Annotated in this window: 59 protein-coding genes (1 of these 59 cut by a window edge); 20 read left to right on the plus strand and 39 right to left on the minus strand. The window is 57.5% G+C overall.

Annotated features, from left to right (window positions below; genetic code table 11):
* From uvrA to B0H98_RS10500, 3 genes are all read left to right on the plus strand, one after another.
* On the plus strand, nucleotides 1-902 hold the 3' portion of the coding sequence (gene uvrA, locus B0H98_RS10490) for an excinuclease ABC subunit UvrA (RefSeq protein ID WP_106375002.1). The gene continues 1942 nt to the left of window position 1, outside the view; only the last 902 of its 2844 coding nucleotides appear in the window; the start codon falls outside the window, past its left edge; the stop codon is at nucleotides 900-902.
* A gap of 174 nt (nucleotides 903-1076) precedes the next feature.
* The gene (locus tag B0H98_RS10495; RefSeq protein WP_106375003.1) at nucleotides 1077-1820 is read left to right on the plus strand and encodes a Crp/Fnr family transcriptional regulator; all 744 of its coding nucleotides are present in this window, start codon (nucleotides 1077-1079) and stop codon (nucleotides 1818-1820) included.
* A gap of 142 nt (nucleotides 1821-1962) precedes the next feature.
* Complete coding sequence (locus B0H98_RS10500; RefSeq protein ID WP_106375004.1) at nucleotides 1963-2502, plus strand: hypothetical protein; 540 nt, start codon at nucleotides 1963-1965, stop codon at nucleotides 2500-2502.
* A 2-nt stretch (nucleotides 2503-2504) separates the two neighbouring features.
* Here the strand turns inward: B0H98_RS10500 and B0H98_RS10505 are convergent, their stop codons facing one another.
* From B0H98_RS10505 to B0H98_RS10635, 27 genes are all read right to left on the minus strand, one after another.
* On the minus strand, nucleotides 2505-4520 hold the full coding sequence (locus B0H98_RS10505; RefSeq protein ID WP_106375005.1) for a sensor domain-containing diguanylate cyclase: 2016 nt from the start codon (nucleotides 4518-4520) through the stop codon (nucleotides 2505-2507).
* 11 nt (nucleotides 4521-4531) lie between these two features.
* Complete coding sequence (locus B0H98_RS10510; protein WP_106375006.1) at nucleotides 4532-5209, minus strand: OmpA/MotB family protein; 678 nt, start codon at nucleotides 5207-5209, stop codon at nucleotides 4532-4534.
* 3 nt (nucleotides 5210-5212) lie between these two features.
* Nucleotides 5213-6031 (minus strand): motility protein A, encoded by an 819-nt coding sequence (locus B0H98_RS10515; RefSeq protein ID WP_106375007.1) that lies wholly within the window; start codon nucleotides 6029-6031, stop codon nucleotides 5213-5215.
* Nucleotides 6032-6071: 40 nt separating this feature from the next.
* On the minus strand, nucleotides 6072-6773 hold the full coding sequence (locus B0H98_RS10520; RefSeq protein ID WP_106375008.1) for an RNA polymerase sigma factor FliA: 702 nt from the start codon (nucleotides 6771-6773) through the stop codon (nucleotides 6072-6074).
* A gap of 26 nt (nucleotides 6774-6799) precedes the next feature.
* Nucleotides 6800-7177, minus strand: coding sequence for a flagellar protein FlhE (locus tag B0H98_RS10525; RefSeq protein ID WP_244183082.1), 378 nt, complete (start codon nucleotides 7175-7177; stop codon nucleotides 6800-6802).
* A gap of 93 nt (nucleotides 7178-7270) precedes the next feature.
* Complete coding sequence (locus B0H98_RS10530) at nucleotides 7271-7867, minus strand: hypothetical protein (protein WP_106375010.1); 597 nt, start codon at nucleotides 7865-7867, stop codon at nucleotides 7271-7273.
* Entirely contained in the window at nucleotides 7864-9987 is a 2124-nt protein-coding gene (flhF, locus tag B0H98_RS10535) for a flagellar biosynthesis GTPase FlhF (protein WP_244183083.1), read from the minus strand. Before flhF ends, B0H98_RS10530 begins: the two co-directional genes overlap by 4 nt.
* Nucleotides 9988-10077: 90 nt before the next feature.
* Nucleotides 10078-12165, minus strand: coding sequence for a flagellar biosynthesis protein FlhA (flhA, locus tag B0H98_RS10540; protein WP_106375012.1), 2088 nt, complete (start codon nucleotides 12163-12165; stop codon nucleotides 10078-10080).
* Nucleotides 12162-13331: a flagellar biosynthesis protein FlhB gene (gene flhB, locus B0H98_RS10545; protein WP_106375013.1), complete on the minus strand. Its 1170-nt coding sequence runs from the start codon at nucleotides 13329-13331 to the stop codon at nucleotides 12162-12164. Before flhB ends, flhA begins: the two co-directional genes overlap by 4 nt.
* A gap of 115 nt (nucleotides 13332-13446) precedes the next feature.
* The gene (cheZ, locus tag B0H98_RS10550) at nucleotides 13447-14142 is read right to left on the minus strand and encodes a protein phosphatase CheZ (RefSeq protein WP_106375014.1); all 696 of its coding nucleotides are present in this window, start codon (nucleotides 14140-14142) and stop codon (nucleotides 13447-13449) included.
* Nucleotides 14143-14184: 42 nt separating this feature from the next.
* Nucleotides 14185-14574, minus strand: coding sequence for a chemotaxis response regulator CheY (cheY, locus tag B0H98_RS10555; protein WP_106375015.1), 390 nt, complete (start codon nucleotides 14572-14574; stop codon nucleotides 14185-14187).
* A gap of 53 nt (nucleotides 14575-14627) precedes the next feature.
* On the minus strand, nucleotides 14628-16325 hold the full coding sequence (locus B0H98_RS10560; protein ID WP_106375016.1) for a methyl-accepting chemotaxis protein: 1698 nt from the start codon (nucleotides 16323-16325) through the stop codon (nucleotides 14628-14630).
* Nucleotides 16326-16363: 38 nt separating this feature from the next.
* Entirely contained in the window at nucleotides 16364-17425 is a 1062-nt protein-coding gene (locus B0H98_RS10565; protein WP_106375017.1) for a protein-glutamate methylesterase/protein-glutamine glutaminase, read from the minus strand.
* Between the two features lie 95 nt (nucleotides 17426-17520).
* Nucleotides 17521-18387 (minus strand): CheR family methyltransferase, encoded by an 867-nt coding sequence (locus tag B0H98_RS10570; RefSeq protein ID WP_106375018.1) that lies wholly within the window; start codon nucleotides 18385-18387, stop codon nucleotides 17521-17523.
* Nucleotides 18384-20552: a methyl-accepting chemotaxis protein gene (locus B0H98_RS10575; RefSeq protein ID WP_106375019.1), complete on the minus strand. Its 2169-nt coding sequence runs from the start codon at nucleotides 20550-20552 to the stop codon at nucleotides 18384-18386. The genes B0H98_RS10570 and B0H98_RS10575 overlap by 4 nt, the downstream gene beginning before the upstream one ends.
* A gap of 58 nt (nucleotides 20553-20610) precedes the next feature.
* Entirely contained in the window at nucleotides 20611-21894 is a 1284-nt protein-coding gene (locus B0H98_RS10580) for a methyl-accepting chemotaxis protein (protein WP_106375020.1), read from the minus strand.
* A 142-nt stretch (nucleotides 21895-22036) separates the two neighbouring features.
* The gene (cheW, locus tag B0H98_RS10585; protein ID WP_106375021.1) at nucleotides 22037-22534 is read right to left on the minus strand and encodes a chemotaxis protein CheW; all 498 of its coding nucleotides are present in this window, start codon (nucleotides 22532-22534) and stop codon (nucleotides 22037-22039) included.
* Nucleotides 22531-24600: a chemotaxis protein CheA gene (gene cheA, locus B0H98_RS10590; protein WP_106375022.1), complete on the minus strand. Its 2070-nt coding sequence runs from the start codon at nucleotides 24598-24600 to the stop codon at nucleotides 22531-22533. Before cheA ends, cheW begins: the two co-directional genes overlap by 4 nt.
* 43 nt (nucleotides 24601-24643) lie before the next feature.
* Entirely contained in the window at nucleotides 24644-25567 is a 924-nt protein-coding gene (motB, locus tag B0H98_RS10595; RefSeq protein WP_106375023.1) for a flagellar motor protein MotB, read from the minus strand.
* Complete coding sequence (motA, locus tag B0H98_RS10600) at nucleotides 25564-26433, minus strand: flagellar motor stator protein MotA (RefSeq protein ID WP_106375024.1); 870 nt, start codon at nucleotides 26431-26433, stop codon at nucleotides 25564-25566. Before motA ends, motB begins: the two co-directional genes overlap by 4 nt.
* Nucleotides 26434-26626: 193 nt before the next feature.
* On the minus strand, nucleotides 26627-27187 hold the full coding sequence (gene flhC, locus B0H98_RS10605) for a flagellar transcriptional regulator FlhC (RefSeq protein ID WP_106375025.1): 561 nt from the start codon (nucleotides 27185-27187) through the stop codon (nucleotides 26627-26629).
* Nucleotides 27184-27516 (minus strand): flagellar transcriptional regulator FlhD, encoded by a 333-nt coding sequence (flhD, locus tag B0H98_RS10610; RefSeq protein WP_106375026.1) that lies wholly within the window; start codon nucleotides 27514-27516, stop codon nucleotides 27184-27186. The genes flhC and flhD overlap by 4 nt, the downstream gene beginning before the upstream one ends.
* A 114-nt stretch (nucleotides 27517-27630) precedes the next feature.
* Nucleotides 27631-27915, minus strand: a complete 285-nt coding sequence (locus B0H98_RS10615) for an EscU/YscU/HrcU family type III secretion system export apparatus switch protein (RefSeq protein WP_106375027.1) — start codon at nucleotides 27913-27915, stop codon at nucleotides 27631-27633.
* Nucleotides 27899-29128: a flagellar hook-length control protein FliK gene (locus B0H98_RS10620; protein WP_106375028.1), complete on the minus strand. Its 1230-nt coding sequence runs from the start codon at nucleotides 29126-29128 to the stop codon at nucleotides 27899-27901. The genes B0H98_RS10615 and B0H98_RS10620 overlap by 17 nt, the downstream gene beginning before the upstream one ends.
* Nucleotides 29125-29517: a flagellar protein FliT gene (locus B0H98_RS10625; RefSeq protein ID WP_106375029.1), complete on the minus strand. Its 393-nt coding sequence runs from the start codon at nucleotides 29515-29517 to the stop codon at nucleotides 29125-29127. Before B0H98_RS10625 ends, B0H98_RS10620 begins: the two co-directional genes overlap by 4 nt.
* A gap of 7 nt (nucleotides 29518-29524) precedes the next feature.
* Nucleotides 29525-29941, minus strand: a complete 417-nt coding sequence (gene fliS, locus B0H98_RS10630) for a flagellar export chaperone FliS (protein ID WP_106375030.1) — start codon at nucleotides 29939-29941, stop codon at nucleotides 29525-29527.
* Between the two features lie 180 nt (nucleotides 29942-30121).
* The gene (locus B0H98_RS10635) at nucleotides 30122-31810 is read right to left on the minus strand and encodes an HD domain-containing phosphohydrolase (protein WP_106375031.1); all 1689 of its coding nucleotides are present in this window, start codon (nucleotides 31808-31810) and stop codon (nucleotides 30122-30124) included.
* 320 nt (nucleotides 31811-32130) lie between these two features.
* Between B0H98_RS10635 and B0H98_RS10640 the strand changes: the two genes are divergently transcribed.
* Entirely contained in the window at nucleotides 32131-32499 is a 369-nt protein-coding gene (locus B0H98_RS10640) for a flagellar protein FlaG (protein WP_106375032.1), read from the plus strand.
* A gap of 82 nt (nucleotides 32500-32581) precedes the next feature.
* Here the strand turns inward: B0H98_RS10640 and fliE are convergent, their stop codons facing one another.
* The gene (gene fliE / locus B0H98_RS10645; RefSeq protein WP_106375033.1) at nucleotides 32582-32911 is read right to left on the minus strand and encodes a flagellar hook-basal body complex protein FliE; all 330 of its coding nucleotides are present in this window, start codon (nucleotides 32909-32911) and stop codon (nucleotides 32582-32584) included.
* Nucleotides 32912-33165: 254 nt separating this feature from the next.
* On the opposite strand from fliE, the gene fliF reads away from it, so the two are divergent.
* The 13 genes from fliF to fliR all read left to right on the plus strand — a co-directional run bounded on the left by fliF (nucleotide 33166) and on the right by fliR (nucleotide 44489).
* Entirely contained in the window at nucleotides 33166-34932 is a 1767-nt protein-coding gene (gene fliF / locus B0H98_RS10650) for a flagellar basal-body MS-ring/collar protein FliF (protein WP_106375034.1), read from the plus strand.
* Nucleotides 34925-35932 (plus strand): flagellar motor switch protein FliG, encoded by a 1008-nt coding sequence (gene fliG, locus B0H98_RS10655; RefSeq protein WP_106375035.1) that lies wholly within the window; start codon nucleotides 34925-34927, stop codon nucleotides 35930-35932. Before fliF ends, fliG begins: the two co-directional genes overlap by 8 nt.
* Nucleotides 35925-36686 carry a flagellar assembly protein FliH gene (locus tag B0H98_RS10660; RefSeq protein WP_106375036.1) on the plus strand — a complete coding sequence of 254 codons (762 nt, stop codon included), beginning with the start codon at nucleotides 35925-35927 and terminating at the stop codon, nucleotides 36684-36686. The genes fliG and B0H98_RS10660 overlap by 8 nt, the downstream gene beginning before the upstream one ends.
* A gap of 11 nt (nucleotides 36687-36697) precedes the next feature.
* On the plus strand, nucleotides 36698-38092 hold the full coding sequence (gene fliI, locus B0H98_RS10665; protein WP_106375037.1) for a flagellar protein export ATPase FliI: 1395 nt from the start codon (nucleotides 36698-36700) through the stop codon (nucleotides 38090-38092).
* A complete protein-coding gene (gene fliJ / locus B0H98_RS10670; RefSeq protein ID WP_106375038.1) occupies nucleotides 38089-38541 on the plus strand; it encodes a flagellar export protein FliJ in 453 nt (150 codons plus the stop codon). The genes fliI and fliJ overlap by 4 nt, the downstream gene beginning before the upstream one ends.
* A 20-nt stretch (nucleotides 38542-38561) precedes the next feature.
* Nucleotides 38562-39935 (plus strand): flagellar hook-length control protein FliK, encoded by a 1374-nt coding sequence (locus B0H98_RS10675; RefSeq protein ID WP_106375039.1) that lies wholly within the window; start codon nucleotides 38562-38564, stop codon nucleotides 39933-39935.
* Between the two features lie 161 nt (nucleotides 39936-40096).
* On the plus strand, nucleotides 40097-40576 hold the full coding sequence (gene fliL / locus B0H98_RS10680; RefSeq protein WP_106375040.1) for a flagellar basal body-associated protein FliL: 480 nt from the start codon (nucleotides 40097-40099) through the stop codon (nucleotides 40574-40576).
* A 20-nt stretch (nucleotides 40577-40596) separates the two neighbouring features.
* Nucleotides 40597-41652: a flagellar motor switch protein FliM gene (fliM, locus tag B0H98_RS10685; RefSeq protein ID WP_106375041.1), complete on the plus strand. Its 1056-nt coding sequence runs from the start codon at nucleotides 40597-40599 to the stop codon at nucleotides 41650-41652.
* Nucleotides 41649-42200 carry a flagellar motor switch protein FliN gene (fliN, locus tag B0H98_RS10690; protein ID WP_106375042.1) on the plus strand — a complete coding sequence of 184 codons (552 nt, stop codon included), beginning with the start codon at nucleotides 41649-41651 and terminating at the stop codon, nucleotides 42198-42200. The genes fliM and fliN overlap by 4 nt, the downstream gene beginning before the upstream one ends.
* On the plus strand, nucleotides 42197-42643 hold the full coding sequence (gene fliO, locus B0H98_RS10695) for a flagellar biosynthetic protein FliO (protein WP_106375043.1): 447 nt from the start codon (nucleotides 42197-42199) through the stop codon (nucleotides 42641-42643). Before fliN ends, fliO begins: the two co-directional genes overlap by 4 nt.
* An 8-nt stretch (nucleotides 42644-42651) precedes the next feature.
* On the plus strand, nucleotides 42652-43413 hold the full coding sequence (gene fliP / locus B0H98_RS10700; protein ID WP_106375044.1) for a flagellar type III secretion system pore protein FliP: 762 nt from the start codon (nucleotides 42652-42654) through the stop codon (nucleotides 43411-43413).
* Between the two features lie 10 nt (nucleotides 43414-43423).
* On the plus strand, nucleotides 43424-43693 hold the full coding sequence (fliQ, locus tag B0H98_RS10705; protein ID WP_106375045.1) for a flagellar biosynthesis protein FliQ: 270 nt from the start codon (nucleotides 43424-43426) through the stop codon (nucleotides 43691-43693).
* Nucleotides 43694-43697: 4 nt separating this feature from the next.
* Nucleotides 43698-44489, plus strand: coding sequence for a flagellar biosynthetic protein FliR (gene fliR / locus B0H98_RS10710; protein ID WP_106375046.1), 792 nt, complete (start codon nucleotides 43698-43700; stop codon nucleotides 44487-44489).
* A 61-nt stretch (nucleotides 44490-44550) separates the two neighbouring features.
* Here the strand turns inward: fliR and flgL are convergent, their stop codons facing one another.
* From flgL to flgB, 11 genes are all read right to left on the minus strand, one after another.
* Nucleotides 44551-45816, minus strand: a complete 1266-nt coding sequence (gene flgL, locus B0H98_RS10715; protein ID WP_106375047.1) for a flagellar hook-associated protein FlgL — start codon at nucleotides 45814-45816, stop codon at nucleotides 44551-44553.
* 17 nt (nucleotides 45817-45833) lie between these two features.
* Nucleotides 45834-47441: a flagellar hook-associated protein FlgK gene (flgK, locus tag B0H98_RS10720; protein ID WP_106375048.1), complete on the minus strand. Its 1608-nt coding sequence runs from the start codon at nucleotides 47439-47441 to the stop codon at nucleotides 45834-45836.
* Nucleotides 47442-47502: 61 nt separating this feature from the next.
* Nucleotides 47503-48525 (minus strand): flagellar assembly peptidoglycan hydrolase FlgJ, encoded by a 1023-nt coding sequence (flgJ, locus tag B0H98_RS10725; RefSeq protein ID WP_106375049.1) that lies wholly within the window; start codon nucleotides 48523-48525, stop codon nucleotides 47503-47505.
* On the minus strand, nucleotides 48525-49655 hold the full coding sequence (locus B0H98_RS10730; protein ID WP_106375050.1) for a flagellar basal body P-ring protein FlgI: 1131 nt from the start codon (nucleotides 49653-49655) through the stop codon (nucleotides 48525-48527). The genes flgJ and B0H98_RS10730 overlap by 1 nt, the downstream gene beginning before the upstream one ends.
* 45 nt (nucleotides 49656-49700) lie before the next feature.
* Complete coding sequence (locus B0H98_RS10735) at nucleotides 49701-50390, minus strand: flagellar basal body L-ring protein FlgH (RefSeq protein ID WP_106375051.1); 690 nt, start codon at nucleotides 50388-50390, stop codon at nucleotides 49701-49703.
* A 24-nt stretch (nucleotides 50391-50414) separates the two neighbouring features.
* Nucleotides 50415-51197: a flagellar basal-body rod protein FlgG gene (flgG, locus tag B0H98_RS10740; protein WP_106375052.1), complete on the minus strand. Its 783-nt coding sequence runs from the start codon at nucleotides 51195-51197 to the stop codon at nucleotides 50415-50417.
* Between the two features lie 34 nt (nucleotides 51198-51231).
* The gene (locus B0H98_RS10745) at nucleotides 51232-51990 is read right to left on the minus strand and encodes a flagellar basal body rod protein FlgF (protein ID WP_106375053.1); all 759 of its coding nucleotides are present in this window, start codon (nucleotides 51988-51990) and stop codon (nucleotides 51232-51234) included.
* 32 nt (nucleotides 51991-52022) lie between these two features.
* Complete coding sequence (flgE, locus tag B0H98_RS10750; RefSeq protein WP_106375054.1) at nucleotides 52023-53246, minus strand: flagellar hook protein FlgE; 1224 nt, start codon at nucleotides 53244-53246, stop codon at nucleotides 52023-52025.
* Nucleotides 53247-53282: 36 nt separating this feature from the next.
* Nucleotides 53283-53981, minus strand: a complete 699-nt coding sequence (locus tag B0H98_RS10755) for a flagellar hook assembly protein FlgD (RefSeq protein WP_106375055.1) — start codon at nucleotides 53979-53981, stop codon at nucleotides 53283-53285.
* Nucleotides 53982-53983: 2 nt separating this feature from the next.
* Nucleotides 53984-54394: a flagellar basal body rod protein FlgC gene (gene flgC, locus B0H98_RS10760; protein WP_106375056.1), complete on the minus strand. Its 411-nt coding sequence runs from the start codon at nucleotides 54392-54394 to the stop codon at nucleotides 53984-53986.
* 26 nt (nucleotides 54395-54420) lie between these two features.
* The gene (gene flgB, locus B0H98_RS10765) at nucleotides 54421-54852 is read right to left on the minus strand and encodes a flagellar basal body rod protein FlgB (RefSeq protein WP_106375057.1); all 432 of its coding nucleotides are present in this window, start codon (nucleotides 54850-54852) and stop codon (nucleotides 54421-54423) included.
* A gap of 192 nt (nucleotides 54853-55044) precedes the next feature.
* On the opposite strand from flgB, the gene flgA reads away from it, so the two are divergent.
* From flgA to B0H98_RS10780, 3 genes are all read left to right on the plus strand, one after another.
* Complete coding sequence (flgA, locus tag B0H98_RS10770; protein WP_106375058.1) at nucleotides 55045-55758, plus strand: flagellar basal body P-ring formation chaperone FlgA; 714 nt, start codon at nucleotides 55045-55047, stop codon at nucleotides 55756-55758.
* Nucleotides 55759-55844: 86 nt separating this feature from the next.
* Nucleotides 55845-56111, plus strand: coding sequence for a flagellar biosynthesis anti-sigma factor FlgM (flgM, locus tag B0H98_RS10775; protein WP_106375059.1), 267 nt, complete (start codon nucleotides 55845-55847; stop codon nucleotides 56109-56111).
* An 11-nt stretch (nucleotides 56112-56122) separates the two neighbouring features.
* Nucleotides 56123-56572 (plus strand): flagella synthesis protein FlgN, encoded by a 450-nt coding sequence (locus tag B0H98_RS10780; RefSeq protein ID WP_106375060.1) that lies wholly within the window; start codon nucleotides 56123-56125, stop codon nucleotides 56570-56572.
* Nucleotides 56573-56619: the final 47 nt, after the last annotated feature.

Genomic DNA, 56619 nt, shown 5'->3' on the forward strand with positions numbered 1-56619 from the left:
TGATCAACGGCACGCTGATGCCGATTGCTGCTCGCGAGCTCAACCGCGCCACCACGCTGACCGCCGCGCCCTACGAAAAGATCGAAGGGCTCGATCAGCTCGACAAGGTAATCGATATCGATCAGAGCCCGATCGGGCGCACGCCGCGCTCCAACCCGGCCACCTACACCGGCATCTTCACGCCCATTCGCGAGCTGTTTGCCGGCACTCAGGAGGCCCGTTCGCGTGGCTACAAACCGGGCCGCTTCAGTTTCAACGTCAAGGGCGGACGCTGCGAGGCGTGTCAGGGCGAAGGCATGATCAAGGTCGAAATGCACTTTCTGCCCGACATCTATGTGCCCTGCGATGTCTGCAAGGGCAAGCGCTACAACCGCGAGACGCTGGATATCCATTACAAGGGCAAGACCATCCACGAAGTGCTGGAGATGACGGTCGAGGATGCGCTGGAATTCTTCAGCCCGGTACCGGCGATTGCCCGGCGCCTGCAGACCCTGATGGACGTAGGGCTTTCCTATATTCGCCTGGGCCAGAGCGCCACGACGCTTTCAGGCGGCGAAGCGCAGCGGGTCAAGCTTGCCCGCGAGCTTGCCAAGCGCGATACCGGCAAGACGCTGTATATCCTGGACGAGCCCACCACCGGGCTACACTTCGAGGATATCCGCCAGCTTCTGACCGTACTGCACCGCCTGCGCGACCATGGCAATACCATCGTGGTCATCGAACACAATCTGGACGTGATCAAGACCGCCGACTGGATCGTGGACCTTGGCCCGGAAGGCGGCTCCGGCGGTGGGCAGATCATTGCCGAAGGCACGCCCGAGCACGTCGCTAAACAGCGCATTTCCCACACCGGACGCTTCCTTTCTCCCCTGCTCGAACGCGGCAATCGCGCATCTTCATAACCTATGATATCAGGGTGGGCCATCTGCCTACCCTGATATCAAATCTGTGCAATAATCCGGCCGTTTGAACTTCTTTATCAGCGTAGCTAGGCAACGCCGTATGCGATTGAATTGCTTATCGTAATTAGCCGAACGACGTGATATGTGTAAGGCAATACTCATGGAGAAAAAACTGTGAGCCAAGAACAGAGTTGCATCATTCACCATTTCAATCACTACTGCTCGTTGAGCAAAGAAGAAAAAGAACTTCTGCTATCACTGGAAGAGACCCCTACCGATATAAAGGGCGGCTCTTTGCTGTGGGGAATGGGCGAGTCGGCGAATGAGTTCTGCACCTTGAAAAGCGGCTGGGCCTACTCCTACCGGCACCTTGAAAACGGCGACCGGCAGATCCTGGAAGTTTTTCTCCCCGGCGACATCATCGGACTGCGCGAATTCGCGTTTGCCGAGCGCCTGGAGAATGTCCGCATGATTACCGATGGCGTTATCTGCCACTTTCCTCACAAGCGGCTTCTGGAGCTTTTCCGCCAGTCGCTTACCTTGACCTCGGTGATCTTTGCCATCAGCAGCCGTCATCAGGCGCTGATTACCGAACGGCTGGTGACCCTGGCAAGACGCAGCGCTCGCCAGAAGACCGCGCACTTCCTGTACGAAATGTACGCCCGCCTGAACCAAACGAACGGCGATCTCAAGGGCAAGTTCCGGCTGCCGCTTTCCCAGGAGCAGCTGGCGGATATTCTGGGTCTGAGTCCTGTGCACGTGAGCCGCACGTTCAGCCTGCTCAGTGAGGAAGGCCTGGTATTTCGTGACCGGCACAACGTTACCATCCCCGATTTGAAGGCGCTTGCCGAGGCTGGCGAGTTCGACGCCTGCTATCTGAGCGATAGCGTCCGTCCGCTGCTCGAGACGTCCGCCTGATTGATTGACCGTCTGCCCCCAAACGCCCCCTGCTGATTGCCGCCGTGCGCTCGAGGGGGTGGCTAAACGCAGCCAGGCGCTTTTGCCATGCCTTTGCGCCCTGTAATCTGTAAGTCTTCCTACCCAACTGACTGTGCTGATCATGAAATCACTCTTAACGGCCTTGGCAAGCAGCGCGCTTTTAATGGGCGCGCCTTTAGCGTCGGGGGTTACTTTCAATACCCAGGAAGTAAACACTCACGGCCAGTGGCAATCGCTGATTTTGAACCTGGGTCGCGAACACCACTTTCGTGCCGTCGAAACTCAGAGCTACTCGGATGCCACGCTCAGCCTGAACGCCACGCAAGACGTGTGCGACCTGCCGTGGCTTGAAGTACGGGTGACGCTTGAAGAGCAGCAGGCAGAGAGCCGCACGGTTAACCTGGTACCCACACGAATCAGGATCGACGAGCAGCCAGTGATGGATAGCATGGCGGAATTTATCACCGAGCGCGGCGATGACGGGTTTTACGTGCACTTCTACCTGGGCGATATGCCCGCCTTGATTCGCCAGATGCGAGAGGGTGAGCAGCTGTTTCTAGGCTTTGATCAGGGTGAACAGCCCCCCTGGTACATGACGTTTCAACTTGAGGGTGCCAATGAGGCCATTTCACGCATGCAGACACTGTGTGAAGCGGCCTAGGCTCACCCTTTGACGCGAGCCGCTTCGCCAGCGGCTACTTCCACCCGATTTCGCCCCTTGCGCTTAGCCAGGTACATGGCTGCATCGGCGCGGGCCATCAGCGTCTTGCAGCTGTCATCAGGCTGCCAGGCCACCACGCCGATACTCACCGTTACCGGCTGATCAAGCCCCGGCAGTTGAAGCGTCACCAACAGCTCGCGCAGTCGTTCAGCCAGGCCTGCTGCCGCCTGGATATCCGAATGGGTTGCCAGTATCACAAACTCCTCCCCTCCCCAGCGGCCAAAATAGTCGCAGCCCCGCAGCGAGCTTTCCACCCTCCGGGCCAGGGCTACCAGTACTTCATCGCCCAGGCTGTGGCCGTAGGTATCGTTGATCGCCTTGAAGTGGTCGACGTCAAACATGAGCAGCGCGAAGGTGGCGCCATAACGCTTGGCGGCGACCAGCTCGTCATCGATTGCCTGCTCGATACGGTAGCGGTTCCATATCTGCGTCAACGGATCAAAATGCGCCAGCTGTTCTAGGCGCTGATTGGCGGAGGCCAGTGCCTTGCGCTCACGCTCCAGATGCATATTGAGCATGCTGATTTCGTAGCTTGAAATAGCCAACGTCAAGTCGCGCCCCAGGCTCATCGCCGCCAGGCGCTCAACGCGCTGCCACGCTTCGCTACAGCCTGTCACCTCCTCGTACCAGGCCGTTGGCAGCGTACCGCTTACCGGCAGTGCGACGGCGCTTACCGGACGCACGGACCAGTGAAGCACGGGACACGGCGTCAAGCGGAAGAAAAACAGCCAGGCGCGCTGGGCATGGCCCATGGATAACGGGATCGCCATCACTCCGGCCTGCTCCGGCATGGCAAGCGAACTGGTCAATGAATGCTTGGCCGTATTGCGCGTGCACCAGGGGCCATTGTGAGGATGAGCCTGGCGCAGACGTATGACCATCTGGCTGATTACCTCGGGAGCCGGCGTCTTTCCCGCCTGATACACCCCGCCGGCATGCCATAGCGCGACGCCCTGGGCTCGAAACAGGGTCATCCAGGTGGCGGCCTGATCCAGCAGCAGCTGTTCAGGGCCCCGGGGGCTTTGTTGGGTGTTCATGGAGGACGCCAGGCTGTCCTGCACGCGTTTTAAATAGCGTGCCTCGTGCCGGGCGCGCAGCAGCGAAAGCCGCTCGGTGGCGGCCTGTACCAGGATATGCACCGCATCGCGCACCGCGGCAGTTACCTCGTGCGCCGCCGTTGCATGACAGAACAACACGCCCCATAGCCCGGTTTCGCAGATCATGGAGACGTTGAGCATGCCGCGCACGCCGAGCCGTTCCAGGTAGCGCTGACGCTCGAACGTGGGTGCGCGCAGTACGCTGGCGCTCAGATCAACGGAAAGATCGCCAGGCGTCAGCGGTCCGACAGGGGCTTGGGCATCTTGAATATAGCGTACCGGGTGGCGTACGTAGGCACGCCGCAACGCCACGGGGAAATCACGGGCCGCCAGCCGCTGGCCCGCGATGGAGCACTCATCATCTGCTTTGGCTTCGGCCACGATATGTCCGTGCCAGTCCGGATCAAACTGGCATACCGCCACACGCGTAAAGCCGGTCAGCGTGCGAACGGTGGTGACCAGATAAGCCAGCAGCTCCTCTTGATGAGTCGTTTCAGCCAGGCGCGAAAGATGTTCGTGGAGCGCTCCCAGCAGGCGGTGCTGACCGTCCATCCGAAACGGCTCGAGCTCCATGAGCACATGCTCGCCGCTACGGTAAGCGCGCAGTTGAAAGTGTAAAGACCTGTTCGCCCCGCGGCTAAAGACCAGCGGCGCTGCCAGGCGTGGCTGGCCCTGCAGTTCGCACCGCACCTGCTGAGTCAGGCGTCTGCCCAGCAGTTGTTCAAGCGTTATCGGGGGTGATGATGCGCCAAGGCCAGCCAGCGTTGCGAGATTGGCGCTGGTCGCCTGAATGCGGCGGCTTTCGGCATCCAGTACCAGCAGGGCACCGAACGATTGCAATAAAGGGTAATGCTTGGACACAAACCCGGCCTTTAGTTATTTTCACCCTCCGGCTGTTGGCGCAGCAACAGCTCAACGCGCCGGTTAGCGGCGCGTCCGGCCGGCGTTGCGTTACTTTCCATGGGTTGGGTGTCGGCGTAGCCAACCGCCCGCATGCGAGAAATAGCCACTCCCTGACGCTCAAGATGACGCATCACGGCGATAGCGCGCCCGGCAGAAAGCTCCCAGTTGGAAGGAAAGCGGGGCGTGGCAATCGGAATATTGTCAGTATGCCCTTCAACGGAAATCTGCCCATCAAAGGTTGCCAGCGCGTCAATCAGGCTTTCTACCACATCTTGCCCCTGAGCTGTTAGCACTGCCTCGCCGCTTGGAAACAAAAGGCTATCATCGATGCGCAGCGTTACGCCCTCACGCCCCTGGGAGACGCTGACACCCGGAATATCGAGTGCCGCCATGGCAGGCTGTACGCCGTTTTGGCGCGGCATTAAACCCGCGCCATGCGGGCCCATAAGCGGGTCCCCCGTACCCGCCCCGGACAGGCGGGTACTCTCTTGCGCCTCCTGGCCGCCGGGCGGCGCCAGCGCAAGCAACAGTACAAACAGCGTAATCAGCAGCGTGAGTACGTCCAGATAGCTGGTCAGCCAGCTTTCGTCGCTTTCGCCCTGCGCGGCGGGCAGCTCCAGCGTATGGCGCGTATCGCGATCCAGCACCGGTCAGCCCTTTGCCGATGCGCTGTCAGTGCCGGGCCGGGGTTTTATGCTGGGGTCGCGAATTTCATCGTTGTAGTTGGCAATAAACGAATTCAGCGTTTCTTCGATAAAGGACGGCAGGCGACGCTTGGTGATCAGCGAGATGCCTTCCAGCACCATGTTCATGGTGATCAGGCGCTCTTCGGTACGCCGTTCAAGCTTGACGGCAATCGGCTTGAACACCAGATTGGCCAGCAGAATGCCGTAGAACGTGGTAAGCAGCGCCACCGCCATGCGCGGGCCGATCACCTCAAGATCACCGGCGTCCATGACTTCGAGCATGTTGACCAGCCCCACCAGCGTGCCAATCATGCCAAAGGCGGGCGCGTAGGTGGCCATCGTACGAAATATCTGCGCCTCGGCATGCTCCCGCGCCTTCAGGCGGGCAATCCGCCAGCGCAGCATGTCGAAAATTTCATTCTCTTTGGTATTGGCAATGACCAGCTGAATACCGGTGCGCAGAAACGGATTGCGGGTATGCTCGAGCGCTTTTTCCACGGCGCGCACATCGCCCTTGAACCACAGCCGTGACATGGCAACCAGCTCGTTGATGTCGTCGCGGGCATAGGTGTTCTCACGTCGGAATACCAGGCCCACCAGGCGCACGACGCGCAGCACTTCCTTGAGCGGATAGCTGATGAACGTAGCCGCCAGGGTGCCGGTCACCACGATCGCCAGACCCGGCAGGTTAATGAAACTTTCCGGCGACTCGGCGGTAAAGAACAGCACGCTTATCAGCAGCAGAATGCTGGCGAATATACCTATCAACGTAGACGGGTTCATCAACGGCTCCTCGCCGGTTGGTGTAAGTGAGAGTGGCAGTTCAGCCAGCGTCGTTCAGGCGAGCCCGCAAACGGCTGATGGCCTGGCTATGCAGTTGGGAGACCCGGGATTCGGTAACACCCAGCACGGCACCTACCTCCTTGAGGTTCAGCTCCTCCTGATAGTAAAGCGCCATCAGCAGCTTTTCGCGCTCCGGCAAGGCGTCGATTGCCGCCACCAGCGTCTCACGCTGCTGATCACCCAGAAGTTGATCAAACGGCAGGTTGCCGGCATCAAAGCTTGCCGGCTCACTACCATCGGCCACCAGCTCTTCAAAGGGCAAAAGCTGGCCGCTGTTGGTATCGTTGAGAAGCTGCTGATACTCGTTTAGCGGCATATCGAGATCGCGGGCGATTTCGCCCTCTTCAGGTGGGCGTCCCAACTGCTGCTCAAGCCGGCGGATAGTGTCGTCCACTGCCCGCGCCGCGCGCCGGACGCTGCGCGGCAGCCAGTCCCGGGTACGCAGCTCATCCAGCATCGCCCCGCGAATACGCTGGCTGGCAAAGGTGGCAAAACTGGCACCCTGGGTCGCATCGAAGCGGCTGAGTGCTTCCAGAAGCCCCACCGTGCCCGCCTGGATAAGATCGTCAAGTTCAATGCTTGCCGGTAACCTGACCTGCAGCGTTAAGGCATGACGTCTCACCAGGGGCATGTACTGCGTCAGTAGCTCACGCTGTTGGATCCTGCCTTGTGCTGTGTACATCTTATGGCCTCGCGGCTATACAACTTTCACTGGTAGTTCACAATGACTTGCAGCCCTTGCACGCGTACTGGGCGCTGGCCTGGACGTAGCGCAAAGCGAAAACGCAGCGGCGCATCCGCCTGCCTGCCCGCAAGCGCGGTAACGGTCCCGCGCATACCGGAAAGCGCAACACACTGCTGGGGATGACAGAGCCAAGCGTTGACGACCTCCCCGGGCGGTGCATCCAGACGCCAGTGTATCCGGTCGATAACCCCCCCATCGAGAGATACACCGGGCGGCGGCGTGACCGGGTGGCTGACGCTCTCCCGATCGCTCATGGCGACCATGACGCCGGGCACCTGGGCACTCCAGCTGCCTGCCGCATGGGTCGCGCCGACGAACGCGATAAGCCAAGCGCAACTCATTACCCTTAATATCCAGCTTAGCATGCTTGTTGCATCCTCAAGATAACGGTTCCGACAAAATTACGCCGCCCAAGCCGCTGATATATACCGCATTCAGCGTGCCAGCAAGAGAAGATCGGTAGCCAGGTAGCTGGCGGCGGCGGCGCGCAGGTTGCTCAAGAGCCCCTGTCGTCTTACATTCGGCTCATGTAGCGCCAGCAGACGCTGTGGGCCACCATGCTCACGCGCCAGACGCAGGGCGCGGTACATCTGGGCAAAGGCATCGGCATCGCTGCTGATCCACAGCGCCCAACGGGCATGCTGCGCCGTGAGCCGGGCAAGCTCGGGGGCATCCGGATCAATGACATGGATCTCCCACGCCTCGGGGCTGCCAGCCCACTTGCGACCCAGCGTCGACCACTGCCCCAGGCGTTGCTTTACCTGCGCGCGGGTAAGCGTCCCCCGTCCCGCCGGGCCAATGACCCATAGCGGTTTCAACGGCGCAGGCGGTGTAATGGCCAGGGGTGCGATGGGCTGAGGAGCGCCGCTGGATACTTCGGGCGATAGTTCGCTCTCAGGCGCTGCTTGACTGGCAGGCACGGGCGTCATGGGCGCAAGACTTTCTTCAGCAAGCTCTTCGCCACCTTGCTCCTGCTTCATGCGCTGGGCATCCGCCCATTGGCGAAGGCCCGCCGCCTGGTCCTGACTCATACGCCTACCTCGCGACTGACGCTACCCAACTGACGAATGGCGTCCCGCGCCATGAAGGCGTAGACCAGCGCATCCAGCATGGCCGTATCACGACGCTTGCGGCGAGTGCCCAGCAGGTTCAGCAGATCGGTACGCAAAGCCAGCGCGGCCTCATCAGAGGCGTTATCCAGATGACTGACCACCGCCGCCACGCCACTGGCCATCAACAGGCGCACCTCGGCGCTTACATCACCGCTATCGGCTTCCTTGAGCTGCTGCCAGGCGCGCTTGGTCAACGCCGAGAGCCCCTCGCTTTGCAGTTGGGTCGTTAACAGCGGCAGTACTTCGCCACCCAGCCGCGCAGGCGTGAGCCAGTAGCGCCGGGCAACCACCTTGGCGCTTTCCGGATCGCGAATCTCGCCGTACCAGGCCGTCAGCGCATCGCCGGCGTCGCCATGCACTTCAGCGTAGGCGTTCCATAGCTGCATGGCCTGGCCGCGAAAGCGAACATCAACGCGGTGGCTAAGTGTGCTGTCATTGAACAGGGCACGCAGCGTGGAGCGCTCGCCGTGGAAGGATACCCGCTGGGCAGGGGCCGCGAGACTGACCCAGGTCAACGCCTGCGCATTTAACCACTGCCGGGTGTCGAAATCGGGCAGCACGGGCAGCAGGTGCGCGCGTGTGCCCGAGCGCTCGTTCTGGGCTTCCAAACGGGCCTGCCAACCGGCGGGCTGGCGGTGCTGCAACGCAGGCAGCGCAAGCCAAGCGTCTTGCTCGTCGATACCCATATCCGGCATGGCCCAGTCACAGCCGCGCTCGTTGCGCCGCGCCGACCAGGCCGTGGTGGCAGCCGGCAAGGGCTTGGCAAGCAACGCATCCAGCTGGCTGTCCTGCAGGCCGCCGGGCAGTGCGCCGATATCCCACACGGCTTCCAGCGCACCAAAGCCGGTCATGCGCTGGCGTAACCGGGTCAGTAGCGATGACAGACGCCGCCCCTGGCCCAGCACATCCCGCGACCAGCGCGGCATGCTGAGCGGAGCGGCAAGCCCTGAGCGCGTGCTGACCGGGGCCTGGGTTTCAAGCGCTTGATGGATCAGCGCCCTGGGTGTGGCCACACTCATGTCTTCGGGCACCTGCTGGCCATGCGAGCTGAACAGCACGCGCATGCCATGGCGGATGACGATATCCAGCACCGGAGCCAGACGGCCCGCTTCGTCCTGCTTGGTGATGATGCAGTCATCGAGCTCGGCGCCTGCCGCCCGGGCCGCCTGACGATAGCGCAGCACCACTTCTTCCAGGGTTTCCGGCTGGCTGGCGGCATTCAGCAGCAGCACCAGGCGAACGCGGGAGTGTCCGCCCTGAAGGTGGGCAATCTGTTCGATCACGCGCTGATCGCGCTGGCTCATGCCCACCGTGTCGATCATGACCCACTGCTTGCCCTGCAGTCGGTTGAGCAGATCATCTACCGGCTGTTCGGCATCGAGCGCATACATGGGCGTATCCAGCAGCCGGGCGTAAATGCGCAGCTGTTCGTGGGCACCGATACGAAAACTGTCGGTGGTTACCAGCGCTACCGGGCGAGTGCCGTGGCGCATGACGAAGCGTGCGGCAAGCTTGGCGGTGGTGGTGGTCTTGCCGACACCGGTAGGCCCTACCAGGGCGACAATACCGGTCTGGTCGAAAAAGCTGGCTTCATCATCGAGCACGTTAAGTCGACCGGCCAGCTGCTGGCGCAGCCAGGCAAGCGGCGCATCGCTTTGGGGGTCAAGCGCTTTGAGCGACTCGGGTAGCCCCGAAAGTATTTCGTCACCCAGCTCGGCGCTGAAGCCGACCCGTGCCAGCAGCTCACTCAGCTGTGCCTGGGTGCTCGTGGCCGCCGGGGCCGACGCTACGGGCTGCGCTGCCTGCTGGCGGGTCAGCAGTGCGCGCATATCCTGCATTTCCTGCAGCAGTCGTTCGCTCATGGCCTGCAGCGGATCAGGCGCACTCACCGGTTCGGCCACCGCCATCGGTGGCGTGGGCGTGAGTTCAGCGGCGTCGACCGCGTCATCGGCCATGGCCAGAATTTCCACGCCTTCATCAGTACGTCGATTGGCCAGAATCAGGGCGTCATCGCCCAGCGTCTCACGGACCTGGCGCATGACATCGCGACTGTTTGCTCCAATAAAACGCCTAACGCTCATGGCTTACCTTTAATGTGTCGAAATAATCGCTGCGTGTGGCCGCCATGCTTAGCGGCCCCCGACCAGCGTGGTAACACGCAGCGTTCGGTCATCTGGAATTTCGGCCTGGGACATCACGACCAGATGGCGCATCCGGCGGCGCAGAAAGCGCGAGAGCACGCCGCGCAGCGAGTGCTGGACCACCAGCACCGGCGCTTCGCCGCTCGCTTCGTGACGCTCCAGCGCTTGATGCGCCTGGGTCATCAGGGTATCTGCCAAACCGGGCTCCATCGCGCCGTTGCCGTTCATTGCCTGAATCAACACCTGCTCAAGCTGGGCATCGAGTCCCATCACGTTGAGCGTCTCCTGGCCGGCAAACCACTGCTGGGTAATGGCGCGACCCAGACCGATACGCACCAGGGCCGTCAGTTCGCCCGGGTCTTTCTGCTGGCCGGCATACTCGGCCAGGGTATCCAGAATGGAGCGCATGTCACGAATGGAGACATCCTCTTCCAGCAGGTTTTGCAGAATACGCTGCAAGACGGTGAGCGAAATGGCCTTGGGCACCACTTCCTCGACCAGCGATTTCTGATCCTCGCCCAGCTTATCGAGCAGCTTCTGGACTTCCTGGCGCCCCAGCATTTCCGGCGAATGGCGGTGCAGCAGATGATTCAGGTGCGTGGCAATCACGGTGCTGGCATCCACCACCGTATAGCCATAGACCTGGGCATGCTCACGCTGGTTGGTATCGATCCACACCGCCGGCAGGCCAAAGGCGGGGTCTTGGGTGGCCGTGCCCTGAAGCTCACCGGAAACCTGGCCTGGGTCGATGGCAAGCCACTTGCCCGGCTGAGCGTCGGCGCGGCCAATTTCTGCGCCTTTCAGTGAAAGCACGTAGGCGTTGGGGGAAAGCTCCAGGTTGTCGCGGATATGCACCACCGGGGGCAGAAAGCCGACTTCCTGAGCAAATTTCTTGCGCACGCTCTTGATGCGTCCCAATAGCTCACCTTTCTGGCGCGCATCCACCAGCGGAATCAGGCGGTGGCCGACTTCCAGCCCCAGCGTATCCACCAGTTGAACATCCTCCCAGCTGGCCTCGGGCGTCTCCTGGGTGACCGAGGGCGCGGTGGCGATCTCTTCCTGTACCTGGGTTTTCTGCTTATGACGAATCAGGACCCAGGCCAGCCCGCCCAGCAGCGCGGTAAACAGCAGAAATACGAAATTGGGCATGCCGGGCACCATACCCAACAGCCCCAGGACGACGGCGGCCAGAATCAATACCTGAGGATTCACGAACAGCTGGCTGAGCATTTGCTGGCCAATGTCTTCGTTCGTGTCGGTACTCACTCGAGATACCGTGACACCCGCGGCCGTCGAGATCACCAGCGCCGGAATTTGAGCGACCAGGCCGTCACCAATCGCCAGCAGCATGTACGTCGTGGCGGCGTCGGAGAACCCCATATCGTGCTGCAGCATGCCTATCATCAGCCCGCCGATGATATTGACGACCATGATCACCAGGCCGGCAATGGCATCACCGCGGACGAACTTGCTCGCACCGTCCATCGAGCCAAAGAAATCCGCCTCTTGAGCGACCTCCGCGCGACGCTTCTTGGCATCCTCTTCGCCAATCAGGCCAGCATTGAGATCGGCATCGATAGCCATCTGCTTACCGGGCATGGCATCCAGCGTGAAGCGCGCTCCTACCTCGGCAATTCGCCCGGCGCCTTTGGTGATGACCATGAAGTTGATGATGACGAGGATCAAAAAGACCACCAGGCCCACGGCGAAATTGCCGCCCACCAGGAATGCTCCGAAGGCTTCGATAACCTTACCGGCGGAGGCACCGCCCAGGTGGCCCTCCATCAGCACCACCCGGGTCGAGGCGACGTTAAGTGACAGACGCAGCAGGGTGGTAAAGAGCAATATGGATGGAAACGCCGCAAAATCCAGCGGCTTACGTGTAAACATGCTGACCATCAGCACCATGATGGCCAAGGCAATATTGAAGGTGAAGAGTAGGTCGAGCGCAAAAGGGGGCAAGGGCACGATCATCATGCCCAGGATCATCAGAATCAGCAGCGGCCCGACCAGCAGCTTCATGCGCACATCGCTCATCCAGTCGCGCTGACCTATTAGCTGACTAAAACCTTTCATGGTTGTTGCGCCTCATTACCACCGGCGCCATGCCCGGGGCTTTCCAATTCCGGTGGAACCGGCAGATTATCGGGAGTTGGGGGCACCTCGCCTCCTTGTTGTGCAACGTGCTTCAGGCGATAAGCCCAGGCCATGACCTCGGCCACGGCGGTATAAAGCTCGGCGGGCACTTCGGCGTCCAGGTCCACATGATGGTAAAGCGCGCGCGCCAGCGGTGGCGCCTCCAGCCGCGGAATCCCTGACTCGCTACCCAGCTCGCGAATACGCGCCGCCACGGCGTCCGCCCCTTTGGCCACCAGACGCGGCGCGCCCATACTGCCTTCCTGGTACATCAGGGCCACGGCATAATGGGTCGGGTTGGTAATGATAACGTCGGCCTGGGGTACCTTGCTCATCATTCTGCCCCGCGCCATGGCCTGCTGCTGCTGACGGATACGCCCTTTCACATGAGGGTCGCCCTCGGACTCCTTGTGCTCGCGCTTGATCTCTTCCTTGCTCATGCGAAGCTTCTTGGCATTGCTCCACAGCTGAAAAGGTACGTCCATGAGAATCACGACAATCAGCGAAAACACCATCAGTCCGGCGGCCTGAGCGGCCATGTTAAGCGCTCCGGCAAGGGCCTGCTGAATAGGCTGGTCCATCAAGGACAGAAACTTGCCGATATTGAAGTACAAAAACGCCGAGGCCACGCTGCCGATCAGTACCGATTTGGCAATCGCCTTGGCAAGCTCGATAAGCGCCTGAGAAGAGAAGATGCGCTTGACGCCTGCCACCGGGTTAAGCTTGGAAAACTTGGGCTTCATGGACTTGGCGGACACGATCCAGCCGCCCAGCAGCGCCGGCGACACCAGCGCGACCACCATAAGCAGCAGAAACAGTGGCGTCAGGGCAATCAGCGTTCGCTGGCCCAGATCCAGCGCATTGACCAGCATGGGCATCTCTTCCATGGCCTGGCGCCGCTCGAACAGAAATGCCTGCTCCATGACCATGCCCAGCTGGTCATAAAGCATCATGCCCATACTCCACAAACCAACGACGCCGCCCAGCAGGAGTAGAAACGTGGTGAGCTCGCGGGAGCGGGGAACCTGTCCCTCTTCACGGGCTTTTTCTCTACGCCTGGGCGTGGCCTCTTCGGTCTTTTCCTGATCGCTATCGTTATCTGCCATGCTGCTACCTGGCCCGCTTAGCGGCTCACCATAAATTCAGCCGCCCCAGGGGACGGCTGAACAAAGCGCTTATTCTGCCAGAGGCAGCTAATGACAAAGTCTTAATAACGCCGCATTAAAAGCCTAATTCGTCCAATAAGTCGTCCACCTGGTCCTGACCTGTCACGATATCCGGCGCATTTTCCCTGATTTGCGGGCCGTTCAGGAGCTCTTCACTGCGCCGGGCGTTATCGTTCTTCCATTGATCCTCGGCCTTGCGCTGCATGGTTTCACGGGACTGAACACCGGGCACGTTATCGATTAGCACCCGAACGAGCTGGTGTTCGATCTCGCGGATCACATCCATCATCTTCTTGATGACCTGGCCGGTCAGGTCCTGAAAGTCCTGGGCCATCATGATGTCAAGAAGCTCTTTATTCGTGGCCGCGGTGATCGCCGGCACATCGCTCAAATAAGTGCGGGTTTCCTTGACCAGGGTCTTGGCATCGTCAAGATCCTTGGGTGCCTCGAACCACTCGGCCCACTGTTTATCAAGTCCTTCGGCACGCTCGGCGAGCTGGTCCTGAAGCGGCTGCGCGCGATCAATGGCGTTGAGCGCCCGCTCGGCGGCCTGTTCGGTCATGGTGGCAACGTAGTGCAGCCGGTCCCGGGCGTCTGGAATGGCTTCAGCCGCTTTTTCAATCTCTTTGTCCAGCCCCAGCTCCCGCATATTGTCACGCAACATGCGGGTAAGCTTACCGATGCGATGAATTAGATCTTCAGCGACTTCCTCGGATGTCTGGGCAGAACCTGTCTGCTCGTTCTGACTCATTACGATGTCTCCTCGCTGACCGAGCCCAAAGGCCCAGCCGCTTTATTTACCCATTTTCTCGAAGATTTTGTTCAGCTTCTCTTCCAGGGTAGCGGCAGTGAACGGCTTGACTACATAGCCGTTGGCGCCCGCTTGAGCGGCCGCAATAATATTCTCTTTCTTGGCTTCCGCCGTCACCATCAACACCGGCAAATGCTTCAGGCCTTCATCCTGGCGAATCTCTTTGAGCATTTCCAGGCCATCCATATTGGGCATGTTCCAGTCTGACACTACAAACTCGAAGCTGCCGGCGCGTAGCTTGTTCAGCGCGTCCTGGCCATCCTCGGCTTCATCAACATTGGTAAAACCCAGCTCTTTCAGCAGGCTGCGTACAATCCGGCGCATGGTAGGAAAGTCATCGACTACCAGGAAGCTCATGTTCTTATCGGCCATTACTCATCCTCTATTTAATGCGCGTCACAAGGTGACGGTTTACTCAGTCAGGGTTAAAAGGCTTCCCACTCTTCATGATCACTGTGGCTTTGCACAGCGCGGGTCGTGGGAGTAGCCGGTGCGGTTTTCTTGGTCATCTTGGGAAGTGATGCTGATGCCCGCGGCGGCAAGGCCGCGTGTTGAGGCGCCTGATTGCCAAGCAGCTTGAACACGGCAACGGCCTCTTCCAGCCGGTTTGCCTGCTCCTCCAGCGAAGCGGCCGCAGACGACGCCTCCTGCACCAGTGCGGCGTTCTGCTGCGTTACCTGGTCCATCTGGCCTATCGCGTGGCCTACCTGCTCGATGCCATCGCTCTGCTCTTGGGAAGCGGCAGAAATCTCATCCATGATATCGGTTACCCGACGCACGGCGGTGACCACTTCTGCCATGGTGGAACCGGCCTGCTCAACGAGCGTCGATCCCTGCTTGATCTGGGTGACCGAGGCATCGATCAGCGTACGAATCTCCTTGGCAGCATCGGCACTCCGGCTGGCCAGGTTACGCACCTCACCGGCCACAACGGCAAACCCACGGCCCTGCTCACCGGCCCGCGCAGCTTCAACCGACGCATTGAGCGCCAGAATGTTGGTCTGAAACGCAATGGAGTCAATTACGCTGGTGATATCAGCCACTTTTTGTGAGCTGGTGGAAATACCGTGCATGGTCTGAACGACCTGATCCACCACCTGCCCACCGTGCTCCGCCGTGGTCGAGGCATCCGCCGCCAGTGTGCTTGCCTGGCGAGCGTTATCGGCATTCTGTTTCACCGTGGCGGTCATCTCTTCCATGCTCGCCGCAGTCTCTTCAATCGAGGCGGCCTGCTGCTCGGTGCGTGAGGAAAGATCCGCATTGCCGCCGGCAATCTCACGGGTGCCATGGTGGATTTCCGAGCTGCCCTCCCGCACTCGCATGACGATGGCCGTCAGGTTTTGCTGCATGACCGCCATGGCGGTAAACAGTCGGCCAATTTCGTTGTTGCCTGCTTCAGGCAGCGGCTGGGTCAGGTCGGCTTCAGCGATCTTGTTCAGCCGCGCGACCGCGTCATTGAGCGGTGCGGTAACCGTACGCCGCAAACCCATATAGATCAGCAGGGTAATCAAAAGCGCAAGCCCCACAGCAATCGCACTGATGAACGAAAAGAGCTGCCCCTGCTCCTGCGCTTCGCTGCGAATGTCATCGGTTCGCTGAAAGCCATAGTCGGTAAATGCGGTTGTGCTCTGGGCAAGGTCGGCCAGCGGCTCGACCAGCTCATCACGGAGATCGTTATAGGTATTGATATCCATCTGCGCAAAGCTTTCGTGCTGCTGCTTGACCAGGGCAACCACTTCCTGGAAGTCGGCTATCAGCTCAGCCCCCAATACCTCGCCCTGAGGCGTACGCGGCGTAGACGCAAATTTCGCAAAACGCGTTTCGGCACGGCTGATACGATCCCCGGCAATCGCCAGTTGCTCATTGGTTCTGCGCATCTCGCCAACCATCATGTAGTTCGACGCGATCTCCATAGCCAGCATGGCCTGGTTGAGCAGTGAATCCGCCCGGTTGATCTCGTTGAGCTGGTCGCCGCTGATTCGGCTGTAGATGGCCAGATTATCCTGTGCGTTACGATCAGATACAAAACCTATTCCAGCCGTCACCACAATCAGCGTGGCAAAGCAACCAAGCGCCGCTATGACAGCCGCATGAATACTCATATTGCGCAGTAAACGCATCATTGGATCACTCCCCAGCAAGCATTATTATGTAAGAAGGTTTAAACCCGCTGAGCGCGGCCAGAAGCCGCTACCATTGCCATCAGACGAGCAGGAATGTCATCAAGGGCGGCGACTTCAACCGCCCCACCTACGGCAATGGCTTCGCGCGGCATACCAAATACCACGCAGCTTGCCTCGTTTTGTGCGATGGTCGGTGCGCCGGCATTACGCATTTCCAGAAGCCCGACGGCGCCATCCTTGCCCATCCCTGTCAGAATCACGCCGATGGCGTTTCGTCCGGCGTGCTCGGCCGCGGAGTGAAACAGCACATCCACGGAGGGACGATGGCGATTGACCGGAGGGCCACTGTCCAGGCGAGCCACGTAGTTCGCGCCACTGCGCACCAGCTTCAGGTGCTGGTCGCCGGGCGCAATGTAAGCGTGTCCCGGCAGTACGCGCTCACCGTCGGTGGCCTCTTTCACCGTGATGCGGCACAGCCGATCAAGGCGCTCGGCAAAGGAGCGGGTAAAGCCACCAGGCATATGCTGGGTGATCAGGATGGCCGGGGCGTTGGCCGGCAGCGGCTCAAGCACGGCGCGTATGGCTTCGGTTCCACCGGTGGACGCGCCGATGATGATCAGCTTTTCACTGGACACCAGCGGCGCCTTCAGCTGCGCCGGCGGCGGGGTATTCTTGTGGCGCGCCTGACGCGGGCGCGAGCGCGCCGCGGCACGCAGTTTTTCAGCGATTTCGTTGGCGTACTCCATCATGCCGTTGCGAATGCCCAGGCTTGGCTTGGCCACGAAATCCAGCGCGCCCAGCTCAAGCGCGCGCAGGGTGATTTCCGAGCCGCTCTGGGTCAGCGATGACACCATCAGCACCGGCATAGGCCGCAGGCGCATCAGGCGCTCAAGAAAATCCAGACCGTCCATGCGCGGCATTTCAACGTCCAGCGTCAGTACGTCGGGGTTGTGCTGCTTGATCAAGTCACGCGCAACAAGAGGATCAGGGGCTACGGCAACCACTTCCATATCGGGCTGTGAGTTGATAATTTCGGTCAGCAGGTCACGAATAAGTGCCGAATCATCGACACACAACACTTTGATCTTGGCAGCGCTCAAAGCACGCCTCCTCTTGCAATTAACGCCTGATGTGCAGCTTCATGAGCGCGGGCTTCCACGCCTTTAAAGTCTGAAAAGCACGACAATGGCCTGGATCAGGCCCGGGTATATACCGTCTGGCCACGCAGCTTGAACGCGTCGCTGATATACGAGAAGTTCTCGGAGTGCCCGGCAAACAGCAGCCCCTCCGGCTTCATCAGCGGCGCAAATCGCTTGAGTATCTTGGCCTGCGTTTCCTTGTCGAAATAGATCATGATGTTGCGACAGAAAACAGCGTCGAACGGGCCTTTGACCGGCCACTGGGGCGCCAGCAGATTCAACGGTAAAAACTCGACCAGTTCAGACACCTCCGGGCGTATGCGGGCAAGGCCCTGCTGCTGACCGGTGCCCTTTTGAAAGAAGCGCTTGACCCGCGCCTCGTCGAGTTTGCGCACCTGCTCCAGGGGATAGATCCCCATCCGCGCCTTGCTCAACGCGTCGGTATCGATATCCGTGGCAATCACTTTCGACTGGGCCGCCTTGGGGCCAAGCGTCTCCAGCAGCGTCATCGCCAGCGAGTAGGGCTCTTCCCCGGTGGAAGCCGCCGAACACCAGATGGTGACCGGGCCCGGCTTGTTGCGAATATGCTCAGCCAGTAGCGGAAAATGGTGCGCTTCCCGGAAAAAAGCGGTGAGGTTGGTGGTCAGTGCGTTGGTGAACGCCTCCCACTCCTTTGCTTCGGGCTGACGCTCCAGGCGGACAAGATAGTCGGTAAAGCGCGTCATGTTGTGATGCCTTAGCCGCTTGGCCAGCCGGCTATACACCATTTCACGCTTGTGCTCTGCCAATACAATGCCCGCGCGCTGATAAATCAGCTCACGGATGCGAGCAAAGTCAGCATCCGTCAGCACCAGATCACGCTCGATCTGGTTGCCAGACGCCCACTGGCTGGCGTCGATACTCCTTTCGCGTTGCTCAGTCAAAATGCTTCCCATTCCTCTACAGGTACCGCTTGGCGCCGCTCAGAAGGCACGGATGGCGACGTGCGCTCTGCAGGGCCAGCGAGCCTGGACGTCTGTCTGGCAGATGATGTGTCTGTGACTGCCAGAGACGACCCAGCGCGTTGGTGATTGAGTCGAAACGCTTCGACCGAGAGCGCGAGCATACTCGCCTGCTGCTCCAGCTTAACGGCCGCGCGTGCTGTTTCTTGAACCCGCACTGCATTTTGTTGCGTGGCCTGATCCATTTCGGTCACGGCCTGATTGACTTCGGCGATGCCACTGCTTTGCTCTTTAGACGCAGCGGAAATTTCATGCATGATATGCGTCACGCTACGCGCGGCTTCCGCTACTTCGCCTATGGCGGCCTCGGCCCTCTCGACCAGTCCGGCGCCGGTCGCTACTTCCTGGTTGGAACCATCAATCAACCCACGGATTTCCTGAGCAGCACCAGCGCTGCGCCCCGCCAGTTTCCTGACTTCCTCGGCCACAACCGCAAACCCGCGACCGTGCTCACCGGCGCGTGCAGCCTCGACCGAGGCATTCAGCGCCAGAATGTTGGTTTGAAACGCAATGGAGTCGATGACATTGATGATATCGGTCATCTTTTGCGAGCGTTGCGTGATGCGCTGCATGTTTTCCACCAGCTGCGCCATGAGTTCGCCCGTTTGCGACACCTGCGTAGCATTATTATCGGCAAGTCGGCGAGCTTCTTGAGCATTCTCGCTGTTTTGCCGCACCGTTGCTGTCATCTCTTCCATGCTGGAGGCCGTCTGCTGCAGCGAGGCCGCCTGCTGCTCTGTACGCGAGGAGAGCGCTTCGTTACCGCTGGCGATATCCTGGGCGGCGGGAGTGACGATATCGATCCCGCCCTTCACATCGCCGATGATACTGCTCAGGCTTTTACGCATCGCATTAAGCGAGTCGATGAGCTGACCCACCTCATCATGCCGGCGCTTGGGCGCCATCGCCGCCAGATTGCCGCCGGCAATCTGCAGGGTAAAACGCGAGGCGCTTTGCAGCGGCCGTACAATGGCACGCAGCGTTACCAGACCGATCAGAATCAGTACCAGCAAGCCGATACCCAGCACCACCGCCTGAAAGGTGATAATTGTGGTTTGTGTCTGTCCGGCCTGGCTTGCCATGGCTTCAGCTGCCAGCTGCTTCTGCCCGATCAGTTGATTGACGATTTCGGACAATGCCCGGCCTTCACCCGACATGACCTCAATGATAGCGTCCAAGCCGGTAAAAGCCTGGTAGGTCTCTTCAGCCTGCAAAACGCTCGCGCCCTGGCTCATCCCTTCGTCCAGAAACGCCTGAAGCTGTTCGTTGAACGCAGTGGCCAGCGGCGTGGCATTCACCGGGCGTGAGTAGTAGGCCTGCCACACGCTGGCGATCTCTTCGGCGCGCTGTTCAATGGTCTGGCCTATATCAAGGCGCTGATTGATCAAGGCCATGCGTTCAGGCTCGATCAACTCCTGGCGCGTTTTGGCAATCGCCTGATCGATTTGCTGTAGCCTGACGACGTCGCGCAGACCATCACTATTGAGCCGCTCAAGGCGTTCACTTGAAGCGTTCAACCCGTAAAGACCCAGCCCGCCGCTGACCAGCAGCAGCGCCGCCGCGACTAACACCATGCCCACCAGCTTGGCGCGCACGGTATTCAATTGAACCCGCTTCAGGCGCTGCACCATGCCGCGTTGACGCAGGCGCCCCTTATCCAGATAGAGCCGCTTGCCGCGCCCTTCACGTATCTCGGTATACGCCTGTTCGGCGCGCTGAATAGCATCGCGCGAAGCCTGAACGCGCACCGAGGCGTAACCCACCACCTCATCGTTCTCGATAATTGGCGTGACGCTGGCATCGACCCAGTAGTGATCACCGTTCTTGCACCGGTTCTTGACCAGCCCCCGCCAGGTGTCGCCGGCTTGAATGGTTTGCCACAGGTTCGCAAAGGCGGCCGACGGCATGTCAGGATGTCGAATCAGGTTATGCGGCGCGCCCAGCAATTCGTCCTTCGTGAAGCCGCTTATCTGGATAAATGCCGGGTTTGTGTAGGTAATACGACCTTTCAGATCCGTGCGGGAGACTAAAAAGTCGTCTTCCTTCAACTCAACTTCGCGTTGAGAAACAGGCTGGTTATTGCGCATTCTTGTGCCCTGTATTGTAAGTATTCTTGGAATATTGGTACGGGTAACTGCTTAGGGCCTAGAAGGACTCCCAGGCGTCGTGCTCTACCACCTTGGGTGCAGCAGCCACGCGTGACGCGCGAGGTGCCAAAGAGGGGCTCATAAGGGTGGTGGAAACAGGCAACGCGGCTTTAGGGGTATGGGTATTAGCTACCTGAAAGCGCTCGACGGCACTTCTCAGGCGAGCCGCTTCGCTTTCAAGCTCATTGGCGCTGCGCGCGGCGTTTTGAACCAGCTGGGCATTTTGCTGAATCACCTGATCCATCTGCGCAACGGCCTGATTGACCTGAACGATACCGTTGCTCTGCTCTTCAGAGGCGGCCGCAATGTCATCCATGATATCGCTGACCCGCTGTACGGCATCCACTAGCGCCTGCATGGTTTCACCGGCCTGGTTGACGCGCTGGGTGCCGGCATCCACCTTGCCAAGCGAGGTGTCGATCAGGGTACGGATCTCCTTGGCGGCATTGGCGCTGCGGCTGGCCAGGCTACGCACTTCCTGGGCAACGACGGCAAAGCCTTTGCCATGCTCACCGGCACGGGCAGCCTCGACCGAGGCGTTGAGCGCCAGGATATTGGTTTGAAAGGCGATGTTGTCAATAACGGTGATGATATCCGCTACCTGATGGGAGCTTGCGCTGATTTCCTGCATCGTTCCCACGATGCCACCCACCTCTTCACCGCTGCGCCGAGCCGTCAGCGTTGCGCTCTGTGCCAGCTGGCTGGCCTGACGCGCATTGTCGGCGTTATGGCCAACCGTTGAGGCGAGCTCCTCCATGCTGGAAGCCGTTTCTTCAAGTGAGGAGGCCTGCTGTTCGGTGCGGGAGGAGAGATCGTTATTGCCGCTGGCAATCTGTTGGGAGCGCTCAAAAATGGTGGCGCCACTACTGCGAACGACGCCGACAGTTTCCGATAGGGAAGACTGCATATGCGCCATGGCAACGTATAAGCGGCCGATTTCGTTATTGCCGGGGGCCGTAATCTGCTGGCTTAAATCACCCTGAGCCATATGCTCGAAGTAGCCGACCAACCGGTCAAGCGGTTTCAGCACATTACTCGTCACACCCCAGATCACGATCACTACGGTGGCAACGGTGACCAGTACGATGGCTATCAGCATCCAGCGGATACGCGCTGTAAAATCGGTAAACACTGCCTGTGATGCCTGGCCATCGCCAATCGCCTGCATGATGGCCGCACCGTGCTGCAGCGCGTAAAAACCGATGCCGCACGCCACAATCACCAATAGCGAGAAGGAGGCCAGTACCAGCCCCCAACTGAGTCGCACGGTCATGTTACCCATTACCTGCCGCATTAGCTGTGTCACCCTTGTGTCTCCCAACACAACATTACTCACAGGCGTTGTCCTTAACGCTTGGGTCGTCTTGTTTTCGCTTGAAAAGACACGCTCCCTGTGTCTTTTCGATGATGTATCGATTGAACGATCAGCGGTTGCTGGTGCTATCCACCAGCGCCATTTCTTCACTGGTCAGCAGCTTGTCGATATCGACCAGCACCAGCATGCGATCATCCAGACTGCCCAGGCCGCTCAGGAAGTCAGAGGAGAGCGTGACGCCAAACTCAGGCGCGGGCTTGATCTGTTCAGGCGTCAGCGTCATGACGTCAGAAACGCCATCCACCACGATGCCTACGACGCGATCTGCCACGTTGACCACGATCACCACGGTCTGACCACCGTACTCGACGTTTTCAAGGTGGAACTTGATGCGCAGATCCACAATGGGCACGATGACGCCACGAAGGTTGGTCACGCCCTTGATAAAGTCAGGCGCGTTGGCAATGCGAGTGACGTTTTCGTAACCCCGGATTTCCTGCACTTTCAGGATATCGATGGCGTACTCTTCTTCACCTAACGAAAACACCAGGAATTCGCGGCTTTCGGCTTCGGCGGCCATTACCGCCCCATTTGTTGCCTGACTCATGACGGCTCAGCCTCCTTATAAAAAGAGAGATGTTGATTATTGACGATTTTGCCCGCTTCTTTCTTGACCCTGCTCAAGCGGTGCAATCCTGTGATATCCAGAATGAGGGCCACACTGCCATCTCCCAGAATGGTGGCGGCGGAGATACCCGGCACCTTGCGATAGTTGTCTTCCAGATTCTTGACCACGACCTGCTGCTGACCGATCAACTCATCGACCAGCATGGCGTAGCGCCGTCCTTCACCCTGCACGATCACGGCGATACTGCGTGTCGGATCGGTAATCGCATTTTCCACATCCAGTACTTCGTGGATGGCAATGACCGGTAGATACTCGTCACGCACCTTGAGCACAACGTCATCACCGGCCATGGCATACATGTCGTCCTTGGTCGGCTGAAGGGATTCAAGCACGGTAGAAAGCGGCAGGATAAAGGTCTCGCCGCCGACCTTGATCGACATTCCGTCCAGAATCGCCAGCGTCAGCGGCAACACGATGCGGGTGTTGGTGCCTTCGCCTTTCTTGGACTGGATTTCGACGCGCCCGCCCATGCCCTGGATATTACGCTTGACCACGTCCATGCCCACACCACGTCCGGAGACGTCGGTCACTTCCTTGGCGGTCGAAAAGCCCGGCGCAAAAATCAGCTGATAGACTTCTTCGTCGGTCATGGTATCGGAGACACTAAGGCCATTTTCCCGCGCCTTGGCCAGCAGCCGGTCGCGGTCCATGCCCGCGCCATCATCGCGCACTTCAATCAGGATATTGCCACCCTGGTGACGTGCCGACAGAATAAGCTTGCCGGTACGCGGCTTGCCAAGCGCTTCCCGTTCATCGGGCATCTCGACGCCATGGTCCAGGCTGTTACGCACCAGGTGGGTCAGAGGGTCGGTAATGCGCTCGACCAGACTCTTGTCAAGCTCGGTGGATTTACCCTCGGTGATCAGCTCGATCTCCTTGCCAAGCTTGCCGGCCGTGTCACGTACCACGCGCGGGAAGCGGCTGAAGACAAACTCCATGGGAATCATGCGGATCGACATGACCGCTTCCTGAAGGTCGCGGGCATTACGCTGCAAAAGGCTCATGCCGTTCTGCAGCGAGCTGTTCCCCACCGACTGGTCCTCCAGGTCGCTGACCGTTTGATCGAGCATTGACTGGGTGATGATCAGCTCGCCCACCAGGTTGATGATCTGATCGACCTTGTCGACGGATACCCGAATCGAAGAGGATTCAGCCGCCTTCTTGGGCTTGGCGGCAGCTTCTTTACTGGCCGCCGCCGGGGCACTGGCTTTTACAGCGGGCTTAGCGGGCGCCTGAGCGACAGCGGCAGGTGCGGCCTCGACAGGCGGCGCTGAGGCCGCCGGCGCGGTGGCCTGGACGTTTTCAGCCGCCTTGATCTCGATCTGGTCGGGCTCGATGATAAAGCACATGACTGCTTCGATATCATCGGCGCTGATATCCCCCTGAAGAATGACCTCGTAGCGCTTCTCGTCACCCGACTGGGATTGAACCTCGCCCAGTTGCTCAAGCTCTTCGACCAGCAGCGTCCGGTCCTTGTCACTGACGTTGAGCAGGGCGACTACCAGCTGATTTCCAGCGGTTTCGCTTGCAGACTCTGCGGACTCTTCTGCCTTGAAAAGCGGAGCAGGGGTGGCCGCCGGCGCTTCCAGCGTTTCACCGATCTCTTCTAGGGCGATTTGCTGTAAGGTCTGGCAAATTCTTTCGTACGCCTCTTCGTCGGGCGCTTCCTCGTTGCGGTAGGCATCGAGTTGCTCGTGCATGATGTCTTTGGCCTCTAAAAAGGTATCCACGAGGTCGGCACGCAGCGTAAGTTCGCCTTTGCGTGCATGATCCAGCAGGTTTTCAAAAATGTGCGTGGTCTTCTGCAGCACGCTGAAGCCAAAGGTGCCGGCTCCGCCCTTGATCGAGTGCGCGGCGCGGAAAATAGCGTTTAGCTGCTCGCTGTCCGGGTTATCGACGTCGAGCTCAAGCAAGTGCTGCTCCATATCGGCGAGCAGCTCTTCAGCCTCTTCAAAAAACGTGTCAAAAAAGTCCGCTATATCCATGCACCACTCCACTCTAACGTCATATTTTTCTCACCAGCCGGGATCATTCCGACATATCGTCCGGTGAAGTATCTTGTGGCAGCTCTTCTACCAGTTCATTAGCAGAGGTAGGCGTTGAGACATCAGATCTCATGATGCCAGGATTGCGAATCGCCTCTGCGATTTCAGGCAGCAAAACGACAAGTTCAATGCGCCGATTGACCGGATCGGTTGGCCCGGTATCAGGCAGCAGTACGCGATCGGCAAAGCCCGATACACGCAGCAGTTGATCGGGATCGAGTCCTCCGGCAACGAGCTCCCGACGTGAGGCGTTGGCGCGATCATTGGACAGCTCCCAGTTGCTGTAGCCTCGGTAGCCACCGGCGTAGGGCACGCTGTCAGTGTGCCCGCTAATGCTCAGATCATTGGGCAGCTCGTTTAACAGCGGCGCTATCGTTCGCAGCAGATTGCGCATATAGGGCGCCACCTGGTCACGCCCCAGCTCGAACATGGGCCGCTGTTCGGTATCCAGCAGCTGGATACGAAGGCCTTCACGCGTCAGGTCGAACCGCATCTGATTGCGCAGCTGGCGCAGCTCCGGGTCTTGCTCGATGGCCCGCTCGATACGCTCTTGCAAGTCAGTGAAAAAGCGCTGCTCCTGCATACTTGGACGCGTATGCTGCATCACATCTATGCGCGCCCTTTCGCCATCACTATGAGTGGGGTCCGGACCGCCCCCCGGAATCACGCTGGTACTGCCAGAACGGTCGCCACCAGTAATCGCCGTTACCAGAGGCGTGCTGAAATACTCCGCCACGCCGCGCCGGGTCTCCTCACTGGAAACGCTTAGAATCCACATCACCAGAAATAGCGCCATCAGCGCGGTCATGAAATCCGCAAGGGCAATTTTCCAGGCGCCACCATGATGCGCATGCACCACTTTCTTGCGCCGGATGATAATCGGACGCTTATCGCTTCCCTTGCTCATGCACCACCGGCCTTCTTGGCATCTTTCACGTAATCCTCAAGCTCGGTGAAGCTTGGGCGTTCAGCGGTATAGAGTGCCTTGCGGCCAAACTCGACGGCCAGCTGTGGTGCGTAGCCGTGCAGACTCGCCAGCAAGGTGATTCGAATGCACTGCATCATCTTTTCCACTTCCTGGGTTTGGCGTCCTGCATAGCTTGCAATCGGGCTAATAAAGCCGTAACCCATCAAGATACCCAGGAAGGTGCCTACCAGCGCGTGAGCAATCATTTCCCCCATCTGCTGAGCACTGGCGTCGGCATAGGTAAGTGCCTTGATAACTCCCATGACCGCCGCCACGATACCGAAAGCGGGCATGGCATCACCCACTTTTGCGATGGCATCGATGGGCACGTGAGCCTCTTGCTCAAAGACCTCGATTTCGTGCAGCATGAGCTCGTCAATTTCCATGGGCTCCATGCCGCCGCTTACCATCAGACGCAGGTAATCCGTCAAGAACGTCATGACCAGAGGATCAGCTAATACGCTGGGATGCTCTTGAAAAAGGGGGCTTTCCTGGGGGTTATCAATGTCCCGCTCTATGCCCAGCATTCCTTCACGGCGGATTTTCGACAATAGCTTGTACTGCATTGCCATCACTTCCATGTAAAACGCTTTGTTATATTTTTTGGCTCCCTTGAGCCGGGGCAGAAGCTTGAAGGTAGCTTTAATCGCCTTGATGTTGTTGGCCGCAATAAAGGCACCCACGCCAGCGCCGCCGATAATGAGCAGCTCAAGTGGTTGGTACAAGGGGCCCAGGCTGCCACCTGCCAGCACATAGCCACCAAATACACATAACAAAACGACTACATAGCCTAGAAGTATCAGCACAAGCAGGGTCCTTGCGGTGTTTTAAGTATCAAGTGGGGGGAACTAAAAGTTAGCCATCGGCTCTGATGGTCAGGCATCGTTCCAGCTCAAGCACAATTTAGCGCCATCATACTAGGGCTAATGTACAGTTTAATTAAAAAGTACCACCGCCTTTTGCCGCTATCTATGCGTTAAAGACATGCTTGGCATCCTGCTACCCGGCATCGTCAGCGCTGTTTTTATCCTCTTGGGCACGCTGCGATTTACGCGTTTTCCCTGCTCTGGAGGGTGGCTGACAGATGCCACACACGTAGTCTCGCTCAGGGCTGTGCGCATGCGCGACGAAGTGTCCTTTACAACGCGTGCATTTATTCAACTGCAGCAGGTCGCTTTCGAAAAAGCGCACCAGCGTCCAGGCGCGTGTCAGTCCAAGTACCGGCTCTGCGCCTTCCAGCATCATCTGCTCGTCGTAAAGCCGATAAGCTTTTACAAACGCCTCGATTCGTTCGCAGCGCGTATTCTTTCGCAGGCTGGCGTAAATATTGTAAAAAAGCGATGAATGAACATTAGGCAACCAGGTAATGAACCAGTCAGCCGAAAAAGGCAGCATGCCTTTGGGCGGCGACATACCACACACTTCTTTATAAAGCTTGATCAGGCGGGTACGGCTTAGCTCGGTCTCCGTTTCCAACACCTGCAGGCGTGCCCCCAGCTCTATCAGCTCTATTGCCAGCTGCACCTGATGCATTTCATCGACCAAACTTTTCTGGGTCACCCCTCACCCCCTGGCGGCAACGACTCAAACGTATCGCAAGCCAGCAGTAGCGATGCGTGTAAACCAGCCAATCCCTGATCACGCGGGTTCTGGGTAACCTGACGCAGGCGCTGCGCACTGGTTTGACTAAACCGGCACACCAGCTGGTTGGTGCGTGCAAGTTTCGTCAACTGGCGCGCACTGAGCGTCGCTAATAGATCGGCCACGTCGCTATCTATCTTTAAGCGAAACAGCGCCGCTTCGCGGTCTTCACTTAAAAGGCGCTGCGCGAGAAGCAAATAGGCTAAGTTTATTTCTTGAATTTCATCGAGAAAATTAGTGTGACTCATAGTGTTCCATCAAATGGCACAGGCGCTATCTTGTAAACATTATACGGACGCCCTGATGAATTTTTCCTTACTCAACATCATGGTTGCACACTATATCGGTATTGGCTACGTGGCTTAGTGACGGTGCTCAAGCCCTCCCTCTGACAGCTCAAATACCCATACCAGCAGCTCAGCCACCACCTGATAAAGGCGCGGTGGTATTTCAGTGTCTAAATCTAACTGCATTAAAAGCGCTACGATCTCAGGCGCATCATGCACATAAATTCCCTGACGTTGAGCTTCGGCCATAATACGTTCGGCAAGCTCCCCGTAGCCTTTTGCGACTACACGCGGCGCGCGCTCATTCTCCCGATAGGCCAGTGCTACAGCCTGACGGCGGCGCTCATCGGGCAAGGTCATTGTCATGCTCCTGCGGTATATACCGCGCACGTACTTGAACCCTTTCCAGATCCAGCGCATTCAAACGCCGCTCCAACGTGGACATGCCTTTTTCAAGATATTGATGAGTGACGCTATCGGCCGTTGTCAGATCGATACTCAACACCGCTCGATAAAACCACAAAGAGACACTAAATGCTCCCACGCTGGGCACTTCCAGACGAATGTCGGATCGCCAGCCCTCCTCGCTTTCGCTGCTTTCCTGCTGATCTTCCTGACCTTTTTCACGATTTGGCAGCTGAATTACCAGCGCCATAAAAATGCCCGCCCAGACGTCTCCTTCCCAGCGAATGGTCGGTGTTACCAGCATGTCCAGCTGCTGGCGCACCAGACCCTGCAGGCTTTCATGCACAATTTCACGATGCCCATGGGTTTTCAGGCTAGCCATATCGCGCTCGGCGGCCGCATCACGCGAGGCGAAAAAACCTCCCGCTTCACTATTTACAGGGGCAGCGCCACCTGCCTGGGCAGGGCCTGTGGTAGGCGCTCCTGAAACAACCACGGCGGGTCTGGCAGCAGGCACATAAAGCATGCTGCTGCCCGGCAGGATCAGCCGGTTATCTGCAGACTCGGCGGCTACACCACTTTGAAACGGCACGCCAGTTGATGAGGCACCTGGTAAAAGGGGCATCGCAACAGGCGGCATCAAGGGGCGCGGGCCCGGCTGCATCTGCGGCTCGCGCAGAAGCTGCTGGCGCGACATGTCGCCCTGAAACCAGCGCTTCAAGTGTGCTTCGTAAAACAGCCCGCTATCACGCACGCTGGCTTCTAGCCGTTCAGCCACCACGCCCGCCGCTGGAGGTGCCTGGTTGATCATAAGCGGCGCTGCCGGGCGAATGACCGCTGCCGGTGCGGGAAAGCGCAGCAGTACATCGGCAATAGTGCGTGCCGCCGCACTGAAGTGGGTTTGCGTCGATCCAGTAGATGGAGCTGACACCTCCCCACGCGCCAGTGGGCGCTCGCCATCCAGCAAGCCGGGCATGCGCCGCAGATCATTTAGCGCGCCAGGCGCGGCACGACCATCCAGGCTTGAATCCCCCTGAACAGGGCGCAGCCCCTCACCAGGTAACACCGGTTTGACCTGTTCGCCAAGCGCACGCTGTAGCGAAAGCTCTCCCTGCCGCCCCAACACCTGGTGCATCAACGTATCGATGAGCGGCGTGATTCCGCTCACGTGGCGGCCTCATCGTCGCCATCGCTATCCGCGCCCTGCTGGGGCGCATAAGCGCGATGCAGATCACGCTGACGCTGGGATACACCAATCAGCTTGCCCAGTTCATCTCGCCTTGCCACCAAGCGACGGCGAATCTCTGCATCGTATTCCAGAATGTCCTCAAGCAGGGCTGCCTTGCGCTGCCTGCCTGCTTCATCAAGAAGCACCGTGCTGTCGAGCCCACGCAGTCTTTCCACCAGCATGACGTAATGGGTACGCTGCTTGATCAGGTCTTCCCACTGCTCGGCGTTGACCAGCTCATGCATTTGAGTCACGTGAACCAGCAATGCTTCATACGCATCTATCAATACTTTTTGCGTATCATTGTGGGCATTTACGGAAGCTGCCATTGTCGCCTCATGCGCTCTGCTGTTGGCCGATTTCACGCCATGCGGAGGCGATATTTTCAAGCAACTGCTCTGCCTGGTTTAAACTCTCTTCATCGTTGCGCAGGTTGGCGGTCAGCAGCAGGCGAGCAATATAGTCGTATAAAGAGGCTAGTCGCTCCGCAATCTCCCCTCCCTTCTCCTGGTCAAGCGCCGCGGCAAGGCCGTTATTGACAATATCCAGTGCCTTGGAAATGGCCTTGCCTTTCTCCCCGGTATTGCCACCCTGCATGTGGATACGCGCCGCACGAATGGCCGTTTGCGCACCCTCAAACAACATCGCAATCAGCTTGTGCGGATCAGCTGACATGACGCCGCTTTCTACGCCAACGCGGGCATAAGCATTCGCGCCCCGTCCGTAGGCAGCACTGCCGCGAGAGTATGTCATTCGCTAAAGCTCCTTATGTGTGGCGGCGGTCGATGAAAAGGTTGAGGGCCGCCACTTGCTTCATTACTTAATACGAGCATACAGTGCTCGGCTATAGATCATATCGGCCCTGCCCCACCAGACTTTAGCGGACAAGCCGACTTTTCTTTACAAGATCGCGATTACTCACGACCCGCCGTATCAGGTTGAAACCGCTATTTCCTGTACTGGCTTACCTAGCCGATCATGTACGTCGCCGTTCACTACATTGCCAAGCGTATCGCGCATGGGCGGCTCGGCTTGCTGGGTCAGCGCCACTTCAGCAGGCGCACCCGATTCATCCAGGCGGATTACCCAGCCCAGCTGGTCACTGGAAAAACGCACCAGAGACCCCACCGGCAACATCTTGAAGTGCTCGATATAGCGCTTTATCCAACGCGAATCGAACTGATGGGCGTGATTCAACAAGTGGCGATAGACTTGCTGGGTCGTTCTGGCCGGCCGGTCAGTACGATCACGCCGCATCGCTTCCACTACATCAACGACCGCGCTGGCCTTGGCAAGTTCGTTAATATCCTCACCGCTCAGCCCATCGGGATAGCCACTGCCGTCCAGGCGCTCGTTGATGCCCCCAACAACTGCCTGAACGATAGTGATCGATAGCCACTGGCAATGCTGCAGACGCCCAATCAGCAGAGAAACATGCTCACTCATTGCCTGACGGTGTGTCGCCTCGAAATTTGGCGCTCTAAAGACCACATGCGGGATCAGGGCTTTACCCAGGTCGTGAATCAGGCCACTTGCCACAATGGCCTTGCGCGCCTCGCGAGGCATACTGGCGCCCACCAGATCCAGCAAGTGAACCGCCACGCCAATACCATGGCGCACCAGCAGAGGCTCAAGCGACATGCAACGCGACGCAAACAGCAGCGCTTCGCGGTCTTCCTCATGAAGGGCCAGCACGCGATCAGCGTTACGCGACAGTCGCCGGGCATCGATATCGCTACCCTGCTGCAGCAGCAGCAGCTGAGCGTCCAGGTAGGCGGCCACCTTGACGAGCCGGCGCGCCATGGGCGTGGCATAACGCTTGATATCACGCCGCCCTACACGTTCTGCATCAATACGTTTTTGGGGCTGCTCAAACAGGGGTGAAGACTGGCGATCTTCCGCGTCGCCCTTCTTGTAGCGAGCCGCTTCGCGTTCTATTTCGCACACGAAATACCACACCTGACGCTCTTGCTCGGCGGTAAACCCGGCAAACTGAAAGCCTACGCGCAGCAGATGTCTTTCCGGATCTATTTTTTGATGCCGCGCAGTACCATAACCCTCGAAGTAAGTGCCATCGGGGAAACTCAAGGCAAGCTTCAAAGGCCCTTCCGTTTCAGCCAGTACGCCGCTGGCAGTGAGCGGCAGCTCTAACTGACAGCCTTCTTGTGATATATCGCGCAACTCGCCTATAACCGTATCGCCCAGCACGCCGTACACGCTAGCCGCAACGGTCATCCCCATGCGCAGTTCCGCACGGAAAGATTCGCGCCGCTGCAGCACGTCAACGGTGGTTGGGTAGTCACTGCAGCACAAGAAACGCCCGCCCGAACGACGTGCCTCGGCAAGGTTGAGAAGCGGTGTACGAACGACTTTATTCTGGGCTTGGCCAAGCAGGTAGAAGGCCTCGCCCCCCTGCAGGCGCCCCATGAGATAATCGACGGATGACAGATCCATCACGAGCGACTCTCCCGGATGCTGCTCCATCAAGACGATCGGCTCTGCGCTAGCCCCAGGTGCCGCCATGCAAAGCGACACGCCCCCGCTTTCAATCATGGTATTCAGCAGTGACTCAATCATTGCCATGTTGGCAACCGTTTCGTATCCATCTTGCTGCGCTAGCATGTTCGCCTCGCTTTAGCGACTGCGTTAATCGAAACTACCGTTTACAACTTGTCACAAAGAGGCGAAGCATATCAGATGCGCTGCAGCAATCGCAGATGCCTGAGAGCACACTTTCTCCTGCTTTAATGAAATCGCCATAGCGCATCGGCTGCCCGATCAAGCCATTGGCGTTTGCATTATCTGCATATATAAAGTTTACGGCGCATCGGCCGATGGTATGGGTGAAGCTCAATAAAATTATGCAGGGCTTGCGCTTCAGCTAATCAAGGAAAGTAACCGGACGTTAATATTAGCGCTTATCTTTGCGAGGAATGGCTCTCATGACATCACCACTAACGGATATGATAACAACGCTATCAAGCGCTTCATCACGCAACCCGACGCCACAACAGCGGCTGGACAGCACGTTGACCCAGCTCTCGATTATGGACAGTTCCAGCACTCAGCAAGGCTCTACCGCCGAGTCGATAAGCAAAGGCGAACTGGTTGAGCCGCTTCAGCGGATCAATGCCGCCATGCGACCGCGCGGCCTTGAATTCGAGATGAGCGAACAGTCGTCACGCATCATTACGCGTGTGATTGATCGAGAGTCTGGCGAGATAATTCGCCAGATCCCTGCTGAAGAAGTAGTTCAGATTGCCAAGCGTCTGGAAGAAGTGCAGGGGAGCCTGATCTCACTCGAAGCTTAAAGCACAAAAGCGAGCGTTAAATGAACGCATAGTAAAAGTGCGCTTCTCTTGGCGCTCTCTGCCAATATTGAACCTGACGGGGTTATACCTGCATATTCATGACATCACGGTAGGCAGTCACCAGGCGGTTGCGCACCTGAAGTCCCATCTGAAAGGCAACGCTCGCTTTTTGCATATCCACCATGACGTCGTTAAGCTCAATATTGGGCTCTCCAGCCTGGAAGGCCATCGCCTTGGTATCCGCGGTTTTCTGAAGGCGGTTGATGCGCTGGATAGAGGCCTGCAGCTCGCTGCCAAAACTGCCCTGCCCCACTGCCGTTGAGACATGCGCACCCTTTAAAGGCTGCGCCGCTGCCTGTGTGGCCAGCCCCTGCATCTGCTGAAGCGCTGACTGTATTGCCGGTGTACTCATACGCATGCCTCATCGGCTGGAAAATAAATAATGAGCGAAGCCTAACACTACTGACTTATTCCTCATACGAACAAATAAGTACTAAAAGCCAACCTTTTCGTTCATTTATGCTCGACACACCTCAGGATAATGGCGCCCATCACAATTCCGCTCTTTTGTTTTGCGGATAACCGCGATTGACGGATACAGCCTATGCCTTCTTTGGTGATGCGCCTGGGCCGACACCTGTTTTGCTTACCCCTTTGGAGGGACGCATGAGCGAAGCAGGTGCAACGGCAGGCCGTCAAAATAGTACGACACAAAACGCTTCTTCCAGCGGCTCCACCAACAGCACATCAAACAGCCAATCTGCGGTCGAACGCATGCTGAAACAGCTGCGCAGCAATCCGCTGATCATGCTGTTGTTTGCCGCTGCGGCGTCTATTGCCGTTGTGGCTGCGCTGTTCATGTGGGCAAGCAGCCCGGATTATCGCGTGCTTTACAGCAACCTGAGTGAAGCAGATGGTGGGCGCATCATTGCCGAGCTTGATAGCCGCGCAGTGCCCTATCAGTTCAGCGAAGGCGGCCAGGCACTGCTCGTGCCCAGCAACCAGGTCCATACCCTGCGGCTTCAACTTGCCGAGCAGGGCCTTCCGCGTGGAGGCAATCTGGGCCTCGAGCTGATGGACACCCAGGCATTCGGCATCAGCCAGTTTGCCGAGCAGGTGAATTTTCAACGCGGTCTGGAAGGCGAACTTGCCCGCTCCATCGAGTCCCTGGGGCCCGTCGAGCGGGTACGCGTACATCTTTCACTGGCCAAGCCCTCGGTATTCATTCGCGACCGCGAGCCTGCCAAGGCCTCTGTCATCCTTACCCTGTTGCCAGGCCGGCCACTGGGTGAAGGGCAGGTAAACGCCATTGTCCACATGGTGGCTGGCAGCGTTCCTGAGCTGGCTGCCGACAATGTCACCGTCGTGGATCAAAACGGTCGACTGCTGTCTGCCGACACCACGAAAGGTTCTGACCTGGACGGCTCCCAGCTTGCGTATATTGCCGAGGTGGAGCGCTCCTACCAGCAGCGCATCGAACATATCCTGACGCCTATTCTGGGCAGCACCAATGTACGTGCCCAGGTCGCGGCACAGATCGACTTTTCACGCCGCGAGCAGACCTCAGAGCGTTACGGGCCGAACCAGCCGCCCAATGAGGCCGCGGTACGCAGCCGTCAACTCAGCCTGTCGTTTGACGGCGATGATCCGCTGGCAAGCGGAATTCCCGGTGCGCTGAGCAATACGCCCCCTGGCACTGCGCCCTCGCCGATCAATCAGGCCGATGGTGAAGGTGAAGACGGTGAGGAAGACGCGCCAGCCGATGCCCTGCGCAGCCTGCGCCAGGAAGACGTGGTCAACTACGAAGTCGATCGCAGCGTTGAGCATGTCCAGCACCGGCTGGGGCAGGTTCAGCGGCTATCTGCCGCCGTGGTGGTCAACTACCGTGACGTTGCCAATGATGAAGGCGAGATTGAGCGCGTTGCTCTGACCGACGACGAAGTGGCCCAGATCGAGCGTCTGGTCCAGCAGGCGATCGGCTTTTCTCAAGTGCGCGGTGACCAGATCGAAGTCGTGAATTCACCCTTCGCCGATACCCGCGAAGAGTTTGAAGAAACCGTGTGGTGGAAGGATCCGGAAATCCGGGCCATGGCCAGTACGCTGGGCCGCTATCTGCTGGTGGCGATTGCCGCACTGCTGCTGTATCTGCTGATACTGCGGCCCTTGATCAAGCGCTATACGCAAACGCCGGTGACCGTCCCGACGGCCATGCCTGGCCGCACACTGACCGCCAGTGTCGGCGGCGAAGGTGATGAGGACGAGAACGAAGACGAAGCCTTGGACGAGGAAGACGACACCTACAGCGGCAAGCCCAAACGGCGGCGCAAGACATCGCTTTATGAGCACAACCTTAATGACCTGCGCGAAATGGCTCAAGAAGACCCCCGCATGGTCGCCATGATCATTCGCAGCTGGATGAACGCCAATGAGTAGTGCAACGATGGATATGAGCGGCGCTCGCAAGAGTGCCATTCTACTGCTCGCCCTTGATGAAGACAGCGCGGCTGAGATCTTCAAGTACCTGAGCGCCAGTGAAGTACAAGAGATCAGCATGGAGATGGCCAAGCTCAACCAGATCTCTCATGAAGACATGAAAGCGGTTCTGGAAGCCTTCCATCGTGAAACCGAAGAGTTTGTCGCGCTCAACCTCAACTCCAGCGAGCATATCCGTTCGGTGCTTACCAAGGCACTGGGCAGCGAGCGGGCGACAAGCCTGATCGAAGATATCCTGGAAACCACCGGTGGCAACTCGGGTATCGATGCACTCAACCTCATGGAAGCCTCCATGGTGGCCGAGCTGATCCGCGACGAGCACCCGCAGATCATTGCCACGATTCTGGTTCACCTGGAGCGCCATCAGGCCGCGGATATCCTGGAGCTGTTCGAAGAGAAGCTGCGTAACGATGTTGTTTTGCGTATCGCTACCTTCAGCGGCGTTCAGCCAGCGGCACTCCAGGAGCTGACCGAGGTACTGACCAGCATGCTGGATGGCCAGAACCTCAAGCGCAGCAAGATGGGCGGCGTGAGAACCGCAGCCGAAATTCTCAACCTGATGAACTCTTCCCAGGAAGAGACGGCCATCGAAACCGTTCGGGCTCACAGCGAAGACCTCGCCCAGAAGATCATCGACGAGATGTTCCTCTTCGAGAATCTGCTCGACCTGGACAACCGTGCCATCCAGATGGTGCTGCAGGAAGTCGAGACCAACTCGCTGGTCATCGCCCTCAAGGGTGCCCAGGACGCGCTGGTCGACAAGTTCCTGCGCAACATGTCCCAGCGCGCCGCCGACCTTGTGCGCGAAGACATGGAAGCGCGCGGACCGATACGCGTTTCCCAGGTCGAAACCGAGCAGAAAACTATTCTGCAGGTAGTACGCCGCCTGGCAGACTCCGGCGAAATCGTGCTGGCCGGCGGGGATGACGAGTATGTCTAACCCCTCGACGCCCGAGTTCGATCGTCATGGCAGCTGGAAGCGCTGGCAGATGGACGAGCTTGGCACCCCCCACCGAGACGATGGACGAACGTTCAGCAGCGAACCGACGGCGCATCAGCGAAAAGTGCTGGCCGCTCAGAAGGCCGCCGAGCAGGCGCATCAACGCGAGCAGCAGGAGCGTCAGGCGATCTATGACCAGCTTCGTCAGGAAGCGGAAGAGAAAGGCTATCAGGCTGGTCTTGAAAAAGGGCATGCCGAGGGTGTTATAAAAGGTCTGGAAGAGGGTCGCGCCCAGGCGCACGATGAACTAGAAAACCAGATTCGCCACACTATTACGCCTCTGGAGGCACTGGCAAAGCAGTTTGCGGATGCGCTGGATCGCATCGATGACACCATTGCCCATGATCTTGTCGAATTGGCCCTGGCCACCGGCAGGCAGCTTGCCGGTGACGCGTTACAGCAAAAACCCGAGCAGGTGCTCACCATCGTGCGTGAGCTTCTGCATACCGAGCCGCCCCTGGTAGGCCAGCAGCGTCTATGGCTAAACACCGAGGATCATGCCGTCGTCGAACAGCACCTAGGCACAGAGCTCAGCGCCGCTGGCTGGAAACTTCAGCCTGACGATCAGCTGGCCCGCGGCGGCTGCCGGGTGACCAGTGCTCAAGGCGAGCTGGATGCAACGTTTGAAACCCGCTGGCAGGCCATTGAATCCCAGGCCCGCAAGCGTCATTCATCCAATTCTGCGTCTTCGTAAATGAGCAGCCCATGAGCGACTCGACCTGCCCACATCAACACCGCTGGCGTAAAGCCGTACGCCGCACCACGCAGCGCGTCAGCCAGTTGCCGCCCCACCGGAGCAGCGGCCGGGTGACGCGCGCTACCGGCATGGTCATTGAGGTGGTGGGGCTGCGTGTGGCTGTAGGCAGTGCTTGCCGAATAGAGCTACCGGGCCCGGATGGCCGCCTGGCCGATAGCGACAAACATGCCGAAGCGGAAGTGGTGGGATTTGCCGGCGACAAGCTCTTCCTGATGCCTTTGGAAGAGATTTCCGGCCTGATGCCCGGCGCCCGGGTATCGCCGTTGGGCGATGGTAGTGGTCATAGCGCACGACGCTTTCCCATCGGGGATGAGCTTCTCGGGCGCGTGCTGGATGGCAACGGAAAACCGTTGGATGATCGTGAAGGCATCGATGATGTTCCTCACGCTACACTTAGCTCAGCGCCACTCAACCCGCTTTCCAGAGCGCCGATAGAAGACCAGATTGATGTGGGAATCCGCGCGATCAACGCCCTATTAAGCGTAGGTCGAGGCCAGCGGATGGGATTATTTGCAGGCTCCGGGGTAGGTAAATCGGTACTGCTGGGCATGATGGCCCGCTATACCCAGGCCGATGTTATCGTCGTGGGCTTGATCGGTGAGCGTGGCCGAGAAGTGCAGGATTTCATTGATCATATCCTGGGTCCGGAAGGCCGTCGGCGCTCGGTGGTCGTGGCAGCACCGGCCGACACCTCACCGCTTCAGCGGCTGCAAGGGGCGGCTTACGCCACGCGCCTTGCGGAAGGGTTCCGCGATGCGGGCAGAAATGTACTGTTGATCATGGATTCGTTGACACGCTACGCCATGGCCCAGCGGGAAATCGCTCTGGCGATCGGCGAGCCGCCGGCCACCAAGGGCTATCCGCCTTCGGTATTTGCCAAACTGCCGGGCCTTGTGGAACGTGCCGGCAATGCTGAACGCGGCGGCGGATCGATTACCGCGTTTTACACTGTCCTGACCGAAGGCGATGACCAGCAGGACCCTATTGCAGATTCTGCCCGGGCAATTCTGGATGGTCATATCGTGCTGTCACGTAACCTGGCCGAGGCAGGGCACTATCCGGCGATCGATATCGAAGCGTCCATCAGCCGGGCCATGACCGCTATTGCCACACCGGAGCAGTTGCAGGAAGCGCGCGTTTTCAAGCAAATGTTTTCCCGCTACCAACGCAACCGCGACCTGATTAGCGTTGGAGCTTACAGCCCCGGGCATGACCCCAGGCTTGATGAAGCAGTGAATCTCTTTCCTGCACTGGAGCGTTTTCTTCAACAGAACATTGATGAGCGGGCAACGCTTGAAGAATCACACCAAGCACTGCACGCCGTGGTGGGAGGCCGAACATGAGTCATTCACAGCTTGAAATGCTAACGGGCATGGCCAAGGATGCCCGCGACCAGGCAGGTAAACTGCTCGCTCATGAGCGTCAGACCGAGCAGCAGACCGCTGCTCAGCTGCAGTCGCTCAGTCAGTACCGTGCAGAATATGCCGAGCGCTTGCAAAAGGCGATGCGCGAAGGTATCGACCCTGCCACCATGTATAACTATCAGCAGTTCTTAGCCTCGCTTGACGCAGCCCTTAGCCGCGCCCGGCAAGCGCTTATCGCCCAACAGCAGCGAGTTCAGAAAAGCCAGCAGCACTGGCAGCAGGAGCAGCGCAAGCTATCTTCCTACGATACCTTGGCCACGCGCCGACTATCGGAAGAGCACCGCCGTCTTGAGCGCTCTGAGCAGAAAACCAATGATGATCTGGTGACAGGCCGCCTGGCCCGCCAGCGCAACGAGACGCCGCACTAACGGCGCCCGAGGAATAGTATATGAACATACAGCTATTGCTTTCAGGGGTACAAAGTCAGGATGCTTCCTCCGGCAGGCCAGCTTTGACCGGCGCGCTGGAGTCCTCACAGACCCTTTTCCGTCAGGCGCTATCTCAGGCGGCCAACGCGCCTTCGCGTCTTTCCCAATCAGCTGGCAGTGATGCCGGTGAGGCCTCCGCAACTGCCTTGCTGGATACCTTGCAGAGCCTTGGATTTGACCTGAGTGAAGCCGAGCTTTCCTCGCTGCTGAGCCAGCTTTCGCTCGCCGTTGAGGAAACGGCGCCGTCACAGCCGGGGCTTGATACTTTCAACGGCGAAGCGACTACGTCGCTTGAAGAGATCGCTGAGCGTCTCAAGCTGATGGCCTCCTTCTCCGAGACTTCTGCCCCGGCATCACCGGTGCCCGCGCCTACCCTGGAAAGCATCGCTCGCCAGCTGGACCTTGACGATGCAGAGACCGCCAATCTTCTTGCCACGCTTCAAGCACTGATTGATCCCCGCCAGCCTTCCGCGACTGGCGCCGTCAACTCCCTCCCGCTGACAAAAAATGAAGCGGCGCAAGTTAGCAGTACACTGAATGCCTTGATGGCTCCGCTTACGATGGATAATAGCAAGCAGATCGCTTCACTGGCGGAGTCTGCTCGCCAAGCGCCCGCTACGCAGCCCTCAGCGGCCCAGTGGCGTGGCGATGATGCGAGTTGGGATACTGTCTATTCAAGAGCCTCCTACTCTGCCTCTGCAAATGTCCTTAATGCATCAACACCTTTATTCACTACCCAGGAAGTAGCGGCGCAGCTGGCAGCCCTGGCGGCGCCCTCTCAACCTGGTAGCGACGCGCTGGATGATCTTATGCCTTCGCGTATCGGGCAAATGGCTGGCAGCCTTCAGCCGCCGGTATCTTCAAGCCCTACAGGTACAGCGCCGCCTGCTTTCATTAGTGCCCCTGTTACCAGCCCAGCGTGGCCATCTCAGCTGGGGCAGCAATTGGTGCAGTTTTCCCAGCGCGGCGGTGACCAGCAGGTTCAGATGCAGCTGCATCCAGCGGAGCTTGGCCCGCTTTCCATCACACTGAAAATAACCGAGCAGGGCACCCAGGCACACTTCTTGTCGGCCCATGCCCAAGTTCGTCAGGTGATTGAGCAGGCCATACCGCAGCTTCGGGAAACGCTGGCCGAACAGGGCATCTCATTAGGAGAGACTTCCGTGGGCGAGCAGCAAAATCCCAGGGAGCGGTCCTCTTCTCAACAGGGCAAGGGCGCCGTTGCTGACGCTGGCAATAGTGACAGCACGCCGCCGGGGGACAACAGTGCAGGCACGTTAACGCCCGATAATAATACGTTAACGCTAGATGGCCGGGTCGATCTTTACGCCTGATCATCCGCGCACTGATTGAAACCAACAAGCTGTCCATGCGTAAAAACAGCTAAACCAAAAGATAGGCTTGCCAAGCGAGCCTGTTCATTTCATCACCCGCTGCCACATTAGGCATAATGCTTGATAAGTAGCAGGTAGTGACTATTGAAACGGAAAAGTACATGGCTGAAAAAAAAAGCGGTGGATCTAAAAAACTGCTCTGGATAATGGTAGTGCTGGTACTGCTCTCCACAATAGGTGCTGCAGCGGCCATTTATATGGTACTGGGTCAGCGTGATGGGCAAGGCGTTGACGGTGAGAATACAAAACCTCTAGTACGCGAAACACCGGTCTTTACACGTATCGAGCCCTTTACGGTCAATCTTAACGATGACCGCTATGGCTCGCGCCTGCTGTACACCGGCATTACGCTGCGTGTTGGTAATGAAGAGAGCAAGGCGATTATCGAAGAGCATATGCCCCAGGTGCGTAGCCGCCTGCTGATCCTGCTTTCGGGAAAACAGGCAAGCGAGCTTACCTCGGTCGAGGGCAAGGAGCAGCTGGCACAGGCAATTATCAGCCGCCTTAGCGTACCTCTGGCGGAAAATCAGCCGCCGTTAGATTTGCGCGAAGTGCTGTTTACCGAATTTATTGTGCAATAACCCGGGAACTGGAGCCGTTCATGTCGCAGGACGATCTACTGTCCCAGGAAGAAATCGATGCCTTGCTGAAAGGGGTCAGCGGTGACGATGAGCCGTCGGCGTCTTCGGCACAGTCGAAAGATGAAGCGCGCATTCGTCCGTATGATCCTTCAACACAGCACCGGGTTATTCGCGAACGTCTGCATGCGCTGGATTTCATCAACGAGCGCTTTGCCCGCTATTTTCGTAACGGCCTGTTCAACCTGATCAGGCGCAGCGCGGATATTACGGTCGAGTCGGTACGCTACCAGAGCTTCAGTGAGTTCTCGCGTAACGTGCCGGTGCCCACCAACCTGAACCTTGTGTCGATGAAGCCGCTACGCGGCTCGGCGCTGGTGGTGTTTCCACCCAACCTGGTATTCATGGTGGTGGATAACCTGTTCGGCGGGGATGGTCGTTTTGTTACCAAGTCAGACGGCCGCGAATTTACCAATACTGAGCAGCGCATCATTCATAGGCTGTTGAATCTGGCGATCGACGCCTACCAGGAAGCCTGGAAGGTCGTATACCCGCTGGATGTCAATTTCATGCGTTCAGAGGTGCAGTCCAAGTTCGCCAACATCACCAGTTCGCCAAATGAAATAGTGGTCAACACCAAATTCAATATCGAAGTGGGCAACCTTTCCAGCAACTTCCAGATCTGCATGCCTTACGCCATGATCGAGCCGCTGCGGGATTTGCTTGCCAACCCTATCAACGATAGTAATCATGATCATGACGGCACCTGGTCGCGACGCATGGCAAGCGAGCTGCGCCAATCAGAAGTCGAGCTTGTGGCCGAGTTTGCTCAGATCTCAAGCCGCATTGCACACGTGATGGGGCTGAAGCAGGGCGACGTACTGCCACTGGATATCCCCAATACCATTACGGCCCGTGTTGACGGTGTCCCGGTCATGGAGTGCGAATATGGCAGCCAGCGCCAGCAGCGTGCGCTGCGCGTACTCCGCATGATCGACCATGCTGCTATGAACAACGTATCGTCAAAGGACTTCATTGAAGGTTCGACGCGACAGAAAGCCAAGGAATCCAAAGCATGACTGATCCTAACAAACCCGATCAAAATGTCTCCGGTGACGATTGGGCGGACGCCATGTCTGAACAGGAAGACCCCTCAGCCGCTAGCACGGCCAATGAGGAAGACCCCTGGGCAGCCGCGATGGCTGAACAGGAAGCGGCCGAAGAGGACGACCCGTGGGCGGCTGCCATGGCTGAACAGGGGGCTTCTGAAGAAGAGCCGGCGCCGGCCGAGCCTGCTCCGGTAGCAAAGGCCGCAAGTGATGAAATATTCAGACCGCTGAGCCCGGGCAATGCCAACGAGCAAGCCCGCGATCTCGAAATGATCATGGATATTCCGGTAAAGCTGACCGTGGAGCTTGGCCGCACCAAACTGACGATCAAGCAGCTACTTGAGCTTGCTCAGGGATCGGTCATCGAGCTTGAAGGATTGGCCGGTGAACCCATGGATATTCTGATCAACGGCTATCTGATCGCCCAAGGCGAGGTAGTGGTCATTGAAGACAAGTATGGTATCCGTATTACGGAAATCATTACCCCTTCTGAGCGCATTCACAAGCTTAACCGATGAGTGTCGCGCCGCCGCCGCATCAAAACAACGCTATCGACGCACTGGGTAGTGGCAGCGATGCCTTTATCGGCATGGCCATGCTGGGCAAGACCGCCGCGGCGTTGGCTTTCGTTATTGCGCTTATCCTGCTTTTTACGGCGCTACTGAAACGCTGGCAGAACCTGCGCCCCTATCAGGGCGCTCATCTGCGCGTTATTACCAGTACAGCGGTAGGTAGTCGGGAGCGCGTGGTGGTTGTCGAAATAGAAGATACGTGGCTGGTTCTGGGCGTCAGCGGAGGACGTATTACCAAGCTCCACGAACGTCCGGCGCCCGAAGATCGACCGCTTGAGGCCGATACGAGCACGACATCTGATGCACCACGCTTTTCACAACGGCTTGCCCAGGCGCTGGCAAAAAACCGGCGCAAGACCACCGACAGCGACCCACCTCAGACCCCATGAGACACAGGATGCATTTTTCTCGGCCCCTTTGGCGCTTGCTGCTCGGCATTGCGATTGCACTTGGCATACTGATGACCCCCGCCTACGCTCAGCAGCTGCCAGGTATTATTTCCCAACCCATGGAAGATGGCGGCCAGCAGTGGTCTCTCTCCCTTCAAACACTGCTGTTTTTAAGCTCTCTGGCCTTTTTGCCCGCGATGCTTTTGATGATGACCAGCTTTACACGGATCATCATTGTGTTAAGCCTGCTGCGCACGGCTATGGGCACTCAATCGACGCCGCCCAACCAGGTCTTGCTGGGCATTGCACTGTTTTTAACCTTTTTCATCATGTCGCCCGTCATCGCCCAGGTGTATGACACTGCCTGGCAGCCGTTATCGAACGAGACCATCAATTTCGAGGAATTCCTGCAACTTGCTCAGTTGCCGTTTCGTGAATTCATGTTGGCTCAAACCCGCGAGCCCGACATTGCCCTGTTTGTTCGTCTGGCCGATGTAGGCCCAATGCAAGGCCCGGAGGAGCTGCCCATGCGCGTGCTGCTGCCGGCGTTTGTCACCAGCGAGCTCAAGACGGCTTTTCAGATCGGCTTTACGGTCTTCATTCCTTTTCTGATTATCGACCTGGTCGTGGCGAGCACGCTCATGGCGTTGGGTATGATGATGGTACCGCCGGTCACTATTTCGCTGCCCTTCAAGTTGATGCTTTTTATCCTGGTGGATGGCTGGCAACTGATCATTGGTTCGCTGGCCGAAAGCTTTTACACAATCTAGGAGCACTAAGATGACCCCTGAAATGGTGATGAGCATAGCTTACCAGGGCATGCGCGTAACGCTGCTGCTGGCAAGCCCCATATTGCTCGCAGCGCTCTTCACGGGGTTGATCATCAGTCTCTTCCAGGCAGCTACCCAGATCAATGAAATGACCCTGACCTTTATTCCCAAGGTGTTAGCCGTGTTTGCCGTTCTTGTATTGGCGGGTCCTTGGCTGATCGGTCTGATCACCGATTTTACCTATCGGCTATTTACCAACATCCCCAACATGGTGATGTAGCAAGGTGGTTGAGGTCACCTTCGCCCAGCTGCAGGGCTGGCTTATCGCCTTCTTATGGCCCTTTGCGCGTATCACGGCCTTCATGGCCGCCGCACCGCTGTGGGGACATTCCAGTATTCCCAATCAGGCCAAGGTGGGTTTGGCCGTTCTGGTCAGTATTGTCATCGCACCTATTCTGCCAGCCATGCCCAACGTGGCCATCATGTCCTGGGCGGGAATCGGGATCATGGTCGAGCAGATAGTGATCGGCCTGGCCATTGGTTTGGTCATGCACATCATACTGGCGGTTGTTCAAGCGGCGGGCGAGTATATCGGTTTGCAGATGGGCTTGGGGTTTGCCAGTTTCTTTGACGCTTCAAGCGGTACCAATATCATGGTGCTGTCGCGTATCTTGTACATGATCACGCTGCTGATGTTTCTAGCGTTTAACGGTCACCTGATGGTGCTTGAAACGCTGGTAATGAGCTTTGAGACACTGCCTATCGGCATGGAAGGCCTCAATCCAAACGCCTTTGAGCTGCTGGCTCGCTATGCAGGCACCATTTTTGCCTCGGGCATGCTGCTGGCGCTACCTTTAGTAGGGCCGCTACTGATTATCAACTTGGCGCTTGGCATTCTTAACCGTTCTGCTCCTCAGCTGACGGTGTTCAATATCGGCTTTCCTACCTCGCTGATCGTTGGCCTTACGCTCTTGATGGTGTTAATGACCGATATTGGCCGTTTTTTGCAATCGCTGTTCAGTCAGGGGCTCGGCATGATGCAAACGCTGATAGAAGCCATGGCCCCCTTAAACTAATCCCCCTTGAAGCTTTTAGCCTCAAGGGGGATGGGGTAATACGGCACACGTACAGCCTGATTTACATATAGTTGAATAGCGACATGCTTTTCATATCTACGAACGTCTTCTGCGCAGCCTGCAGGCCCACTTGTCGCAAGCTGTATTCAGAAATCGCTTCCGCATAATCCAGATCCACAAGATCAGACAGCGTCTGCGTGTAGTTCATCATCCGGTTTACGCCCACAGCATCGATAACATCCAATTCATTAAGCCGGGCACCCGCAGACGCGCGAACAGACGAAATGTTATCAAACGCATTGTCGAGCTCACGAATAGAAGAGTTAAGCGTGTTACGCCGCTGCGCTTTATCGACATCGTTCTCGGCTGGGTTTTCCAGTACACGAATGGCTGACTCGAGCGTTCTAAATAGGTCGGGGCCGCGCTGCTCACTATTCGCCTTGGCCACCAAAATCTGATCGCCGCTTTGCGCTTTACCTTCAAGCGAAATATTCATTCCGCCAAATGAGATCTGCTGCTTACCCGAGCCATCCTGAGCATACGGCTGCTCAACCTGACCCGGCATGCCACCCCACGAGCCTGATGCCTTGTCAAAACGCTCTACGGTGTAAGTAGGCGCCTCTTCAGTTCCACCGAATGAAAGACGATAGTCACTCCCGTAACCCTCATCGTTGACATTGGTTATTTGAGGACCTATGAACGTCACACTGCCCGCATTGACAGAATTATCTTCCTTGATGGCAGTCGCGACATAGCCTGCTCCACTGGGAACGCTCTGGAAGACGGCCTTGCCATTGTCGCCCACAGGTATACGGCGTGAGGCATCAACCTGCTGTTCGCGATTAATATCACCACCGATATAACTTACATTTCCACCCGCAGCTCTGGTAAAGGGAGGAGCATTATCTTTATAGCCACCAAAGAGATAGCTACCATTACCATCCGCGGCGTTCGCTTGACCAATCAAGGTCTCATAGACCCCTTTTAACTCACTAGCAATAGAGGCGCGGTTAGAGTCGGTTAAAGCATCGCTGGATGCTTGTATCAGAAGCGATTTTGCACTGCTGACAGCGTCAGTCATGCTATGGAGGACGCTTTCACTTTGTTGAATGGAGTTACGCGCCGAAACACGGGCATTCTTGTACTGCTCATTCATGGACATCGACTGATCGACTCCCACAGCCCGTGAAGCGGCCTGTGGGTTGTCGGACGGGTTAACCACTTTTCGTCCGCTGGCAAGCTGTTGATTAACTTTCAGGAAATCGCTCTGCTGGCGATTCATAGATGCCGTGCTCTGCTCGAACATGGTGACGCTGCTAATACGCATAACAGGGACTCCTAAAATTAGCTACGCAGGTTCAGGATGGTATCCATAATGGAGCCTGCGGTATCAATAACCCGCGCATTAGCCATATAGTACTGTTGGTAACGAATCAGGTTGGCGGCCTCTTCATCCAGATTGACCCCGGATTCTGACTGCTGAACCGCGCGCAGTTGATCTGTCAGCCCCTGGCGGGCCTCCAGGTTTACTTGAGTAATATTAGCACGGTTACCTACATCACTTACCAGGGCACCATAAGCACCGCTTACCGATGCGCTACCACCTACAATATTTTTACTTTGAAGCTCTTGAAGCGCCAGGGCATTGCGGTTGTCGCCGGAAGAAGCTTCCGAGCCGGCAGCGATCTTGTCAAGATCCGTAATATTGACATCCATACCACTGCCTGCGCGCCGTACTGGCTGAACTTCAAACGTGTCGCCATTAACGGGCATGCCTGCAAAAGAAATATTGATACCACCAAATGAAAGCGTATCATTTTCCCATTCAAAATCGACGCTGGCACCACTGTCATTACGCGTCACAGTAAATGCATCATCGCTATAACTGACGGTATAATCGGTAGCACGCAGCTGATTTATATTAGCGGCATCGAACCCGATTGTATCTATATTGGTACTGTTACCCGCATGGCTGTACGCTTGGGGGGCACGCACCCTGAAGAAGTCCTCGCCTTCATTCCCGTTGAGATCGATGCCCTGCTTGTGCTGTTCGTTGAAGGCTACCGACAGCGAAACCGCCAGTTGACCGATCTGGTTCTGAGTCTTGTCCAGCGTTTCGGAACGGAAGGTCATCAGCCCGCCAAGTGCGCCGCCTTTGATGGCCGACTCCTCTAACTGAATAACATTGCCGCCGCCATCTCGATAGCCCACCACGGTGCGCTGAGGATCATAGTCGGCCTGCATGGTAGTAAGCTTGAACGAGCTGGTACCAGTGACCAGCGGCTGGCCATTGGGCAAACTGATATTGTAGGTCTTGCCATCCTGCACGTTCAGACGCAGATCCATACGTTCGTTGAGATCGGAGACAAGCTTGTCACGTTGGTTCAATAGGCTATTAGGAGCCTCACCTGAGCGCGCCCTTGCAAGGGAGATCTCTTTATTCAGCCCGGCGATCTGCTCGACCGTATTATTGATCTGGGTAACTTCATCCTTTATCTGACTATTGATGTTGTTCTGCATATCCTGCAGATAGCCATCAAAAGAGCGGAACTGGGAGCTCAGAGTATTGGCAGTCCCGAGCACGCCCTGGCGAGCCGCCGGATCAGAAGGCGCACTTGCCACCGCATCCAGAGAAGAGAAAAAATTCTGCATGAGCGGCGAAAGACCCGCACCTCGATCTGCCAACAAATTATCTATCTGCGAAATCTGGTTATTGTAGGTGTTCAGCGCGCTGGATTGGGTCTTGGCATTGTTTAACTGATTGGCCACATAAGTATTGAACTGACGTTCGATACTGTCAACGCGAACGCCGCCACCAGTGCGCCCTTCCCCTAATTGGGCAAGCTCGCGGTTATAACCTGGCGTAAACACGTTGCTGATATTATTGCTGGTCGTGTTCAGGGCATTTTGCGCCGCGTTCAGGCCGCTTAAACCAACAGAAAACATGCTCATAATTTATATCCTCAAACCGATACCCACTTTATCGGCAGCATTCTGAAAAACTTGAGAACCGCTAGCGGGAATCGGCCAGTAAGGTACCTGCGTCAGGTAGCGTGCCCATCGTGTTCATCACGGCGATAAGCTTCTGTGCATAGCGTGGATCCGTTGCATACCCGCCCTGCTGAAGTGCGTGGGCCGCCTGTTCGGCGCTGCCCGCCTGCACCACACCTGCATAACGCGCATTTTTACCTATCAGATTGGCATAGTCGGTAAGCGAGTGCTCGAATGAATCGTAAACACGGAAGGTATCCACTACCTGAGTACGCCGCCCATTGATATATTCGTGTGTCACGATATCGGTGGTTTCTCCACGCCAATGGCTTCCTGCCTTGATACCAAAGAGATTATGGCTATTGCCACCCTGGCGGGTAGCTATCTCGTGCCGCCCCCAGCCCGTTTCCAGCGCAGCCTGGGCCAGAATCAGCTCAGCCGGTACACCGCTGACCCGACTGGCAGCCTGGGCAGGCGTGGCAAGCTTGTCCAGGAACCGTTGGACATGATCTGGCGCGTTGGTGGATACCGATGAACGAGATATGGCAGGTCCTGATGCCTCGGCGATGGCTTTTTCGCGAATGGCTTCAAGCTCGCTCAGGAATCGACCATCCGCCTGAGCTCCCACCGCGCGCTCACCTTGAGGCTGCAGTGCACCATCCAGCACGCGGGGCGTACCCCGCGGGATGCCGGCAATCAGCGCCTGAAGCTCCTTATCCGCCTTGGGCGCTCCACCGATAGCGCCCTGGCGCTGCAGCTGCTCTACCAGTACGTCGGCGAGGCCCATTCCCTTCGAGGCAATAACCTGTGACCACTGCTGGTCCAGCATCTGCTGATAAGTATCGGTAGTAGAGCTGCTCATCAGGTCAGAAGTCGGAATGGCATCCCGCATGCTCTTCATCATCATTTGCACAAAGAGCGCCTCGAACTGCTGCGCGGCGGAGTGGACACCGGCCTCAGGATCGATGCGTGCGGTGTGCTGCAAACGCTGGAAGCCTTGCACATCAAGTGCAAACTGGCTGGTCATGTCATTGGAAATACTCATCAAATGACCTCCAGCTCAGCGCGCAGGGAGCCGGACGCTTTCAGCGCTTCCAGTATCGACATCAGATCCTGAGGGGTGGCGCCTAGCGCATTCAATGCGTTGACCACTTCGTTAAGCTGAGCCCCTTCGACAATCTGCAGGTAGGCTTCCTGCTGCTCAATATTGATGTCGGCATCCGGTACCACGACCGTCTGCCCTTGCCCCAAGGGCGCTGGCTGGCTTACGCCAAAGCGTGAATCGATCATGATGGACAGGCTGCCATGGGCCACGGCCGCCTGACGCAGGGTCACGGCACTGTTCATGACCACAGAACCCGTGCGTGAATTGAGCACTACGCGTGCCGGAGCCTCTGTGGGCGTAACCTGTACATTTTCGACCCGCGCCATGAAATTGACCCGTGCATTGGGGTCAAGCGGGCCATCCAAGGCAATTACACGGCCGTCACGGGCGTAGGCTACCGATTGACCGAACTCGCTGTTGATGGCGGATACCATACGCTGCACGGTGCCAAAATCAGCCTCGTTCAGCTGCAATTCCAGCAGGCCACCATTGCCACCTAGATTGAGCGGCACTTCGCGCTCGACCAGCGCTCCGCCCGGGATGCGCCCCGAGGCCTGCTGATTGATCTGTACGCTACTGCCGCCCGCCTGAGCACCCGCACCACCTACCAGCATATTGCCTTGGGCAATGGCATAGGTATCGCCATCAGCACCTTTCAGGGGTGTCATTAGAAGCGTACCGCCACGCAAGCTGCGCGCGTTGGCAATCGATGAAACCACGATATCCAGGCGCTGGCCGGGGCGCGAAAAAGGCGGTAGATCGGCGGTCACCATCACCGCGGCTACGTTTCGCAGCTGCATGTTGGTGCCCGGCGGAATGGTCACGCCCAGTTGCGACAGCATGTTTGTCAAGCTCTGGCCGGTAAAGGGTGCCTGGGTCGTCTGGTCGCCCGTGCTGTCCAGCCCCACGACCAGCCCGTACCCCACCAGCTGGTTATCGCGCACGCCTGCAAAGTTGGCCAGCTCGCGAATGCGCTCAGCATGAGCCGGGAGAGCAAGCAGACATACAAGCATCACGCTACCCAGTTGAGCCAGGCGTCTTTTAACCGATCGAAAACCATTTAGCCGCATTGCCATCACTCTGGATTACTCTGCTGTGTGACCTTCCAGGCACTGCTAGAAAGGCGAAACATTCAGGAAAAAGCGCTGTAGCCATCCCATGTGCTGCGCTTCATTGATATAGCCATCCCCCACATACTCAATGCGAGCATCGGCTACCTGGGTGGACGGCACCGTATTCTGGGTCGTTATCGTCCGAGGATTCACCACGCCCGAGAAACGGATAAACTCCGTTCCCTGGTTGATGGCTATCTGCTTTTCACCTCTTACCCGCAGGTTGCCATTATTCATGACCTCCAGAACCGATACGGTAATCGTACCGGTAAAGGAGTTGTTCGCCTGGGCGCCCCCACCACCAGCAAAATCGCTCGCCCCAGAAACATCAAAGCCATACTCAGCCAGGGCATCGAGAACGTCGGGTAGCTGGGCAAGCTCCAGTGTGGAGCTGCCGGTACGGTTGGCATTCGAGCGCGCGTTCTTGCTCGCGCTTACCTGCTCATCCAGCACGATAGTGAGAATATCGCCCATGGCTCTGGGGCGGCGGTCTTCAAACAGAGGCTGATAACCACGCCGCGCCTGGTAGATTGAGCCGTTAGGAACGGGCGGCGGGCGATCCACGATATCGATCTGCTCCTGTTCGCCCACAACCGAAGCACGGGGTATCTGTGCGCAGCCCGCGGCTACCAGTATAAAAAACAGCACAGCGATAACGCCTAGCCGACGGCCAAGATAGTTCAATTCCCGCATGGCTCAATAGACCTCAAGACGCGCTTAGAGCTGGCTCAGTCGCGCCAGCATTTCATCGCTGGTCGACACGGCCCGACTGTTGATTTCATAGGCACGCTGCGTCTGGATCATGCTGACCATCTCTTCCACAACGTTCACGTTCGACGTTTCCACAAAGCCTTGGAAAAGGCGGCCGGCACCATTGTTACCAGGTATGTTCTCATTCGGTGCGCCGGAAGCGCCGGTTTCCAGATAAAGGTTACCGCCGACACTCTCCAGACCCGCTGGATTGATGAACGAGGTCAGCGTAATTTGACCCACGTTATTATCCAGAGCGATCCCCGGCTGACGGACGCTTACCGTGCCATCTTCGGCGATCGTCACGGCCAGGGCATTCTCGGGCACGAAAATGGCCGGCTCCAGCGGATAGCCGTTGGCGGTTACCATCTGGCCATTTTCATTGAGCTGAAAGCTGCCGTCTCGGGTATAGCCCGTGGTGCCATCCGGCAGCAGTACCTGAAAGAAGCCTTCGCCGTTGATGGCCAGGTCACGCGAATTTTCTGTCTGTTCCAAACCGCCCTGAGTATGCAGACGCTCAGTGGCCACGGCGCGAACCCCGGTACCCACCTGCATACCGGAGGGCAGGCGATCCTGAATGTTGTTCTGGGCGCCAGGCTGACGCATGTTCTGATACAACAGGTCTTCAAATACCGGACGCGAGCGCTTGAACCCATTGGTGCTGACGTTGGCCAGGTTATTGGAGATAACGTCCAGCTTGGTCTGCTGGGACTCAAGCCCGGTCTTGGCGGTCCATAAAGAAGTAATCATGAGATTCGTGTTCCCTTGAACAAGAGGCTAGGGTTTAGCCCTGAATGGAGAGAATGCTGTTGGCGCGCTGAGCGTTTTCGTCAGCGGTGCTGAGCATCTTCATTTGCATGTCGTAGCGCCGGGCAACGTCGATCATCGACACCATGGCATCCACGGCGCTGACGTTACTGCCTTCAAGTGCGCCACTCACCAGGCGAGCATTCTCATCACCCGGCAGGGCACCTGGCGCCCCTTCTTCATTGAGCGGTCCACGAAACAGGCCATCATCACCGCGGGTCAGCACCTGTTCATCAGGCGTTACCAGCTTGATACGGCCAACTTCAACCAGCGCTTCAGGGCCTTCGCCTGCAGGAATGGCACTGACCGTGCCATCGGCACCAATGGATAGCTGCGCGCCCTGAGGGACCGCAATCGGACCACCGTCGCCCATGACCGGGCGCCCGACGTTCAGCAGTACACCGTCGCTGTCGAGCTGAAGATCGCCCCGCTTGGTATAGGTTTCGGTACCATCATCCGCCAATACCGCCATCCAGGCGCCACCCTGCATCGCCACGTCCAGCGCACGGCCGGTAAACTCAACCGGCCCCTGGGAAAAATCACTGCCTGGCGTGGTCGTGACCACCGAGGTGCGCGTTGCCAGCAGCGCGTCGCCTTGAACAGGTACCGAACGCGCTGCCTGCAACTGGGCACGAAAGCCCGTCGTGGTCACATTGGACAGGTTGTTGGTCACCACCGACTGCTGGTCCATGGCGTTTTTAGCACCGCTCATGGCGGTATAAAGCATCCGATCCACGCTGGCCTACTCCTTACAGAAATGACCCGTTATCAAAGGTTGATAATGGTTTGCAGGAGTTCATCCTGAGTACTGATGGTCTGTGAATTCGCCTGATAGGCACGCTGTGCCACGATCATGTCCACCAGCTCACGTGCCAAGTCCACGTTCGAGGTTTCAGTCGCGCTGGGCTGGATAAGACCGCGCAGACCGGTGCCCGGCGCGCCAACCAGTTCCTGACCGGACGAAGCGGTGGAGGTCCACAGATTATTGCCCTCGGGCTTCAACCCTTCCGGGTTACGGAAACTGACCAGTGCCACTTGGCCGGCAGCAAGCGACTGCTCGTTGGAGTAGTTGCGCATGATGGTGCCATCATCCTGGATGGTAATACCGACCAGTGACCCCGAGGCGTAGCCATTCTGGTTGGTGTCGTTAACCGTCGAGCTTTCTGCAAACTGGGTGGAGCCCTGAAAGTTGAACGCAATGCCCAGATTTTCGAAAGCAGTGCCGAACTCGCCCGTATTGATGTTTAGGGGCGTCGAGCCATCAGTTTGCAAAGTACCGTTTTGGTTAAAAGCCAAAGAACCCAGGTTAAGGTTCTCATAGACTTGAGCATCACTTGGCCCACCGCTGAGACGTCCACGTACTTGCCAGGCATTTACCGCACCTTCATCTTTTATAAAATAAAGGTTCAAGTTGCGCGCGTTACCCTGGGAGTCAAAAACGGTTGCGTTAGTCGAGTAGTTGTATGTACTGCCATTGCCAGCATCAAATGCAGCAGGATTCATTCCTGGCTGACCAGAGTCAAGATTAAGCTGAACATTCAACTGCGTAGTAGCATTGGCAGCCAACCCTGTTGCATCAACCAATAACGGTTGTACAGCACCGCCAGCCTGAACATTACCTGCTGCATCGGCCGGATAGCCCATGATTTGCGCGCCCTGGGCATTCACCAATCGGCCATTGGCCGTCATGGTTAGTTGGCCGTTACGCGAATAGCCTACTTCTCCATTGGGCTGCTGAAAGCGAAAAAAGCCTTCTCCCGCAATGGCCAAGTCCATATTACGCGACGAAGACTCGATATTGCCTTGCGAAAAGTCCTGAAGTACTGCCGCAGTACGCACGCCAAGTCCGATACGCGATTCGGCGAAGACATCCGCGAACTGTACGTCGGAGCTTTTAAAACCAACGGTTTGTGAGTTGGCAATGTTGTTGCCAATGGCGCCTAGTTTTTCACGTTGCGCGTTTAGGCCGCTGAGTGCTTGTGAGAAGCTCATGATGTTCTCCTGAAAAAGAGGTTGTTTAGCGAATAATCAAAGAATTTGTTTAATTTGATCAAGCGCTACCTGACCGTAGATCGCGCCCAGATCCAGACGAACATCGTTGCCACCTGCGCCGGGCGAAACACCCTGCACCAGCGCATAGTTGAGCGCTCGTGACTCCATCAGCTCACCTTTGGCATTCGTCGCCTTGAAATTGACGCTATAGGCGCCTGCCGGTACCGCCGCGCCCTCGTTCGTCAATCCGCCCCAACTAAAGGACTCGACGCCTGCCGCTACCGCACCCAGATCCTTGGTGTAAACCACTTCACCGGCTTTACTGACGATAGTGGCTACCACGTTGTCAGCGGGGGATCCCAGCTCAATACCAAAAGGCGTGGCGTAAGAGCCATTCGTTTCATCAACGCTTACCATTACGCTATTGCCGGGTACCAGCACTGCCTTGTCGATCAGGCCTGCAGCCTGCAACGTCCTTGAGGCATCCATCTGCTGGGTAATACCCTTGAGCGTACTGTTCAGCTCTTCAATGCCGCTGACCGTATTGATCTGTGCCAGCTGCGAGGTCATTTCCGCGTTTTCCATTGGATTCAGCGGATCCTGATTCTGTAGCTGGGTGATCAGCAAAGTCATGAAGCTATCGCGTAGATCATCCGATCGGCGGGCAGACGCCCCATTGGTGCTGGTGCTACCGCCGTTAACGCCATTTAAAACGCTCGTATCAATAGTACTCATGCTTACCCCTCACCCAGGGACAGTGTCTGTATCATCATCTGCTTTGTGGTATTAAAAACTTCGACGTTCGCCTGGTAGGAGCGAGACGCAGAAATCATGTTTACCATTTCATGTACTGGCTCCACGTTAGGCTTGGCGACATAGCCATCTTCATCCGCTGCGGGATGGTTCGGCATATATTCAAGGCGTAACGGTGAGTCATCTTCGACAATTTCGGCAACCCGTACGCCACCCACACCGTAGCGGGTATTCTGCGCCTGGGACTCAAACATCACCTGCTTGGCACGATAGGTTTCACCGTCGGGCCCGGCAATGCTGTCGGCATTGGCCATATTGCTGGCGGTAACGTTCATGCGCTGTGACTGGGCGCTCATGGCAGAACCGGCCACATCAAACGCTGAAAACATCGACATACTTATCTCCTCCGCAATTGGCTTGCCTACTCAGGCTGCATCGCGTTTTTCAAACCCTGGATACGGCGGTTCATGATGGTCAGCGCCGCCTGATAACGCACCGCATTGTCAGCAAACTGAGTGCGCTCGCGATCCATATCTACCGTATTGCCATCCAGACTCGGCTGGTCGGGAATCCGGTAAAGAAGATCCGTACTACCAACGCCCTGCCAAGTGGGCCCGGCACCTTGCAGATGGCGCTCGGAAGTGCGCGCTAGCGCCAAGCCACCCTGGCTACCCTGCCCAGTAGCACCACCTTCAACCGCTTTTTTAAGTTCGCTGGCAAAGTCGATATCCCGCGCCTTATAGTTAGGCGTATCGGCATTGGCAATATTGGCAGCCAGCACTTCGTGACGCGCCTGGCGCAGGCCCAGTGCCCGTTGATGGTAGTTAAAAGCAGACTCTAGCTGATCAAGCATGCCGAACCCTCGCTGGCCGGGAGGCAAAAATATGATGGAATTTATTGATGGTGGAGAATACGCGCTAGAATGTCAGCCCAAAGCATGGAACAGCTCGTGTTTACACCAGCATTTCGCGTGTTTCCTGTCATACCTTTTCGTTAAACTTGCTAGCTATTCTCCCTTACCTGCCCCTTCAGTGAGCATCGTTTCATGCCTTACCCGCTGCACGTTACTTTCCGCCGCCTGGCAGTATTAATGTGCTATGCGCTCTTGGGCGCAGGCCTGCTTATCCATACGGCTCACGCTCAAGCAGATGATGAGCTGATGCAGAGAGTGCATCAGTTTCTCTACGAGCAGACACAGGCACTCGGTGAGGAAGTGGTCATCGATGTTCGCCCCCCCTCCCCTCATCTCCCTCCCTGTATCAGGCCGGAACCTTTTCTTCCTAATGCGGGTCAACCACCCCTGGGTCGTGTATCGGTAGGCGTTCGCTGTGGTGAAGCACAGCAGCAGATACGCTACCTTCAGGCTCAGATCGATGTCATTGGTGGGTACTGGGTCGCCCAGCACGATATAGAGCGAGGCACGCTGATCACACAGGATATGCTTGCCAGGCAAAGTGGTAGCTTGAGCGCGCTCTCCTCCCAGGCGCTGATTGATGAAGCAGACATCCTAGGCAAGATTGCACAACGCCCGATTCGAAGCGGTAGTGCATTTCAGGCCAATGCGTTACAGACACCAGCTCTTGTCAAACGTGGTCAGCGCGTAACGGTCATTGCGCAAGGCAGCTCTTTTCGCGTTGCTCGTGAAGGGGAAGCACTTGAGGATGGCGGACTTGGGGATCGCGTTCGCGTACGTTTTGAATCGCGCGAAATTTTAACTGCCCGCGTTACCGAGCAAGGAATATTAGTGGTGGATTTTTAATTCCGAGTCTAAAGTTTTATCCACCAGCGCCGATAGTTGTTAACACTGCGCCCAATACAAGACGCTGACCAGATGAGGCACACAACGTGAAAATTGAAAATGCAAATCCGCTGCTACGTGCCAATCAGGCTCACCAGCGCGATGAGACTCAAAAAGCGGGTAGCTCCAAGCCAGTTGAATCCGGCAATACTACGCGTGAATCAACTCAGCTTAGTCAGTCGCGTTTTGATGAAACGCACGATATCGACATGGCAAAAGTTCAGGAAATACGCGACGCCATTCGCGATGGTCGCCTTGAAATGAGCGCCGAGCGCATTGCCGATGGTTTGATCGCCAACCTTACCGAATCATAGGATAGATAGTTATGAGCCTTGCTCGCTTGCTTTCTGATCAGCACCAGCGCCTTGAAGAACTCACGGTTCTGCTGTCGCGTGAGCAAACGCTTTTGACGCAGGGTGATATCGATGGTGAGGCGCTGGCAAGCCTCGCGATGAACAAGCAGGCGCTGCTTGCTGACATTGAGCGCATTGAAACGCTTCGACATAGCGTGCAGAAACGTCTTGGTTACGAAGAAAGTGCCGATGGCGCCAGGGCCGCCGCGCGTGATGGCAACTGCCAGGATACCTGGGAAACGCTGCTCGAAAAAACCGAGCGAGTAGCGCGCATGAACGAGCTGACCGGGCAAATGCTCTCTTTGCGCATGAAACATAATCAAGAAATGCTCGATTATATACGTCAGATCGCCGAAAAGACGCTCTACAAGCCGGATGGCCGTACGCGAGCACAGTCTGGAAGAATCAACGCTTCCGCTTAGGCATAGAACCAACCGCTAGACAGATCTTTTCTCAGCCGCTTCAATAA

Origin of the sequence: Vreelandella songnenensis (genome assembly GCF_003002925.1) — a bacterium.
GTDB classification, from domain to species: Bacteria; Pseudomonadota; Gammaproteobacteria; order Pseudomonadales; family Halomonadaceae; genus Vreelandella; species Vreelandella songnenensis.

What these genes read in the sequence shown, in the direction of transcription:
- B0H98_RS10500 (WP_106375004.1), top strand. Translation starts at nt 1,963, where the DNA reads ATGAAATCACTCTTAACGGCCTTGGCAAGCAGCGCGCTTTTAATGGGC.
- B0H98_RS10515 (WP_106375007.1), bottom strand. Translation starts at nt 6,031, where the DNA reads ATGAACCCGTCTACGTTGATAGGTATATTCGCCAGCATTCTGCTGCTG.
- B0H98_RS10520 (WP_106375008.1), bottom strand. Translation starts at nt 6,773, where the DNA reads ATGTACACAGCACAAGGCAGGATCCAACAGCGTGAGCTACTGACGCAG.
- B0H98_RS10525 (WP_244183082.1), bottom strand. Translation starts at nt 7,177, where the DNA reads ATGAGTTGCGCTTGGCTTATCGCGTTCGTCGGCGCGACCCATGCGGCA.
- B0H98_RS10530 (WP_106375010.1), bottom strand. Translation starts at nt 7,867, where the DNA reads ATGAGTCAGGACCAGGCGGCGGGCCTTCGCCAATGGGCGGATGCCCAG.
- flhF (WP_244183083.1), bottom strand. Translation starts at nt 9,987, where the DNA reads ATGCGCCAGGTCCGTGAGACGCTGGGCGATGACGCCCTGATTCTGGCC.
- flhA (WP_106375012.1), bottom strand. Translation starts at nt 12,165, where the DNA reads ATGAAAGGTTTTAGTCAGCTAATAGGTCAGCGCGACTGGATGAGCGAT.
- flhB (WP_106375013.1), bottom strand. Translation starts at nt 13,331, where the DNA reads ATGGCAGATAACGATAGCGATCAGGAAAAGACCGAAGAGGCCACGCCC.
- cheZ (WP_106375014.1), bottom strand. Translation starts at nt 14,142, where the DNA reads ATGAGTCAGAACGAGCAGACAGGTTCTGCCCAGACATCCGAGGAAGTC.
- cheY (WP_106375015.1), bottom strand. Translation starts at nt 14,574, where the DNA reads ATGGCCGATAAGAACATGAGCTTCCTGGTAGTCGATGACTTTCCTACC.
- B0H98_RS10560 (WP_106375016.1), bottom strand. Translation starts at nt 16,325, where the DNA reads ATGATGCGTTTACTGCGCAATATGAGTATTCATGCGGCTGTCATAGCG.
- B0H98_RS10575 (WP_106375019.1), bottom strand. Translation starts at nt 20,552, where the DNA reads ATGCGCAATAACCAGCCTGTTTCTCAACGCGAAGTTGAGTTGAAGGAA.
- B0H98_RS10580 (WP_106375020.1), bottom strand. Translation starts at nt 21,894, where the DNA reads ATGGGTAACATGACCGTGCGACTCAGTTGGGGGCTGGTACTGGCCTCC.
- cheW (WP_106375021.1), bottom strand. Translation starts at nt 22,534, where the DNA reads ATGAGTCAGGCAACAAATGGGGCGGTAATGGCCGCCGAAGCCGAAAGC.
- cheA (WP_106375022.1), bottom strand. Translation starts at nt 24,600, where the DNA reads ATGGATATAGCGGACTTTTTTGACACGTTTTTTGAAGAGGCTGAAGAG.
- motB (WP_106375023.1), bottom strand. Translation starts at nt 25,567, where the DNA reads ATGAGCAAGGGAAGCGATAAGCGTCCGATTATCATCCGGCGCAAGAAA.
- flhD (WP_106375026.1), bottom strand. Translation starts at nt 27,516, where the DNA reads ATGAGTCACACTAATTTTCTCGATGAAATTCAAGAAATAAACTTAGCC.
- B0H98_RS10615 (WP_106375027.1), bottom strand. Translation starts at nt 27,915, where the DNA reads ATGACCTTGCCCGATGAGCGCCGCCGTCAGGCTGTAGCACTGGCCTAT.
- B0H98_RS10625 (WP_106375029.1), bottom strand. Translation starts at nt 29,517, where the DNA reads ATGGCAGCTTCCGTAAATGCCCACAATGATACGCAAAAAGTATTGATA.
- fliS (WP_106375030.1), bottom strand. Translation starts at nt 29,941, where the DNA reads ATGACATACTCTCGCGGCAGTGCTGCCTACGGACGGGGCGCGAATGCT.
- B0H98_RS10635 (WP_106375031.1), bottom strand. Translation starts at nt 31,810, where the DNA reads ATGCTAGCGCAGCAAGATGGATACGAAACGGTTGCCAACATGGCAATG.
- B0H98_RS10640 (WP_106375032.1), top strand. Translation starts at nt 32,131, where the DNA reads ATGACATCACCACTAACGGATATGATAACAACGCTATCAAGCGCTTCA.
- fliE (WP_106375033.1), bottom strand. Translation starts at nt 32,911, where the DNA reads ATGAGTACACCGGCAATACAGTCAGCGCTTCAGCAGATGCAGGGGCTG.
- fliF (WP_106375034.1), top strand. Translation starts at nt 33,166, where the DNA reads ATGAGCGAAGCAGGTGCAACGGCAGGCCGTCAAAATAGTACGACACAA.
- fliG (WP_106375035.1), top strand. Translation starts at nt 34,925, where the DNA reads ATGAGTAGTGCAACGATGGATATGAGCGGCGCTCGCAAGAGTGCCATT.
- B0H98_RS10660 (WP_106375036.1), top strand. Translation starts at nt 35,925, where the DNA reads ATGTCTAACCCCTCGACGCCCGAGTTCGATCGTCATGGCAGCTGGAAG.
- fliI (WP_106375037.1), top strand. Translation starts at nt 36,698, where the DNA reads ATGAGCGACTCGACCTGCCCACATCAACACCGCTGGCGTAAAGCCGTA.
- fliJ (WP_106375038.1), top strand. Translation starts at nt 38,089, where the DNA reads ATGAGTCATTCACAGCTTGAAATGCTAACGGGCATGGCCAAGGATGCC.
- B0H98_RS10675 (WP_106375039.1), top strand. Translation starts at nt 38,562, where the DNA reads ATGAACATACAGCTATTGCTTTCAGGGGTACAAAGTCAGGATGCTTCC.
- fliL (WP_106375040.1), top strand. Translation starts at nt 40,097, where the DNA reads ATGGCTGAAAAAAAAAGCGGTGGATCTAAAAAACTGCTCTGGATAATG.
- fliM (WP_106375041.1), top strand. Translation starts at nt 40,597, where the DNA reads ATGTCGCAGGACGATCTACTGTCCCAGGAAGAAATCGATGCCTTGCTG.
- fliN (WP_106375042.1), top strand. Translation starts at nt 41,649, where the DNA reads ATGACTGATCCTAACAAACCCGATCAAAATGTCTCCGGTGACGATTGG.
- fliO (WP_106375043.1), top strand. Translation starts at nt 42,197, where the DNA reads ATGAGTGTCGCGCCGCCGCCGCATCAAAACAACGCTATCGACGCACTG.
- fliP (WP_106375044.1), top strand. Translation starts at nt 42,652, where the DNA reads ATGCATTTTTCTCGGCCCCTTTGGCGCTTGCTGCTCGGCATTGCGATT.
- fliQ (WP_106375045.1), top strand. Translation starts at nt 43,424, where the DNA reads ATGACCCCTGAAATGGTGATGAGCATAGCTTACCAGGGCATGCGCGTA.
- flgL (WP_106375047.1), bottom strand. Translation starts at nt 45,816, where the DNA reads ATGCGTATTAGCAGCGTCACCATGTTCGAGCAGAGCACGGCATCTATG.
- flgK (WP_106375048.1), bottom strand. Translation starts at nt 47,441, where the DNA reads ATGAGCATGTTTTCTGTTGGTTTAAGCGGCCTGAACGCGGCGCAAAAT.
- flgJ (WP_106375049.1), bottom strand. Translation starts at nt 48,525, where the DNA reads ATGAGTATTTCCAATGACATGACCAGCCAGTTTGCACTTGATGTGCAA.
- B0H98_RS10730 (WP_106375050.1), bottom strand. Translation starts at nt 49,655, where the DNA reads ATGCGGCTAAATGGTTTTCGATCGGTTAAAAGACGCCTGGCTCAACTG.
- B0H98_RS10735 (WP_106375051.1), bottom strand. Translation starts at nt 50,390, where the DNA reads ATGCGGGAATTGAACTATCTTGGCCGTCGGCTAGGCGTTATCGCTGTG.
- flgG (WP_106375052.1), bottom strand. Translation starts at nt 51,197, where the DNA reads ATGATTACTTCTTTATGGACCGCCAAGACCGGGCTTGAGTCCCAGCAG.
- flgE (WP_106375054.1), bottom strand. Translation starts at nt 53,246, where the DNA reads ATGAGCTTCTCACAAGCACTCAGCGGCCTAAACGCGCAACGTGAAAAA.
- B0H98_RS10755 (WP_106375055.1), bottom strand. Translation starts at nt 53,981, where the DNA reads ATGAGTACTATTGATACGAGCGTTTTAAATGGCGTTAACGGCGGTAGC.
- flgC (WP_106375056.1), bottom strand. Translation starts at nt 54,394, where the DNA reads ATGTCGATGTTTTCAGCGTTTGATGTGGCCGGTTCTGCCATGAGCGCC.
- flgB (WP_106375057.1), bottom strand. Translation starts at nt 54,852, where the DNA reads ATGCTTGATCAGCTAGAGTCTGCTTTTAACTACCATCAACGGGCACTG.
- flgA (WP_106375058.1), top strand. Translation starts at nt 55,045, where the DNA reads ATGCCTTACCCGCTGCACGTTACTTTCCGCCGCCTGGCAGTATTAATG.
- B0H98_RS10780 (WP_106375060.1), top strand. Translation starts at nt 56,123, where the DNA reads ATGAGCCTTGCTCGCTTGCTTTCTGATCAGCACCAGCGCCTTGAAGAA.